43 protein-coding genes, 1 tRNA gene, 1 other RNA gene and 6 pseudogenes (2 of these 51 only partly in view) are annotated in these 57671 nt (G+C 53.7%); 35 read left to right on the top strand and 16 right to left on the bottom strand.

The features are described from left to right. Positions 1 to 748, bottom strand: the 5' portion of a protein-coding gene (xylR, locus tag AAYN39_RS15965; RefSeq protein WP_000459824.1) for a D-xylose utilization transcriptional activator XylR. 431 nt of this gene lie to the left of the window's left edge; only the first 748 of its 1179 coding nucleotides appear in the window; it begins with the start codon at positions 746 to 748; the stop codon falls past the left edge of the window. 362 nt (positions 749 to 1110) lie between these two features. Here xylR and xylA point away from each other — a divergent pair, with 362 nt between their 5' ends. The 3 genes from xylA (at position 1111) to AAYN39_RS15950 (ending at position 4515) form a co-directional block, all read left to right on the top strand. After that, complete coding sequence (gene xylA, locus AAYN39_RS15960) at positions 1111 to 2433, top strand: xylose isomerase (protein ID WP_001149568.1); 1323 nt, start codon at positions 1111 to 1113, stop codon at positions 2431 to 2433. Between the two features lie 99 nt (positions 2434 to 2532). Further along, positions 2533 to 3987 (top strand): xylulokinase, encoded by a 1455-nt coding sequence (gene xylB, locus AAYN39_RS15955; protein ID WP_000275326.1) that lies wholly within the window; start codon positions 2533 to 2535, stop codon positions 3985 to 3987. A gap of 174 nt (positions 3988 to 4161) precedes the next feature. Then, the gene (locus AAYN39_RS15950) at positions 4162 to 4515 is read left to right on the top strand and encodes a YiaA/YiaB family protein (RefSeq protein WP_000340932.1); all 354 of its coding nucleotides are present in this window, start codon (positions 4162 to 4164) and stop codon (positions 4513 to 4515) included. Positions 4516 to 4537: 22 nt separating this feature from the next. Here AAYN39_RS15950 and AAYN39_RS15945 read toward each other — a convergent pair. Next, a pseudogene (locus AAYN39_RS15945) lies at positions 4538 to 5472 on the bottom strand (acyltransferase). Positions 5473 to 5697: 225 nt separating this feature from the next. Here AAYN39_RS15945 and AAYN39_RS15940 point away from each other — a divergent pair. The 7 genes and pseudogenes from AAYN39_RS15940 (at position 5698) to AAYN39_RS15910 (ending at position 11494) form a co-directional block, all read left to right on the top strand. After that, the gene (locus tag AAYN39_RS15940) at positions 5698 to 6000 is read left to right on the top strand and encodes a YsaB family lipoprotein (protein WP_000605592.1); all 303 of its coding nucleotides are present in this window, start codon (positions 5698 to 5700) and stop codon (positions 5998 to 6000) included. A gap of 138 nt (positions 6001 to 6138) precedes the next feature. After that, positions 6139 to 7050, top strand: coding sequence for a glycine--tRNA ligase subunit alpha (gene glyQ / locus AAYN39_RS15935; protein ID WP_001168555.1), 912 nt, complete (start codon positions 6139 to 6141; stop codon positions 7048 to 7050). Between the two features lie 9 nt (positions 7051 to 7059). Beyond that, on the top strand, positions 7060 to 9129 hold the full coding sequence (gene glyS / locus AAYN39_RS15930; protein ID WP_001291805.1) for a glycine--tRNA ligase subunit beta: 2070 nt from the start codon (positions 7060 to 7062) through the stop codon (positions 9127 to 9129). A gap of 389 nt (positions 9130 to 9518) precedes the next feature. Then, a pseudogene (locus tag AAYN39_RS15925) lies at positions 9519 to 9947 on the top strand (IS3 family transposase); the annotation flags it as partial. Between the two features lie 141 nt (positions 9948 to 10088). Next, entirely contained in the window at positions 10089 to 10556 is a 468-nt protein-coding gene (locus tag AAYN39_RS15920; RefSeq protein WP_000702452.1) for a GNAT family N-acetyltransferase, read from the top strand. A 177-nt stretch (positions 10557 to 10733) separates the two neighbouring features. Next, entirely contained in the window at positions 10734 to 11021 is a 288-nt protein-coding gene (locus tag AAYN39_RS15915; RefSeq protein WP_000965889.1) for a DUF1778 domain-containing protein, read from the top strand. Beyond that, positions 11009 to 11494 (top strand): GNAT family N-acetyltransferase, encoded by a 486-nt coding sequence (locus AAYN39_RS15910; RefSeq protein WP_000533908.1) that lies wholly within the window; start codon positions 11009 to 11011, stop codon positions 11492 to 11494. Before AAYN39_RS15915 ends, AAYN39_RS15910 begins: the two co-directional genes overlap by 13 nt. 370 nt (positions 11495 to 11864) lie before the next feature. On the opposite strand, the gene cueP is transcribed toward AAYN39_RS15910, so the two are convergent. The 3 genes and pseudogenes from cueP to AAYN39_RS15895 form a co-directional block, all read right to left on the bottom strand. Next, positions 11865 to 12404 carry a copper-binding periplasmic metallochaperone CueP gene (gene cueP / locus AAYN39_RS15905; protein ID WP_000047148.1) on the bottom strand — a complete coding sequence of 180 codons (540 nt, stop codon included), beginning with the start codon at positions 12402 to 12404 and terminating at the stop codon, positions 11865 to 11867. Positions 12405 to 12579: 175 nt separating this feature from the next. Further along, positions 12580 to 12792 (bottom strand): RNA chaperone/antiterminator CspA, encoded by a 213-nt coding sequence (gene cspA / locus AAYN39_RS15900; protein ID WP_000014594.1) that lies wholly within the window; start codon positions 12790 to 12792, stop codon positions 12580 to 12582. 290 nt (positions 12793 to 13082) lie between these two features. After that, positions 13083 to 13370: pseudogene (locus tag AAYN39_RS15895) on the bottom strand (HTH-type transcriptional regulator); the annotation flags it as partial. Between the two features lie 438 nt (positions 13371 to 13808). Here AAYN39_RS15895 and AAYN39_RS15890 point away from each other — a divergent pair. Next, entirely contained in the window at positions 13809 to 14519 is a 711-nt protein-coding gene (locus tag AAYN39_RS15890) for a DUF3053 domain-containing protein (RefSeq protein WP_000190524.1), read from the top strand. 49 nt (positions 14520 to 14568) lie between these two features. Here AAYN39_RS15890 and ghrB read toward each other — a convergent pair whose 3' ends face one another. Next, on the bottom strand, positions 14569 to 15543 hold the full coding sequence (gene ghrB, locus AAYN39_RS15885; RefSeq protein WP_000804690.1) for a glyoxylate/hydroxypyruvate reductase GhrB: 975 nt from the start codon (positions 15541 to 15543) through the stop codon (positions 14569 to 14571). A gap of 218 nt (positions 15544 to 15761) precedes the next feature. Further along, positions 15762 to 16424, bottom strand: a complete 663-nt coding sequence (locus AAYN39_RS15880; RefSeq protein ID WP_000747548.1) for an OmpA family lipoprotein — start codon at positions 16422 to 16424, stop codon at positions 15762 to 15764. A gap of 152 nt (positions 16425 to 16576) precedes the next feature. Here AAYN39_RS15880 and AAYN39_RS15875 point away from each other — a divergent pair, with 152 nt between their 5' ends. Next, positions 16577 to 18910 (top strand): molybdopterin guanine dinucleotide-containing S/N-oxide reductase, encoded by a 2334-nt coding sequence (locus AAYN39_RS15875; RefSeq protein ID WP_000148449.1) that lies wholly within the window; start codon positions 16577 to 16579, stop codon positions 18908 to 18910. Here AAYN39_RS15875 and AAYN39_RS15870 read toward each other — a convergent pair. Together AAYN39_RS15870 and tag are read right to left on the bottom strand one after the other, a co-directional pair. Next, positions 18879 to 19319 (bottom strand): N-acetyltransferase, encoded by a 441-nt coding sequence (locus tag AAYN39_RS15870; RefSeq protein ID WP_000619903.1) that lies wholly within the window; start codon positions 19317 to 19319, stop codon positions 18879 to 18881. The genes AAYN39_RS15875 and AAYN39_RS15870 overlap by 32 nt on opposite strands. Beyond that, a complete protein-coding gene (gene tag / locus AAYN39_RS15865) occupies positions 19297 to 19878 on the bottom strand; it encodes a DNA-3-methyladenine glycosylase I (protein ID WP_001188408.1) in 582 nt (193 codons plus the stop codon). Before tag ends, AAYN39_RS15870 begins: the two co-directional genes overlap by 23 nt. A 156-nt stretch (positions 19879 to 20034) precedes the next feature. Here tag and AAYN39_RS15860 point away from each other — a divergent pair, with 156 nt between their 5' ends. From AAYN39_RS15860 to AAYN39_RS15845, 4 genes are all read left to right on the top strand, one after another. Further along, positions 20035 to 20739, top strand: coding sequence for an autotransporter outer membrane beta-barrel domain-containing protein (locus AAYN39_RS15860; protein ID WP_000637067.1), 705 nt, complete (start codon positions 20035 to 20037; stop codon positions 20737 to 20739). A gap of 230 nt (positions 20740 to 20969) precedes the next feature. Continuing rightward, positions 20970 to 22601, top strand: a complete 1632-nt coding sequence (gene eptB, locus AAYN39_RS15855) for a kdo(2)-lipid A phosphoethanolamine 7''-transferase (protein ID WP_001269253.1) — start codon at positions 20970 to 20972, stop codon at positions 22599 to 22601. 90 nt (positions 22602 to 22691) lie between these two features. Continuing rightward, positions 22692 to 22768, top strand: a tRNA-Pro gene (locus AAYN39_RS15850). A gap of 35 nt (positions 22769 to 22803) precedes the next feature. Next, positions 22804 to 22922, top strand: a non-coding RNA gene (locus AAYN39_RS15845) — RtT sRNA. Here the strand turns inward: AAYN39_RS15845 and AAYN39_RS15840 are convergent. Further along, positions 22913 to 23920, bottom strand: a complete 1008-nt coding sequence (locus AAYN39_RS15840; RefSeq protein ID WP_000290717.1) for a substrate-binding domain-containing protein — start codon at positions 23918 to 23920, stop codon at positions 22913 to 22915. The two genes, AAYN39_RS15845 and AAYN39_RS15840, sit on opposite strands and share 10 nt — an antisense overlap. Positions 23921 to 24069: 149 nt before the next feature. Between AAYN39_RS15840 and AAYN39_RS15835 the strand changes: the two genes are divergently transcribed. The 7 genes and pseudogenes from AAYN39_RS15835 to dppF all read left to right on the top strand — a co-directional run bounded on the left by AAYN39_RS15835 (position 24070) and on the right by dppF (position 32831). Further along, on the top strand, positions 24070 to 25194 hold the full coding sequence (locus AAYN39_RS15835) for an aryl-sulfate sulfotransferase (RefSeq protein ID WP_000940824.1): 1125 nt from the start codon (positions 24070 to 24072) through the stop codon (positions 25192 to 25194). Between the two features lie 57 nt (positions 25195 to 25251). Beyond that, positions 25252 to 26576: pseudogene (locus tag AAYN39_RS15830) on the top strand (uracil-xanthine permease family protein). 555 nt (positions 26577 to 27131) lie between these two features. Then, positions 27132 to 28739, top strand: a complete 1608-nt coding sequence (dppA, locus tag AAYN39_RS15825) for a dipeptide ABC transporter periplasmic-binding protein DppA (protein ID WP_000028045.1) — start codon at positions 27132 to 27134, stop codon at positions 28737 to 28739. Positions 28740 to 28895: 156 nt separating this feature from the next. Beyond that, positions 28896 to 29915: a dipeptide ABC transporter permease DppB gene (gene dppB, locus AAYN39_RS15820; RefSeq protein WP_000938843.1), complete on the top strand. Its 1020-nt coding sequence runs from the start codon at positions 28896 to 28898 to the stop codon at positions 29913 to 29915. A gap of 9 nt (positions 29916 to 29924) precedes the next feature. Continuing rightward, positions 29925 to 30827 (top strand): dipeptide ABC transporter permease DppC, encoded by a 903-nt coding sequence (gene dppC, locus AAYN39_RS15815; RefSeq protein ID WP_000084689.1) that lies wholly within the window; start codon positions 29925 to 29927, stop codon positions 30825 to 30827. A gap of 10 nt (positions 30828 to 30837) precedes the next feature. Continuing rightward, entirely contained in the window at positions 30838 to 31821 is a 984-nt protein-coding gene (gene dppD / locus AAYN39_RS15810) for a dipeptide ABC transporter ATP-binding protein (RefSeq protein ID WP_001196507.1), read from the top strand. Then, complete coding sequence (gene dppF, locus AAYN39_RS15805; protein ID WP_000103568.1) at positions 31818 to 32831, top strand: dipeptide ABC transporter ATP-binding subunit DppF; 1014 nt, start codon at positions 31818 to 31820, stop codon at positions 32829 to 32831. The genes dppD and dppF overlap by 4 nt, the downstream gene beginning before the upstream one ends. 309 nt (positions 32832 to 33140) lie before the next feature. Here the strand turns inward: dppF and AAYN39_RS15800 are convergent, their stop codons facing one another. Together AAYN39_RS15800 and AAYN39_RS15795 are read right to left on the bottom strand one after the other, a co-directional pair. After that, on the bottom strand, positions 33141 to 34439 hold the full coding sequence (locus AAYN39_RS15800) for an aromatic amino acid transport family protein (protein ID WP_001150177.1): 1299 nt from the start codon (positions 34437 to 34439) through the stop codon (positions 33141 to 33143). 117 nt (positions 34440 to 34556) lie between these two features. Further along, a pseudogene (locus AAYN39_RS15795) lies at positions 34557 to 34709 on the bottom strand (PLP-dependent transferase); the annotation flags it as partial. 372 nt (positions 34710 to 35081) lie between these two features. Between AAYN39_RS15795 and AAYN39_RS15790 the strand changes: the two are divergent. Continuing rightward, positions 35082 to 35189, top strand: coding sequence for a type I toxin-antitoxin system toxin Ldr family protein (locus AAYN39_RS15790; RefSeq protein ID WP_001537650.1), 108 nt, complete (start codon positions 35082 to 35084; stop codon positions 35187 to 35189). Positions 35190 to 35270: 81 nt separating this feature from the next. Here the strand turns inward: AAYN39_RS15790 and bcsG are convergent, their stop codons facing one another. Genes bcsG through bcsE form a run of 3 tightly spaced genes read right to left on the bottom strand, consistent with a single transcriptional unit; the run spans position 35271 to position 38706 of the window. Beyond that, positions 35271 to 36950: a cellulose biosynthesis protein BcsG gene (bcsG, locus tag AAYN39_RS15785; RefSeq protein ID WP_000192026.1), complete on the bottom strand. Its 1680-nt coding sequence runs from the start codon at positions 36948 to 36950 to the stop codon at positions 35271 to 35273. Then, entirely contained in the window at positions 36947 to 37138 is a 192-nt protein-coding gene (gene bcsF / locus AAYN39_RS15780; RefSeq protein ID WP_000988321.1) for a cellulose biosynthesis protein BcsF, read from the bottom strand. The genes bcsG and bcsF overlap by 4 nt, the downstream gene beginning before the upstream one ends. Then, complete coding sequence (gene bcsE / locus AAYN39_RS15775; RefSeq protein ID WP_001205773.1) at positions 37135 to 38706, bottom strand: cellulose biosynthesis c-di-GMP-binding protein BcsE; 1572 nt, start codon at positions 38704 to 38706, stop codon at positions 37135 to 37137. The genes bcsF and bcsE overlap by 4 nt, the downstream gene beginning before the upstream one ends. A gap of 244 nt (positions 38707 to 38950) precedes the next feature. On the opposite strand from bcsE, the gene bcsR reads away from it, so the two are divergent. The 9 genes and pseudogenes from bcsR to AAYN39_RS15730 all read left to right on the top strand — a co-directional run bounded on the left by bcsR (position 38951) and on the right by AAYN39_RS15730 (position 54808). Continuing rightward, positions 38951 to 39154: a cellulose biosynthesis protein BcsR gene (gene bcsR / locus AAYN39_RS15770; RefSeq protein ID WP_000282616.1), complete on the top strand. Its 204-nt coding sequence runs from the start codon at positions 38951 to 38953 to the stop codon at positions 39152 to 39154. After that, on the top strand, positions 39155 to 39907 hold the full coding sequence (bcsQ, locus tag AAYN39_RS15765; protein WP_000996130.1) for a cellulose biosynthesis protein BcsQ: 753 nt from the start codon (positions 39155 to 39157) through the stop codon (positions 39905 to 39907). It begins immediately after the preceding gene. Beyond that, complete coding sequence (bcsA, locus tag AAYN39_RS15760; RefSeq protein WP_001275344.1) at positions 39904 to 42528, top strand: UDP-forming cellulose synthase catalytic subunit; 2625 nt, start codon at positions 39904 to 39906, stop codon at positions 42526 to 42528. The genes bcsQ and bcsA overlap by 4 nt, the downstream gene beginning before the upstream one ends. A 10-nt stretch (positions 42529 to 42538) precedes the next feature. Then, the gene (bcsB, locus tag AAYN39_RS15755; protein ID WP_000823808.1) at positions 42539 to 44839 is read left to right on the top strand and encodes a cellulose biosynthesis cyclic di-GMP-binding regulatory protein BcsB; all 2301 of its coding nucleotides are present in this window, start codon (positions 42539 to 42541) and stop codon (positions 44837 to 44839) included. A gap of 3 nt (positions 44840 to 44842) precedes the next feature. Beyond that, the gene (bcsZ, locus tag AAYN39_RS15750; protein WP_000988805.1) at positions 44843 to 45952 is read left to right on the top strand and encodes a cellulose synthase complex periplasmic endoglucanase BcsZ; all 1110 of its coding nucleotides are present in this window, start codon (positions 44843 to 44845) and stop codon (positions 45950 to 45952) included. Beyond that, positions 45934 to 49477, top strand: a pseudogene (gene bcsC / locus AAYN39_RS15745) (cellulose synthase complex outer membrane protein BcsC). Before bcsZ ends, bcsC begins: the two are co-directional and overlap by 19 nt. 173 nt (positions 49478 to 49650) lie before the next feature. Continuing rightward, positions 49651 to 51657 (top strand): biofilm formation regulator HmsP, encoded by a 2007-nt coding sequence (hmsP, locus tag AAYN39_RS15740; protein WP_001266353.1) that lies wholly within the window; start codon positions 49651 to 49653, stop codon positions 51655 to 51657. 157 nt (positions 51658 to 51814) lie between these two features. Continuing rightward, on the top strand, positions 51815 to 53101 hold the full coding sequence (gene dctA, locus AAYN39_RS15735) for a C4-dicarboxylate transporter DctC (RefSeq protein ID WP_000858232.1): 1287 nt from the start codon (positions 51815 to 51817) through the stop codon (positions 53099 to 53101). Positions 53102 to 53320: 219 nt separating this feature from the next. After that, a complete protein-coding gene (locus AAYN39_RS15730) occupies positions 53321 to 54808 on the top strand; it encodes a pitrilysin family protein (protein WP_001163190.1) in 1488 nt (495 codons plus the stop codon). Between the two features lie 53 nt (positions 54809 to 54861). Here AAYN39_RS15730 and AAYN39_RS15725 read toward each other — a convergent pair whose 3' ends face one another. Further along, positions 54862 to 55791 carry a sugar kinase gene (locus AAYN39_RS15725; protein WP_000037582.1) on the bottom strand — a complete coding sequence of 310 codons (930 nt, stop codon included), beginning with the start codon at positions 55789 to 55791 and terminating at the stop codon, positions 54862 to 54864. Between the two features lie 228 nt (positions 55792 to 56019). Here AAYN39_RS15725 and pdeH point away from each other — a divergent pair, with 228 nt between their 5' ends. Together pdeH and AAYN39_RS15715 are read left to right on the top strand one after the other, a co-directional pair. Next, the gene (gene pdeH / locus AAYN39_RS15720) at positions 56020 to 56787 is read left to right on the top strand and encodes a cyclic-guanylate-specific phosphodiesterase (protein ID WP_000595629.1); all 768 of its coding nucleotides are present in this window, start codon (positions 56020 to 56022) and stop codon (positions 56785 to 56787) included. Between the two features lie 109 nt (positions 56788 to 56896). Next, positions 56897 to 57671 carry the 5' portion of an AsmA family protein gene (locus AAYN39_RS15715; protein ID WP_000158664.1) on the top strand. It continues 1286 nt past the right edge of the window, so the window shows 775 of its 2061 coding nt (coding positions 1–775); the start codon lies at positions 56897 to 56899; its stop codon lies beyond the right edge, outside the window.

The raw sequence follows: 57671 nt of genomic DNA, 5'->3' as shown, positions 1-57671 counted from the left end.
GCAGCTTCGCCGCCTGATAGCCCATTTGCCGCGCCCCCTGCGCGACGGAGGAAAGCGCGACGCGCGACAGATAACGGGTTAACTCTTCGTTATCAATACCGATAACGCAAAGTTTTTCCGGCACCGGAATATGCAGGTGTTCGCAGGCCTGCAATACGTGACGGGCGCGGGCATCCGTTACGGCAATGATGCCGGTTTGCGGCGGCAGCGTCTGAAGCCAGTCGGCGAGGCGATTTTGCGCGTGCTGCCAGTTTTCCGGCGCGGTTTCCAGCCCCTGATAGACTACGCCGCGGTATTTTTCCTCGGCGACCAGCTGGCGAAAGGCGTATTCCCGTTCCGCCGCCCAATGTTTGCGGCTGGAGTCGGGCAAACCGTAAAACGCGAAGCGGTTAACGCCTTTTTCTTTTAAATGCAGGAAAGCGCTTTCAACGAGCGCATGATTATCGGTGGCGATGTAATGAACGGCGGGATAATTTTCAGCAAGATGGTAAGAACCGCCGACCCCGACAATGGGTACGTCGACATCGGCCAATAATTGCGCGATATCGTCATCATCGTAATCGGCAATAACGCCGTCGCCTAACCACTCTTTAATGTTATCGATACGGGCACGGAAATCTTCCTCAATAAATATATCCCATTCGGATTGCGAGGCTTGTAAATATTCACCCACCCCCTCCACTACCTGACGGTCATAGGCTTTATTCGCGTTAAATAACAGAGTGATACGGTGACGTTTATCAAACATGAGGATATATCCTGCAAAAGTGAACCTGGACTCATGGATACTATCAAAACGGCTGACATAACGGTCTGGCGAATGATGACAAATTATTTTGCGCCTGAAACGTTATGCGAAATTCATCACAGCAAACGGCGGATGACAATTGTCATTTCTTATCTATATATTACGGTTTTTTGTTTATTTGCCAGGATTCGATCGCGATCGCTTTTTTCTTCTGTGGTTTTCAGCGTTTTTTTGAGAGCCAGAGCACATTTGGGGATTCTCTTAATAGCGGTGTGAAATAACGTAATTGAGCAATAAATCAGGAAATTCCAGTATGACGTTATGTCGTTTACTTGCCGTCTTATCTGATTATGGAGCTCACTATGCAGGCTTATTTTGACCAACTCGATCGTGTTCGCTATGAAGGCCCTCAATCGACTAACCCGCTGGCATTTCGTCATTACAATCCCGACGAGCTGGTTTTAGGTAAACGTATGGAAGATCACCTGCGTTTCGCGGCCTGTTACTGGCATACCTTCTGCTGGAACGGCGCGGATATGTTTGGCGTAGGCGCGTTTAATCGTCCGTGGCAGCAACCGGGCGAAGCGCTGGAGCTGGCGAAACGCAAAGCGGACGTGGCGTTTGAATTTTTCCACAAACTGAATGTGCCTTTTTACTGCTTCCATGACGTGGATGTGTCGCCGAAAGGCGCGTCGTTGAAAGAATATAAAAACAACTTCGCGCAGATGGTGGATGTGCTGGCGGCGAAACAGGAGCAGAGCGGCGTAAAACTGCTGTGGGGAACGGCGAACTGCTTTACCAACCCGCGCTATGGCGCAGGCGCCGCCACTAACCCGGACCCGGAAGTCTTTAGCTGTGCAGCGACGCAAGTGGTTACGGCAATGAACGCCACGCATAAACTGGGCGGCGAAAATTACGTACTGTGGGGCGGACGCGAAGGTTATGAAACGTTGCTGAATACCGATCTACGCCAGGAACGCGAACAGATTGGCCGCTTTATGCAAATGGTGGTTGAGCACAAACATAAAATGGGTTTCCAGGGCACGCTGCTGATTGAACCGAAACCGCAGGAACCGACAAAACATCAGTATGATTATGACGTTGCAACGGTCTATGGCTTCCTCAAACAGTTCGGCCTGGAAAAAGAGATCAAAGTGAACATTGAGGCGAACCACGCCACGCTGGCGGGCCATTCGTTCCACCATGAAATCGCAACCGCTATCGCGCTGGGTATTTTTGGCTCCGTTGATGCCAACCGCGGCGATGCGCAACTGGGCTGGGATACCGATCAGTTCCCGATTAGCGTTGAAGAGAACGCGCTGGTGATGTACGAAATCCTGAAAGCGGGCGGATTCACGACGGGCGGTCTCAACTTCGACGCCAAAGTTCGTCGCCAGAGCACCGATAAATACGATCTGTTCTACGGTCATATCGGCGCGATGGATACGATGGCGTTGTCACTGAAAATCGCCGCGCGTATGGTCGAAGACGGCGAGTTGGATAAACGCGTGGCGAAGCGCTATGCCGGCTGGAATGGCGAGCTGGGGCAGCAGATTCTGAAAGGACAACTCTCCTTAGGCGAACTGGCGCAGTATGCGGAGCAGCACCATCTGGCGCCGGTACATCAAAGCGGTCATCAGGAGCTGTTAGAAAATCTGGTTAACCGTTATCTGTTTGATAAATAACTCTATCTACCGGGCGACTCCGCGTTAGCCCGGCCTGTAGTCGTGATTAGCCCGGTAAGCGTAGCGCTGCCGGGCGCTTTCAGTAAAGGAACCCACACTATGTATATCGGGATCGATCTTGGTACATCGGGTGTAAAAGCTATCCTGTTGAATGAGCAGGGCGATGTGCTGGCTACGCATACTGAAAAACTGACCGTATCGCGTCCGCATCCCTTATGGTCGGAACAGGAACCAGAGCAGTGGTGGCAGGCGACGGATCGTGCGGTTAAAGGTTTAGGTCGGCAACAGTCGTTAAGTGGCGTCCGGGCGTTGGGCATCGCCGGACAAATGCATGGCGCGACATTACTTGATAGCCGTCAGCAGGTTCTGCGACCAGCGATTTTATGGAATGACGGACGCTGTAGCGAAGAGTGCGCCTGGCTGGAAAAACAGGTGCCGCAGTCGCGAGCGATAACCGGTAATCTGATGATGCCCGGTTTTACCGCGCCCAAATTAGTTTGGGTGCAGCGCCACGAACCGGATATTTTCTACCAGATAGACAAGGTTCTGCTGCCGAAAGATTTTCTGCGGCTGCGAATGACAGGCGTCTTTGCCAGCGATATGTCGGATGCGGCGGGAACGATGTGGCTGGACGTGAAAAAGCGCGACTGGAGCGACGTTATGCTCAACGCCTGTCATTTAACCCGACAGCAGATGCCAGCGTTATTTGAAGGTAGTGACATTACCGGAACGTTGCTGCCAGAGGTCGCCAGCGCATGGGGAATGCCAGCAGTACCTGTGGTGGCAGGCGGCGGCGACAATGCGGCTGGCGCGGTCGGCGTAGGAATGATCGATGCCGGACAGGCGATGCTCTCACTCGGAACATCGGGCGTCTATTTTGCCGTCAGCGACGGCTTTCTGAGTAAACCGGAGAGCGCAGTACACAGTTTTTGCCATGCGCTGCCGGAACGCTGGCATTTAATGTCTGTGATGTTGAGCGCCGCCTCTTGTCTGGACTGGGCGGCTAAACTCACCGGGCAGGAGAACGTCCCGGCGCTGATTGCCGCCGCACAGCAGGCGGATGAGCATGCCGATTCGATCTGGTTTTTGCCGTACCTGTCCGGCGAGCGCACGCCGCATAATAATCCGCAGGCAAAAGGCGTTTTCTTTGGTTTAACCCATCAGCATGGCCCGGCGGAACTGGCGCGGGCGGTACTGGAAGGCGTGGGATATGCTTTGGCGGACGGTATGGATGTGGTTCACGCCTGCGGCGTCAAACCCGCCAGCGTGACGCTTATCGGCGGCGGAGCGCGCAGCGAATACTGGCGTCAGATGCTATCTGATATTAGCGGGCTACAGCTTGATTATCGTACTGGCGGCGATGTAGGGCCAGCGCTGGGCGCGGCGCGTCTGGCGCAAATTGCGGTGAATAAACAGACTCCGCTCGCCGATGTATTGCCGCAGTTGCCGCTGGAGCAGGCGCATTATCCTGATGCGCAGCGTCATGCGGTTTATCAACAACGTCGTGAAACCTTCCGTCGACTCTATCAGCAGCTGTTGCCGTTGATGTCATAAGTCAGAATGCCTTTCAGTTTTGGCTGAAAGGCATTTCCCGTAAATATTGATTCTATTGAATTATATCGAAGTAAGTATGTGTGTTTTCTGATTTTTATATTATTGCTGAGCAGGCGCCTTTTTCATCGCTATTTCTTCGCTTAATGTGTCTCACTCAACCACAAGGAGAGTGAGATGGACGATCACGTTGCACGCAGGAAACGGATATTCGGCCTGGGAATGTTAGTTGTCGGTGCAGTGGTATACTTGGTGGGATTGTGGCCAGGCTGTCATACATTAAGCGAAAAGGGATATTTTTTTGCGGCAATCGTCATGTGCGGTTTTCCAGTCTTAATTCGCCAGGAACACACGGGGAATGACCGCTTGCTTTCTCGTTGTAAATCTTTGCTGTTGCTTGGCATCGGCATGGTCGCGGTCGGCGTATTTAACCTGGCGCTGGCGGGCGCGCTGAAAATACTGTGTCTGGTGGCGCTGGGGGTCAGTATATATGGAACCGATCTTTACGCTTCCTACAGTGATGATGAATGATGGCCGGAGCCATCATTGTCGTTTAGCTAACCCATTTCCGTTTATCAATACGCTGTAACAGCATGGAAAGTAGCAGGCTTCCTGTCACCGTCGCGGCAAAAACCCACACGATGTCTAACGGCGGCCAACGTTTTAATTCCAGACCATTAGTACGTAGCGCATGGATAATCAGCGCGTGGAAACCATAAATACCCAGCGAGTGGCGGGAGATAAGCCCCAGTCTAGGTAACGTCCGCGCATTCAGCTTATTTTTAACTACCGTGAACAGTGAGACGGCGCAAATAAACACCATGGGACCGCAATACAGATACCAGGTATCGGCAAAATTTCCGCGCCAGCGTAATTCATGCAATGTGCCGCGAGAAATAACAAATACCGCGATGATGAACAGGGCAGCGCAGATAAGCGTCAGCGATGGCTTTTGCGTCTCCATCATTCCAATGGCGCGGCCCAGGATACCGTAGAGAATGTAGTAGAACGTGTCGCCGCTGATATACAGATTGATGGGCAACCATTCAACGCCGCCGATTTTTTGCGGCACAGTATTTGGGTTAGCAATAATACCAATGATCACCATCAGCATCAGGAGCATTTTGCCGCTCACGTTTTTTACCTGGATTAATGGCGATACCAGGTAGATCACCGTAATCGCAAAGAAAAACCACAGGTGGTAAAACACGGGTTTTTGCAGCGCATTTTTTAGCGAAAGCTCGACGTTGATCGAAGTAAAAAGTGAAATGTAAGCCAGGGCGACAACGCTGTAAAAGATAAGGCACAGGGCAATACGTAAAAAATGCCGCGGTTGCGCGCAGCGCTCGCCAAAAAAAGATAGCCTGAAATCATAAAAAACAGGGGAACGCTAACGCGCGAAGCCGAATTCAGGACATTCGCAATATCCCAGTTTAGCGGGCTGACGCTGTGGGCGTTGGTGATGTACCACGTTGTAGTATGGATCATCACTACCATTAAACAGGCGATCCCTCGCAGGTTATCAATCCAGTTAATTTTAGGCTGCATCAGTTCCTCAGCTTCCGTTTCAATAGAGTTCCAGCGCGGTGGCTCACTGGAAAAATCCGACTTTCTACGCTACATCTTGTGATGGCGTAAGGAGATTCGCACAATGTTTCTGTTACCCACAAACCTTAATAATAAGACTGACCAGCAAACCAGACGGTAATAAAAATGATAATGAAGTATTTCTGTACTGTGATGATAGCCATCGCTCTGGTGGGATGCACAGCGACACCGCCACCGACGCAAAAAGCCCAGCAGAGTAAAGTGAGCCCAACACGCACGCTGGATATGGAAGCATTGTGTAAAGCTCAGGCGGCGCAGCGTTACAACACTGGCGCACAGAAAATTGCTGTTACCGGCTTCGAACAGTTTCAGGGGAGCTATGAGATGCGTGGTAATACCTTCCGTAAAGAGAGTTTTGTCTGCTCTTTTGATGCAGATGGGCAGTTTTTACATCTTTCTATGCGGTAAAAGCCGCGCCTGGTGAGGTGTGATGCCGCGAAATCCGGTAATTTTCGCTAAACAAACCGGTTTCATACTGTATATCTCGCATCCAGCGGGTATACTGGCTCCTTCCTTTAAATCCACACGTATCCAGCACGAAATAATATGCAAAAGTTTGATACCAGGACCTTCCAGGGCTTGATCCTGACCTTACAGGATTACTGGGCTCGCCAGGGCTGTACCATTGTTCAACCATTGGACATGGAAGTCGGCGCGGGAACTTCTCATCCAATGACCTGCCTGCGCGCGCTGGGGCCAGAGCCGATGGCGACTGCCTATGTGCAGCCTTCTCGTCGTCCGACCGATGGCCGCTACGGCGAAAACCCGAACCGCTTACAGCACTACTATCAGTTCCAGGTAGTGATTAAGCCGTCTCCGGAGAATATTCAGGAGCTGTACCTCGGTTCTCTGAAAGAGCTGGGTATGGACCCGACCATTCACGACATCCGTTTCGTGGAAGATAACTGGGAGAACCCGACGCTGGGTGCCTGGGGACTCGGCTGGGAAGTGTGGCTGAATGGCATGGAAGTGACGCAGTTCACCTACTTCCAGCAGGTCGGCGGCCTGGAGTGCAAGCTGGTGACCGGTGAAATCACCTACGGTCTGGAACGTCTGGCGATGTATATCCAGGGCGTGGACAGCGTTTACGACCTGGTCTGGAGCGATGGCCCGCTGGGTAAAACTACCTACGGCGACGTGTTCCATCAAAACGAAGTTGAGCAATCCACCTATAACTTTGAATACGCCGATGTGGATTTCTTATTCACCTGCTTCGAGCAGTATGAGAAAGAAGCCCAGCAGCTACTAGCACTGGAAAACCCGCTGCCGCTGCCGGCCTACGAGCGTATTCTGAAAGCCGCCCACAGCTTCAACCTGCTGGATGCGCGTAAAGCCATCTCCGTCACCGAGCGTCAGCGTTACATTTTGCGCATTCGCACCCTGACAAAAGCAGTGGCAGAAGCATACTACGCTTCCCGTGAAGCCCTCGGCTTCCCGATGTGCAACAAAGATAAGTAAGAGGCGGCTATGTCTGAGAAAACTTTTCTGGTGGAAATCGGCACTGAAGAGCTGCCACCAAAAGCACTGCGCAGCCTGGCTGAGTCCTTTGCTGCGAACTTTACTGCGGAGCTGGATAACGCTGGCCTCGCACACGGCACCGTTCAATGGTTTGCTGCTCCGCGTCGTCTGGCGCTGAAAGTAGCTAACCTGGCGGAAGCGCAACCGGATCGTGAAATCGAAAAACGCGGCCCGGCGATTGCCCAGGCGTTCGATGCTGAAGGCAAACCGAGCAAAGCAGCAGAAGGCTGGGCGCGTGGTTGCGGTATTACCGTTGACCAGGCTGAGCGTCTGACTACCGATAAAGGCGAATGGCTGCTGTATCGCGCCTACGTGAAGGGCGAAAGTACCGAAGCACTGCTGCCGAATATGGTCGCGACCTCTCTGGCGAAGCTACCGATCCCGAAACTGATGCGCTGGGGTGCAAGCGACGTACACTTCGTGCGTCCGGTTCACACCGTAACCCTGCTGCTGGGCGACAAAGTCATTCCGGCTACTATTCTGGGCATTCAGTCCGATCGCGTGATTCGCGGCCATCGTTTTATGGGCGAGCCGGAATTCACTATTGACAATGCCGATCAGTATCCGGAAATACTGCGCGAGCGCGGGAAAGTCATCGCCGATTACGAAGAACGTAAGGCGAAGATTAAAGCCGATGCCGAAGAAGCCGCGCGTAAGATCGGCGGTAACGCTGACTTAAGCGAAAGTTTGCTGGAAGAAGTGGCTTCGCTAGTGGAGTGGCCGGTCGTACTGACCGCGAAATTTGAAGAGAAATTCCTCGCTGTGCCGTCTGAAGCGCTGGTTTACACCATGAAAGGTGACCAGAAATACTTCCCGGTGTATGCGAACGACGGCAAACTGCTGCCGAACTTTATCTTCGTTGCCAACATTGAATCGAAAGATCCACAGCAAATTATCTCTGGTAACGAGAAAGTCGTTCGTCCACGTCTGGCAGATGCCGAGTTCTTCTTCAACACCGACCGTAAAAAACGTCTGGAAGATAACCTGCCGCGCCTGCAAACCGTGCTGTTCCAGCAACAGCTGGGTACGCTGCGCGACAAAACTGATCGCATCCAGGCTCTGGCTGGCTGGATTGCTGAACAGATTGGTGCTGACGTTAATCACGCTACCCGTGCGGGCCTGCTGTCTAAGTGTGACCTGATGACCAACATGGTCTTCGAGTTCACCGACACCCAGGGCGTTATGGGGATGCACTACGCGCGTCACGATGGCGAAGCGGAAGATGTCGCGGTGGCGTTGAACGAGCAGTATCAGCCGCGTTTTGCTGGTGATGACCTGCCGTCCAACCCAGTGGCTTGTGCGCTGGCGATTGCTGACAAGATGGATACCCTGGCGGGTATCTTCGGTATCGGTCAGCATCCGAAAGGTGACAAAGACCCATTTGCGCTGCGTCGTGCCGCACTTGGCGTGCTGCGTATTATCGTTGAGAAGAACCTCAACCTTGATCTGCAAACGCTGACCGAAGAAGCCGTGCGTCTGTATGGCGATAAGCTGACTAACGCCAGCGTGGTTGATGATGTCATCGACTTTATGCTGGGCCGTTTCCGCGCATGGTATCAGGACGAAGGTTACTCCGTCGACACCATCCAGGCTGTACTGGCGCGTCGTCCGACCCGTCCGGCAGATTTTGATGCCCGCATGAAGGCGGTGTCTCATTTCCGCACCCTGGAAGAAGCCTCTGCGCTGGCGGCGGCGAACAAGCGCGTCTCCAACATCCTGGCGAAAGCCACTGAGCCGCTGAACGATATCGTCCACGCCTCCGTACTGAAAGAAGCGGCGGAAATTGAGTTGGCCAGACATCTGGTTGTGCTGCGTGATAAGCTTCAGCCGTACTTTGCCGATGGTCGTTATCAGGAAGCGTTGATTGAGCTGGCGGCACTGCGCGCGCCGGTGGATGAATTCTTCGAAAATGTCATGGTGAACGCGGAAGAGAAAGATATCCGTATCAACCGCCTGACGCTGTTGTCGAAACTACGCGAACTGTTCCTGCAGGTTGCGGATATTTCGTTACTGCAATAAGCGTTCAGTTAAATAAACAAAAACCTGCTCTCGGGCAGGTTTTTTTATAACATAAATAGTATTAGTTGATTCGCTAATAATTCTGTAACTCATAGACGCGGTTATCTCTATTGATTGGCAAGAATTATTTCAGGAATACATTAACGCTGGCGGTACGGATATTGGCGTTAGAATAGCTGCGGGTGCTTGAGACTGTTTGTCTCAGGTATTCACCAAAAGGCAGACAGAGAAAATCCCCACCTGACTATACCCAAAATAATTCGAGTTGCTTAAAGGCGGCAAGGGAGTGAGTCCCCAGGAGCATAGATAACTATGTGACTGGGGTGAGCGAGCGTAGCCAACACATAAGCAACTTGAAGTATGAAGGGTATATAAATCAAAAGTGCACTGCGCCCATTATTGATCTCTTCAATAACGAAGCGATCTCCTGCAGTATTTCAGAACGTCCAACTATGCCGATGATCGATGACATGCTCATGAAGGCATTTGCCAGACTTGATGCGGGTACCAATCCGGTTCTTCATTCAGATCAGGGCTGGCAATACCGTCATTGATGGTACCAGTATCAGTTACGAGAGTTTGGCATCATCCAAAGTATGTCCCGCAAAGGCAACTGCCTTGATAATGCCTGTGCAGAATTTTTTTTCGGCACTTTAAAATCAGAAAGTTTTTACACCAGTAAATTTAAGGATATTGATGAACTTAAGATAGCTATTGAGGATTACATACGATACTACAATACCCGACGAATTAGCCTTAGATTTAACGGACTCAGCCCGGTTGAATACCGCCTAAAGAGCTATCCAGGCAGAAATTAACAAGGTCTGTACAGGGATGCTATCAGGAAACCTGAACGTTGGTGGATACGCTCACGTAAATGTCTGCTATGAGCGAGGAGCGGACGCCCTATTTCACAAAAATTAGTATTGTTCTACAAGTAACTCTCACAATGAGGTTTTATGAAAATCAGAAGGTTCAGTAATGGGGATGAAATATCGTTATTCAGAGTTTTTTTCTCATCTGTACATACGATCGCATCACACTACTACACACGTGAACAAATTGATGCTTGGGCCCCAGCAGATATCGACCTGGAGCGATGGGCCAATCACATTAAGGAATTACAACCTTTTGTTGTAGAGCTGGATGGTGAAATAGCTGGATATGCAGATGTTCAACCAAATGGATACATTGATCATTTCTTTGTATCAGGAACCTATTCAAGACAGGGGGTAGGGACACTACTGATGAATTGCATTCATGAGGAAGCCAGACAGCGTGGAATTAGTGAACTTACTTCAAATGTAAGTAAGGCTGCGGAAGTGTTCTTTCTACGACACGGCTTTCATATAGTGGAGCGAGGCTTTCCTATTTGCCGTGGAGTGACATTACAAAATGCTCTGATGAGAAAATGTTTGGCGAAATAATAGTCAGCCTGCAGAAAGGCAGCATTGTTCTTTTGCCTTGTTGAACTCAGTAAACCGCTACAATGAGCAACGTCCGCTGCTGGCGCAAAGCGGACATCAGTATTCAAAAAATGAAAAACGACGACTTGATGTATATCGTTTGCTATACATGGTGGTTGTGCTATTCTTGTAAAGCAAATGCTATACAAGGGGTGTCTCATGAAATCAGATGTTCAACTTAACCTTAGAGCTAAGGAGTCGCAGCGGGCGCTCATTGATGCAGCTGCGGAAATCCTTCACAAGTCACGTACAGATTTCATTCTGGAAACGGCCTGCCGGGCTGCCGAGAATGTGATCCTTGACCGCCGTGTATTTAACTTTAACGATGAGCAATATGAGGAGTTCATCAATCTGCTTGATGCACCGGTCGCAGATGATCCCGTTATCGAAAAACTGCTGGCAAGGAAACCTCAGTGGGACGTGTAACAGCACCAGAACCTTTGTCCGCTTTTCATCAGGTAGCTGAGTTCGTCAGCGGTGAAGCTGTGCTCGATGACTGGTTGAAGCAAAAGGGCCTCAAAAACCAGGCTCTCGGAGCGGCCAGAACATTTGTGGTGTGCAAGAAAGACACGAAGCAAGTAGCCGGTTTTTACTCTCTGGCCACCGGTAGCGTCAACCATACAGAAGCGACAGGCAACCTTCGGCGTAACATGCCAGATCCCATCCCTGTCATTATACTTGCCCGTCTTGCTGTCGATCTCTCATTCCATGGAAAAGGGCTTGGGGCTGATTTACTTCATGATGCAGTGCTTCGTTGCTATCGGGTTGCCGAGAATATTGGTGTACGTGCAATCATGGTTCATGCACTTACCGAAGACGCCAAAAATTTCTACATTCACCATGGTTTCAAATCATCACAAACTCAGCAGCGAACATTGTTCCTTAGGCTCCCTCAATAGAATGCAAAGACTGTTATGTTCAAATCGCTATAAGCGATAATTTGATAGAACGTCTAAGGTTAAATTCAGGAAGAATACGACGAACAAAATATTGATGAGACAGGAATCCGCGTGATGCAAGAAAGCAACGGAATGGATAATCCGATTGCGGACAATGTTATTTAGTTATAGCCAGAAACAAAAAAGAGCCCATGTATTAAATGGACTCTTTCGCTGATGCCTCGGTTAATCTGTCCAGGTTTTGGGGTCAGTACAAAGTGAGCCCACCTCTGCCATTCTTGTGGCGTTATGCATTCTCAAGGCACTCTGTTAATTTTATCTTGTTGGCGTTTTATAGGCCCGATAACCCATTATGTTATCGGGCATTTTTTTAACGTAATGGTAATTCCGTCAGACAGGTCTGGCTGTCATCTCTGGTGGCAATGGCATGTGACGCCGTTTTACCGTTGTAGCTTACTTCGAGCGTCCCTTCCATATTGCGCGGTAGCCAAACACCGATAAATCCGTTTCGATAGCTTTGCATCTCTTTTTGTACGATGACAGCGCCTTTACTGTCTGTCACTTTTACAGTGAACGGTTTATTCGGCATTTCTCCCTGACAGCCGGAAAGGCTGTGGTTAAAACAGGGGTGTGTCCGCCATTCATAGGGCGCAAAAGAGAGATAGAATTTGTCGCCTAACGGTAGCGTATAAATCTGCTCTCCGTCAGATAATTTGAGCTCGGTACTGGTAATCGACGCGGAGTAAGGCAAAGGACGGCTCTGCGGCGTCTGATCAATCGTATCCACGATCTGCTCAACCGTTTTTCCCGCCAGCCCATGTTGCGCCAGAAAAGCGGATTCTGAGGATGCCGCAAGCGCGGAGCCGCTGGCGCATAAACCCAAAAGTAATAACCATGATGATTTCGACATAACTTCAATTCCTTGTGAACAATCTCCTTGCCTACTATAGGGGTTCCCCTAAGGGAAAGGTCAAAGGGACGCAGGGTAAAGTAATGCAAAGTTATGCTGGGGGGGGAGATGGGGAATTGGAATAAAAAAAATCCCCGCCATCAGGCAGGGATTCAAAATTCTGAGCTTTTTAAGCTTACAGGCTGGTTACGTTGCCAGCTGCCGGGCCTTTAGCGCCGCTTTCGATGGTGAAGGAAACTTTCTGACCTTCGTCCAGAGATTTGTAACCATCGTTCTGAATAGCGGAGAAGTGTACGAACACGTCTTTAGAACCGTCATCAGGAGTAATAAAGCCGAAGCCTTTATCAGCGTTGAACCATTTTACGATACCAGTCATTTTACCGGACATAGTGTATTACCTTTTAAAAAATAAGTGTGCCTTTCGGCGTTATGGCGTGCTTTACAGATTTTTTAAGCGTTAAGGAAATGCGCACTACGAGGGGTATCTAATGGATAACTCTTGAAGGGACTTGCCTTACTAAACTGCTTTAATGGTCTGTACGTCAAACCGTTGAGCACATTAACTCATGTAATGCCGGGCGATGCAACTTTTATTTTACTTTATTTCTCCAGGCCAGTAATCGGGCGGGGGAAACGGCCCTTACGCAGGACCGTTAAAACAGAAAGGGGTAAAAATTGCTCCATCAATTGCTTACTTAAGCGTGGGTTCGCCTGTATCAGGCGCATCAATTTGAGCTCTGCTGGCGTGGGTTTTTCGCGTTTCGATTCCCATTCCTGAACCATGGCAACCGTTACGCCCAGCGCTCTGGCGAATTCATCTGTTTTTAGTCCCGTTCCTCTCCGTAACTGTTCAAATTCGGTAAAAGGATTGGGTTTTTGCGTCAGGGTGATCTTTCGTGTTTCATCTTTAAAAACAATTTGTTCCAGGCTGCTCAGCAGCTCAAACATCGGATCTTTATATTCCATTGAGAACTCCTGTAAATCACACAGCGGGATCGTGAAATGCATCGAAGCCTCTTAAGAATAGTCGGGAAACTTGCGGGTGGGGGGCGACGCGCCGCCAGGAAGCGCTATCGATTCGTTTCGATGCCTTACGCTACGCGACTTTTAGGACGCTAACAATTTGATCCAGGAAGATATATCCGTCTTTCAGAAAATAATTGTAAAGATTAAAAAAATATTACATCCCCCGCTGGAAAGCTTTCTTGCCGCGTTTTTTATCGCAGTGTCAGGTTAAAAATTAACAATAAAATAATAAATTAAGCATTGATGCAGATAAACATAATTTTCCGCTACAAGATCGCGTGGAAAGGGTATCCTGCAAGCCTGACCTGGACTATCCTTGTAAGCCGTCAGGCACGCAGGTGTCGTTGTGCGCATTTTTGGGTGAAAGGAGTATTAACAATGGCGACAGGTAAGTCCTGCTCTCGCTGGTTTGCGCCTGTTGTGGCGTTATTAATGGTGTTTAGCCTGAGCGGGTGTTTTGATAAAGAAGGCGATCAGCGCAAAGCGTTTGTCGATTTCCTGCAGAATACAGCAATGCGTAGCGGAGAGCGTTTACCAACGCTGACGGCCGATCAGAAAAAGCAGTTTGGTCCGTTCGTGTCTGATTACGCGATACTGTATGGCTACTCGCAGCAGGTAAACCAGGCGATGGATTCCGGTCTGCGCCCGGTGGTCGATAGCGTTAACGCCATCCGCGTTCCGCAGGATTATATGACGCAACGCGAGCCGCTGCGGCAGGCAAATGGTTCGTTAGGCGTGCTGGCGCAACAGTTGCAGAATGCAAAACTGCAGGCTGATGCCGCGCATGGCGCGTTAAAGCAGGCCGATGACCTGAAACCTGTGTTTGATCAGGTCTACAAAAAAGTGGTCACCGTGCCGGCAGATGCTTTGCAGCCGCTGATCCCGGCGGCGCAGATCTTTACGCAGCAGTTGGTACAAGTGGGCGATTATATTGCGCAACAGGGCGAGCAGGTGAGCTTTGTCGCGAACGGCATTCAGTTCCCGACCTCACAGCAGGCCAGCCAATATAATGCGCTGATTGGGCCGTTGGCCTCGCAGCATCAGGCGTTTAATCAGGCCTGGACGGCGGCGGTAAACGCGACCCAGTAATGACAGTCTGCCCGATAAGCGCAAGCCAGCGCTTATCGGGCCTGTAGCGTTATCCCGCCGCTTGCGGATTGACGCAGTTCTTCTCTATTTTTCCCTGCAGCGCATCAATCAAATTATCCACCGCACAGGCCATCATGTTGTAGCGCGTCTCATGCGTTGCCGAGCCAATATGCGGCACCGCGACGACATTAGACATGTTCAGCAGGGGCGAATCCACAGATAGCGGTTCCTGTTCAAAGACATCCAGACCTGCCGCATATATTTCACCGTTTTGCAGCGCGGCAATCAGCGCGTTTTCATCGACCACCGGGCCGCGTCCGGCATTAATAAAAATGGCGGACGATTTCATTCTGGCAAACTGTGTTGCGCCAAACAGATGTCGCGTTTCTGCCGTTAGTGGCAGGATCACGCAGACAAAATCGGCCTCCTGCAACAACGTATCCAGATCGCAGTAGCGGGCGTTAAACCGGTCTTCCGCCTCCTGATGCCGCCGACGGGCGTGATAGAGAACCGGCATGGTAAACCCAAAGTGCGCTCGCTGCGCCAGCGCCATCCCGATACGCCCCATCCCAACGATACCGAGTGTTTTGTGATGCACATCGACGCCAAACCATGCCGGGCCAATGCTTTCTGTCCATTCACCCGCCTTAACCCGTTCTGCGACGTCCACCACGCGGCGGGCAGTGGCCAGCATCAACGCCATCACCGTATCGGCAACGGTTTCCGTCAAAACGGCAGGCGTGTGCATCAGGACTATTTTGCGGGCAGTAAGGGCGTCCACCTCGACATTATCGTATCCCACCGAGATGGTCGACGCCGCGCGTAGCGCCGGCATTTTTTCCAGCAGCGCGCGGTTAACGGTTTCGCTGGTGCCCAGAAGGCCTTGCGCGCTGGCAAATGCCTGCGCGTGTCGCGCGACCGTTTCCGGATGCAGGTTCGGTACCTGGGTGACGGTAAAATGCGCCTCCAGGCGATGCAGCAAATCATCAGGCAGGGTTTTGTAGAGAATGATGGACGGCTTCATGCGACTCTCCGTAAATCAAAAGGTAAGCGCGGCATGCGCCAACCGGAACAGGCTTATTATTAACCCGTTTAGCCATCATCGACCAGCCGATTTCCCCGCTGTCGGCAGCCGTGTCGTGGTAAATAGTGAATGAATACTGAATAATGCGACGTGTATCCGGTCTGGCGAGGGAATAATGCAGGCCGGGTAAAGCATGCCGCCTTACCCGGTACGGTAGTTTACTGCAATGGACTCAAGGTAATTTCGACGCGGCGGTTTTGCGCCTTACCTTCTGCCGTACTGTTGCTGGCGATCGGGTTCGCCGGACCCATTCCGCTGGTACGGATACGGCTGGCGTCGACGCCCTGGGTGATCAGCGAACTGGCGACGGAGTCAGCACGCTGCTGCGACAGACGCATATTCAGATCGTGGCTACCGGTACTGTCGGTGTAGCCCACCACATTGACGGCGGTCTTGGGATACTCTTTCAGCACCATCGCCACGCCGGTCAGCGTGTTAGCGCCTGCCGGTTTCAGCGTCGCGCTGCTGCTGTCGAAGGTGACATTATTCGGCATATTCAGAATGATATTATCGCCGCTTCGCGTCACGCTAACGCCTGTGCCCCGCATTTTGTCACGCAGTTTCGCTTCCTGTACGTCCATGTAGTAACCCACGCCGCCGCCCAGCGCCGCGCCAGCCGCCGCGCCAATCAGCGCGCCTTTACCGCGATCTTTTTTGGAGGAGGAGAGCGCGCCGATGCCTGCGCCGACCAGCGATCCAATACCCGCGCCAATGCCGGATTTACCTGCTTCGCGTTCGCCGGTGTAAGGGTTTGTTGTGCAGCCAGATACTGCCAGGGCGCCGCTCACGATGGCAGCAATCACAAATACACGTTTTTTCATCTTAAATCCTTATCACTTTTTTATTTTTACCACAGCGACCGTGGCGGTTGATTATGACGTCTGCACATGAAGAAAATTCCAGGGAAAACTCTGAAATTTGTAAGTAACATTGATCGGCAAAATAAATAATCCCAATAATTCAGGAGCGAACCTTGACCCACGCACCATCGCGTCATTCGGTATTGACCGCCGCACACTGGGGGCCAGTCCGTGTTGAAACCGACGGAGAACGCATTTTTGCTTCATATGGCGAACTCCCGACGGCACACCAGAACTCCCTGCAAACCGTTGTGCATGACCAGGTACACAGCAAAACGCGGGTTCGCTTCCCGATGGTGCGTAAAGGGTTCCTGGCTTCTCCCGATAAGCCGCAAGGCATACGCGGGCAGGATGAGTTTGTTCGCGTAAGTTGGGATGACGCGCTGGATCTGATCCACGCTCAGCACAAACGTATTCGTGAAAGTTATGGACCATCGTCCATCTTCGCCGGCTCCTACGGTTGGCGTTCGAACGGCGTATTGCATAAAGCGGCTACGCTATTGCAGCGTTACATGGCGCTGGCGGGAGGGTATACCGGCCATCTTGGCGATTATTCCACCGGCGCGGCGCAGGCTATCATGCCTTATGTGGTGGGTGGTAACGAGGTTTACCAGCAGCAGACTAGCTGGCCGGTGGTGCTGGAACATAGCGAGGTGGTGGTGCTCTGGAGCGCGAACCCGCTGAATACTCTGAAAATTGCCTGGAACGCCTCGGATGAACAGGGGCTCGACTATTTTGCGGCGCTGCGACAAAGCGGCAAACGCCTGATCTGCATCGATCCGATGCGATCGGAAAGCGTCGACTTTTTTGGCGATAAGATGGAGTGGATCGCCCCACATATGGGCACCGATGTGGCGTTAATGCTGGGGATCGCTCATACGCTGGTGGAAAACGGTTGGCAGGATGAAGCGTTCCTTGCCCGCTGCACGACGGGCTATGACCGCTTCGCTGACTATCTTTTGGGCACGACCGACGGTACGGCCAAAACAGCGGAATGGGCGGCGGAAATTTGCGGCGTTTCTGCGGTGAAAATCCGCGAACTGGCGGAAATATTTCATCATAACACCACCATGTTGATGGCTGGTTGGGGAATGCAGCGTCAGCAGTTCGGCGAGCAAAAGCACTGGATGATCGTTACGCTGGCCGCAATGCTGGGGCAAATTGGTACGCCTGGCGGCGGGTTTGGTTTTTCTTATCATTTTGCTAACGGCGGAAACCCGACGCGCCGCGCCGCCGTGTTAGCGTCGATACAGGGGAGCATCCCTGGCGGGGTCGATGCGGTAGATAAAATACCGGTGGCGCGTATTGTCGAGGCGCTGGAAAACCCCGGTGGGTTTTACCAACACAATGGGATGGATCGCCGCTTCCCGGATATTCGTTTTATCTGGTGGGCGGGTGGCGCGAACTTTACCCATCATCAGGATACCAACCGTCTGATTCGTGCGTGGCAAAAACCGGAACTGGTCGTTATCTCGGAATGTTTCTGGACGGCCGCCGCGAAACACGCGGATATCGTTCTGCCCGCGACCACCAGCTATGAGCGTAACGATTTAACCATGACCGGCGACTATAGCAATCAGCATTTGGCGCCGATGAAGCAGGTCGTGTCGCCCCGGTGGGAGGCGCGGAATGATTTTGACGTTTTTGCTGAACTGAGCGAACGGTGGGAAGCCGGCGGTTATGCTCGGTTCACCGAAGGAAAAAGCGAGCTGGCGTGGCTGGAGACCTTCTACAATATTGCCGCCCAGCGTGGCGCCAGCCAGGGGGTGACGCTGCCGCCGTTTGCCGCATTCTGGCAGGCTAACCGTTTACTGGAGATGCCGGAAAATCCCGCCAACGCGCAGTTTGTGCGCTTCGCGGATTTTCGCCGCGATCCTGATAACCATCCGCTAAAAACGGCCAGCGGCAAAATCGAAATCTATTCTGCGCGCATTGCCAGCTATGGTTATGCGGATTGTCCCGGTCATCCGATGTGGCTGGCGCCGGATGAGTGGCACGGGAACGCCGATGCGGGGCAGGTTCAGCTACTTTCCGCGCATCCGGCGCACCGTCTGCATAGCCAGCTCAACTACAGTTCGTTACGGGAGCGGTATGCGGTAGCCGGACGCGAACCGGTAACGATTCATCCGCAGGATGCGACAACACGCGGAATCGTCGATGGCGATACGGTACGCGTCTGGAATCATCGCGGGCAGGTTCTGGCGGGCGCGGTCGTTACCGACGGAATTCGGCCTGGCGTTATCTGTATTCACGAAGGCGCATGGCCGGACCCTGAACCTACCGCAGGCGGCATATGCAAAAACGGCGCGGTAAACGTCCTGACAAAAGATCTTCCCAGTTCCCGGCTGGGGAACGGTTGTGCGGGCAACACCGCGCTGGTCTGGTTTGAGAAATATACCGGCCCGGCGCTACCGCTTACGGCGTTTGATCCGCCTGCCAACTCATAATCCAGGTGGGGTGGGAGGTATCCTCCTGCCAGGCGCTATCTTCAATACGAAAACCGAGCGCATGGTAGAAGTTTACGGCGGATTGATTTTTCTGGTAAACCTCAAGGCTCAGCAGAGGAAAACGTTGCTGGACATATTCCAGAAGCGCTTTGCCAATGCCGTGTCTTAACGCGTCGGGGGCGACAAACAGCGCCCCGACAAAACGGGCTTCCAGTACGCTGACGAAGCCTTTCAGTTGCCCATTTTCCTCCCATACCCAGGTTTGCGCGGCGGGTAAATAGACGTCGCGTACAATTGCTTCGCTCTCGTGCCAGTAACGTTCTTCGATAAAGGGATGGGCATAAATGGTACTTTTCATCCACAGCGCCAGAATAGACGCCATGTCTTCACTCTGGGATTTGCGAATCATGTTTTTCTCCCGGATGGCAAAAACAGCCGGTAATATGGTCGTTGACCAGTCCGCACGCCTGCATAAAGGAGTAACAGATAGTCGTACCGACAAACTTGAAACCGCGTTTTTTCAATGCCTTAGCAAGCGCATCGGACGCAGGTGTTGAGGTGGGGATCTTATCCAGGCTGGCCGCCTGGGTGATCTGCGGCTGACCATCAACGAATGACCAGACAAAATCGGCGAAAGACTCGCCGTTTTGCTCCATCGCAAGCCAGGCGCGGGCGTTACTGATAATGGCCTGAATTTTACCGCGATGTCGTATGATGCCCGTGTTCTGTAGCAGGCGTTCAACATCCTCCTCCTGCATAGCTGCGATGCGTATCGGGTCAAACTGATGAAAACAGGCGCGGTAGTTCTCCCTCTTTTTAAGCACGGTGATCCAGGATAAACCGGCCTGTTGACCTTCAAGACAGATCATTTCAAACAGCTTTCTGCTGTCAGTTTCCGGTACGCCCCACTCGTTATCATGATAGGCAATATAAAGGGGGTCCTGGCTGACCCAGTCGCAACGCTGCATAGACTTCCTCGTTATTGTGGTTACCGCGAAAATTTCCTTCAACCCGCCTTGACGGGTCCGCTAAAAGGACAATAGTTAATACAGGGCTGATGTCCGACATCCTTCATTCAATGACAATAATATCGCCGAATTCGGCTCTACTCTGGAGTCGCGTTGATGATTGTAAGAAAACGCCGTGGTCGCCGGACATTGCGTTGTCTGGCGGGCCTTATGGCCTGCTCGTTTTTTATCAATACCACGTATGCCTGGCAACAAGAATATATCGCTGAAGCGGCTCCGGGGCATATGACGGAACGCTATACCTGGGACAGCGATCACCAACCGAATTACAACGACATACTGGCCGAACGTATTCAGTCTACGCAAAATACGGTGGGTCCGGTGCTTAGCCTGGCGGATGAAACCCCGCTTGATGCGACCAGCGGTATCAGTATGGGCTGGAATTTTTCGCTTTCCCGACGCGTAACCACTGGGCCGGTCGCGGCGCTGCATTACGACGGTTCGACGTCATCAATGTATAACGAATATGGCGATAGCGCGACGACATTAGCGCTTACCGATCCGTTATGGCATGCCAGCGTCAGTACGTTAGGCTGGCGGGTAAACTCGCAGTTCGGCGATGTCCGTCCCTGGGCGCAGATCAGCTATAACCAACAGTTTGGGGAAAATATCTGGAAAGCGCAGTCCGGGTTGAGTCGTATGACCGCAGGAAATCAGGCGGGAAACTGGCTGGATGTCACCGTAGGCGCGGACGTGTTACTTAACCCGCACCTGGCGGCGTATGCGGCGTTTTCTCAGGCGGAAAACAGCGCTACGGATAGCGATTATTTGTATACCCTGGGGGTGAGCGCCAGGTTTTAACGGGATAAACCGTCGCCTGGACTTATTAGAAGTTCAGCTAATACCCTATCTATATATTTACAAAAATATATAGGTCAATCACATTCTCTATAGACACTTTTTGCGCTTCCTGTGGTCTACTTAGCCGCGCTGGTAGACTTTCTCACATCTGCGTTAGCCGCATATTTACCTGTTTGATTAAAGAATCGTTGTACAGGTCGTTTTTATCCCGATTCCCAGGGTTTGTTTGCATGAGATACATTAAATCGATGACGCAGCAGAAACTTAGTTTCTTGCTTGCGCTCTATATCGGTCTGTTTATGAATTGCGCCGTGTTTTACCGCCGTTTCGGCAGTTATGCGCAAGAATTTACCATTTGGAAAGGCCTTTCCGCAGTTGTCGAACTTGGCGCCACGGTGCTGGTCACTTTCTTCTTACTTCGTCTTCTTTCACTGTTTGGCCGACGCGTCTGGCGCGTGCTGGCCACGCTGGTGGTGCTGTTTTCCGCTGGCGCCAGTTATTACATGACCTTCCTGAACGTGGTGATTGGCTACGGCATTATTGCGTCTGTTATGACCACCGATATCGATCTCTCGAAAGAGGTGGTGGGGCTGCACTTTGTATTGTGGCTGATTGCCGTGAGCGTGCTTCCGCTCATCTTTATCTGGAGTAACCACTGTCGCTACACGTTGTTGCGCCAGCTACGTACGCCGGGGCAGCGTTTTCGCAGCGCCGCTGTAGTGATACTCGCAGGCGTAATGGTGTGGGCGCCTATCCGCCTGCTGGATGTACAGCAGAAAAAGTTTGAACGGGCGACAGGCATCGACTTACCCAGCTATGGCGGCGTGGTGGCGAACTCCTACCTGCCCTCAAACTGGTTATCTGCGTTAGGGCTGTATGCCTGGGCGCAGGTAGATGAGTCGTCGGACAATAATTCGTTAATAAACCCGGCCAGGAAATTTACCTATGTTGCGCCGAAAGATGGGGATGACACCTACGTCGTTTTCATTATCGGTGAGACGACCCGTTGGGATCACATGGGGATTTTCGGCTACGAGCGTAATACCACGCCGAAGCTTTCTTTACGCTGTATGTTTGTACGGGAAGGTGGGGCGGATAATAACCCGCAGCGTACGTTAAAAGAGCAGAATGTTTTTGCCGTACTCAAACAGCTCGGATTCAGTTCCGATCTGTACGCCATGCAGAGCGAGATGTGGTTCTATAGCAATACCATGGCGGATAATATCTCTTACCGCGAGCAGATTGGCGCCGAGCCGCGTAACCGCGGTAAAACGGTGGATGACATGCTGTTGATTGATGAGATGCAGAACTCGCTTGCCCAGAATCCGGAGGGTAAGCATCTGATTATCCTGCATACCAAGGGATCGCATTTTAACTATACGCAGCGTTATCCGCGCAGCTACGCTCAATGGAAGCCCGAATGTATTGGGGTCGATAGCGGCTGCACGAAAGCGCAGATGATCAACTCTTACGATAACTCCGTGACCTATGTTGATCACTTTATTACCAGTGTGTTCGATCAGCTACGTGATAAAAAAGCGATTGTGTTCTACGCGGCTGACCACGGCGAGTCGATTAACGAACGCGAACATTTGCACGGTACGCCGCGCAATATGGCGCCGCCGGAGCAATTCCGTGTTCCGATGCTGGTATGGATGTCGGATAAATATCTTGCCAGTCCGCAACATGCGCAGATGTCCGCTCACCTGAAACAGCAGGCGGAGATCAAAGTGCCGCGTCGTCATGTGGAACTGTACGATACGATAATGGGCTGCCTGGGGTATACATCGCCGAATGGCGGCATTAACCAGAACAACAACTGGTGCCATATTCCCGATGCGCAGAAAGTCGCCGCGAAGTAGGTTGTCTGCCGACTTTCTCGCCGATTGAATTGTATTTTGCGACTAAGGGATTGACGGGCGTGCGCCTGAGCAGTAAGATGCGCCCGCATTCGGTGATTGGCGCAGCCTGGTAGCGCACTTCGTTCGGGACGAAGGGGTCGGAGGTTCGAATCCTCTATCACCGACCAAATTCAGAAACCCTGCTCAGCGAGCAGGGTTTTTTGTATCTGAAGCCTGACGAGGATGAGAACCTCCGGGGGCAAGAGGTTCGACTCGAGCGAAGCGAGAGAACGTTGCGTCAGCAACGGCCCGCAGTGGCAAGTCATCCTCTGTCACCGGCAGGTTGACGCTCGCACCACCAGTTCAGGCATGATCCCGTCGCTGTAGCTGACCTTCTCACCCGACAGAACGGCAAACAGGAGTGTGATTGCCTGTCGCGCCACCTCATCAAGATGCATATTCACTGCCGTCAGCGGCGGCAGCGATTCGCGCGCGCGGATACCGTCATAGCGAGTAACCACCCGTATTTGTTCAGGTATGGCGATGTCTTGTTCCTGGAAAGCCCGTACCGCGCCGCTGGCAAAGGTATCTATCAGCACCAGCACGCCGTCAACGTCGGGATGCGCCTGTAATAGCTGCTGCGCGGCCTGGTAGCCGGCATTTTCACCCTCGCTTTCATTGAGAGAGTAGACGACGGGGTCCTGGCGCCCCGCGCACCAGCGCTGGTAAGCCGCTTCGCTCTCTAGAACTGATGTTCGCCGTGTGTTACCGACAAATAACGCACATTTGCTGGCACCGGAGGCCTCCAGATGCGTTAGCAGAAGCTGTGCTGTTGCCGCCGAGTGCAGCTCAACCCACGGCACAGGCGTGTCGGTCCCCGGCGTGCGGCCAATGGTGACGCAGGGAATGCCCGCTTGCGCCAGCGCCTGGAGCTGCGGGTCGTTCTCCGCCGGCTCAATCAGGATCGCCGCGTCAAAGCTGACGGCATCCAGTGGATTTACCCCTGGTGGCACCAGAATCAGCGCATGCTGTTTTTCCAGCGCCATCATCGCGGACGTTAACGCCACCTCCATCATAAATCCCAGTCGTGATGCGCCGGAGGCAATCGCCAGCGGCACCGAAGAGAGCAAAGCAATGGTATTGGTTTTGCCGGTTCGTAACTGGCGAGCGCGAATATTCGGCGTGTAGTTGAGCGCAACAATGGCCTCTTCAATACGCCGTCGCGTCTGCGGCTCGACAAAGCGGGTGTTGTGCAATGCATTGGATACCGTCCCTGGCGAGACGCCTGCATGGCGGGCAACATCAATCAACTTTGCGCGTTTTTTATTTTGAACAGCCATCTGCTTCCTGACCTGCGAAAATTTGCGCACAGGGTAGCATATTTACCAGACGGTAACGTTTGCTTTTTTTCGGTGGTGATCGTAAAAAACTCTTCATTAAAACGTTTTAATGGAGTATTTTGGCGCAAATCTATTCCTCAGGAGGCGATGTGGCACACTTAACTCAGGATTCGACTTTCACCCTTGGACGCCGTCCGGCGGGCCTTATCTACGCTGATAAGGCGAAGAGCTTTGGCGGCTATACGCTTTTTGCGCCGCAAACCGCCGAAGGGCGGGTTTACCTGGTGGACGAGCAGGGCGAAGTCGCGCATCAGTGGCAGCTTCCGGTTCGCGCCGGGCGTGATGCGGTGCTGCTGCCGAACGGTAATCTGGGTTATAACGGCAGCCACCGCACTTCAGCGAACCTCTATCCGGCGTGGGATCTCTGGCACGGCGGCGACTTCTACGAAGTGACGCCGGATAACGAAATCGTCTGGCATTACGAAGATATTTACCATCACCATGATGCGCAATGGTTGGCGAACGGTAATCTGCTGTATACCGCCGCGTCGCCGTTACCTGCCGATATCGCCGCCCGTGTTACCGGCGGCGACCCGCGCCGCGATGCGCCGGACGGCGTGATTCAGAGCGACGTCGTCAAAGAGGTCAATCGCGACGGTGAAGTGGTGTGGGAATGGCGTGCCTGGGAGCATTTGAATCCGGAAGATTTCCCGATTCATGATATTTTCGACCGCCGCCACTGGCCGATGATTAACGGCCTGTCCGTCACCCGTGATGGCCTGGTACTGATGAGCCTGCGTACCACTTCCGGCGTCATTGCCGTGGATAAAGAGAGCGGGAAGGTTATCTGGCATGCAGGGCCGGAAGTGGTAGCGCAGCAGCACACGCCGGTTGAGATGGAGAACGGGTCGATTCTGGTTTTCGATAACGGCAACCTGCGTCCCGGCGTCACCTCGCCGCATTCCACGGTGCTGGAGTTCGATCCGCAGATCAAAGCGATTACCTGGCAGTATCGCGATATCTTCCCGCCGGCGTTTTTCTCGCCGTATATGGGGAGCGCGCAGCGGCTGGCGAACGGCAACACCTTTATCTGTGAATCGGCGTTTGGCCGCCTGTTTGAAGTTACCCCGGAAGGCGAAACGGTATGGGAATATATCATTCCGTTCTTTAATGAATATCCGGAGCACCTCAGTAAAGGCATTATTCCTGGAAAACAGAACAGCGCCTTCCGTGCGCATCGCTATGCCGCTGATGCCATTAGTTGGTTGAAATAATGCAGACCGCCAGCCCGCGCTGGCGGTTATTTTTTTGATGTTTTATGGGAGTTAATCATGCCGCAGCCTGGCCTTACTACGCCGGATAACGATGCATTACCCTGGCAAACCACCTTACTTTTGGCGCTTCAGCATGTGCTGGTCGTTGCCGCCACCCCCATTACCTCCGTCTTTCTGATCGCCAAAGCGCTCCACTTTACCGATACGGTGACCGCCTCGGTACTTAGCGCGACCTTTCTGATGTGCGGTCTGGGCGCTATTCTGCAAAGCCTGGGTGTGAAAGGGGTGGGCGCGCGTTTGCCGTTTATTATGGTACCGGGGGGCGCGCCGATTGCGATTTTCGTTGCGATCGCTTTACAGACCAATATCCAGACCGCGATTGGCGCCGTAATTCTGACCTCGCTGTTCTACTTTATCGCGTTGCTGATTTTCCGCCGCTGCCTGCACCATTTTCCCCCCTTTATCATTGGCATCATGCTGCTAATGGTGTCGATTAACCTTATTCGCCTGTACGGCGGGTTGATCATTGGCCAGCCAGGGAGCGCCGACTTCGCTCATCCAACCAGTATCATTTTATCGCTGGGGACTATCCTGATAACGCTGATTTTCGCGCTGGCGTTTAGCGGTATTTTGCGCCAGCTGGCGGTGATGTTCGGCCTTTTAGCGGGGACGCTGCTGGGAATGGCGCTGGGCAGCACCGATTTTAGCGGTGTTAGTCACGGGCCGCTGTTTAGTTTCCCACAGCTTTTGCCGTTCGGCTGGCCGATTTTTGATCTCTCCGCCTCGCTGCCTTTACTGATTTACGCGGTCATCTCTATGGCTGAAGCAACTGGGCAAACGATTGCGACCGCGGAAATAGTCAATTCCACGCAAAATGTGCAACAGGCGATTCCACGTACCATTCGTGGTGATGCGGTAATGTCGCTGCTGGGGGGATTTTTGGCACCTCCTTAATTATCACCTCCGGCGAAAATATTGGGGTGATACGCACCACTAACGTGAAATCGCGTTTCGTGACTGCGGCTGCCGGAGGATTGTTAATCCTGATTGCCATATTCGCGCCGCTGGTACGTCTGGCGACCTGTCTGCCAGGTTCGGTGGTGTGCGGTACGGCGGTGATTGTCTTCAGCATTATCGGGGTTATCGGCATTGATATGATTGCGCGTGAGCCACTGCATACGCCGGGTAAAACCTACGCGCTGGCGATGGGGCTGGCCATGGGAATGCTACCTATACTGGTACCCGGCCTGTATCAGAATTTCCCGGCGGGCGTACAGATGGTCTTTGGCAACGGCATGGCAGCGGGGACGTTGACGGCGATTCTGGTGAACTCGTTGTTTAACTGGAGCGAAAAGCGCACGCAGGCCAGGGCCAAAAGTTAGTTTTTGTGATCGCGGTAGGCCGCACGACGGCCTACTTATTTACAATTTTGTAACATATTCGATGGTGTTTTTCAATGTCCGGATCACTCTTCTTTGCACACGGCTTATGGATAACCTCAGCATTTTCGCCTGTGCGTTTTAGCGTTAGTGGTATTAATCGCTCAGATAATCAACATATCGAAAGAAATTTTTCAATTAATGGCTAATTGTTAATCACTAACTGTTGCAAAATATTAAGTGAATAACTCTGCCTTTCTGCCTGTAGCACAAATTTCCCTGCTGAAAATACCCTTCTGAACTTTTTTTAATCTTTGTTTGTTAATTCTCACCGTTGTTGTAAAAGCTGGTTACCTGTATTGACGTTTTGACATTCTATTGACAGATTGTAGGGAATGAGGGGCATTTTATGGAGAATCCGCACTGCAACTCAGTCGATTATGCGAACGGAATCCCCACCTCTCACTACTGACCTGACCAGGTAAAAAACAAAAAAGGCCGAGCGGTAAAAGTCTTTGCAAAGGGCAAAACAACATACATCACAATTGGAGCAGAAGAATGAGTATTTCCTTGAAGAAGTCAGGGATGCTGAAGCTTGGTTTGAGCCTGGTGGCCATGACCGTTGCAGCAAGCGTGCAGGCCAAAACCCTGGTTTATTGTTCAGAAGGCTCGCCGGAAGGCTTTAACCCACAGCTCTTTACGTCTGGCACCACCTATGATGCCAGCTCCGTACCTATCTATAACCGTCTGGTTGAATTCAAAACCGGCACCACGGAAGTGATCCCGGGTCTTGCTGAGAAGTGGGATATCAGCGAAGACGGTAAAACCTATACGTTCCACCTACGTAAAGGGGTGAAATGGCAATCCAGCAAGGATTTCAAACCCACGCGCGAGCTGAACGCCGATGATGTCGTGTTCTCTTTTGACCGGCAGAAAAACGAGCAGAACCCGTACCATAAAGTGTCTGGCGGCAGCTATGAATACTTTGAAGGCATGGGGCTGCCGGATCTGATTAGCGAAGTGAAGAAGGTAGACGATCACACGGTGCAGTTTGTGCTGACGCGTCCGGAAGCGCCGTTCCTTGCCGATTTAGCCATGGACTTCGCCTCTATTCTTTCCAAAGAATATGCTGACAACATGCTGAAAGCCGGTACGCCGGAAAAAGTGGATCTGAATCCGGTCGGCACTGGCCCATTCCAACTGGTGCAATATCAGAAAGATTCCCGCATTCTCTACAAAGCCTTTGACGGCTACTGGGGCACGAAGCCGAAAATTGACCGCCTGGTTTTCTCCATTACGCCTGACGCCTCTGTGCGTTACGCCAAACTGCAGAAGAACGAATGTCAGGTGATGCCGTATCCGAACCCGGCGGATATTGCGCGCATGAAAGAAGATAAAAACATCAACCTGATGGAGCAGGCCGGTCTGAACGTGGGTTATCTCTCCTATAACGTGCAGAAAAAACCGCTGGATGACGTCAAAGTTCGCCAGGCGTTGACCTATGCCGTGAATAAAGAGGCCATCATCAAAGCCGTTTATCAGGGCGCAGGCGTTGCGGCGAAAAACCTGATCCCGCCGACGATGTGGGGCTACAACGACGATATTAAAGACTACGGCTACGATCCGGAAAAAGCGAAGGCGCTGCTGAAAGAAGCCGGTCTGGAAAAAGGCTTCACCATCGATCTATGGGCGATGCCGGTACAGCGTCCCTATAACCCGAATGCGCGTCGTATGGCGGAAATGATCCAGGCGGACTGGGCGAAGATTGGCGTTCAGGCCAAAATTGTCACCTATGAATGGGGCGAATACCTCAAGCGCGCTAAAGATGGCGAGCACCAGACGGTGATGATGGGCTGGACCGGCGATAATGGCGATCCGGATAACTTCTTCGCCACGCTGTTCAGCTGCGATGCCGCCCAGCAAGGCTCCAACTATTCAAAATGGTGCTACAAGCCGTTTGAAGACCTGATTCAGCCTGCGCGTGCGACCGATGACCACAACAAGCGTATTGAACTCTATAAACAGGCCCAGGTTGTGATGCATGACCAGGCGCCAGCGCTGATCATCGCTCACTCCACGGTTTATGAGCCAGTACGTAAAGAAGTTAAAGGCTATGTGGTTGACCCATTAGGCAAACATCACTTCGAAAACGTCTCTGTCGAATAATTAAAAGAGCGCTGCGCCCCGGTGTTGTGTAGGCCGGATAAGCGCAGCGCCATCCGGCGTAATGCTTTATCCGCGATGCAGTTTGCGTGGGATAAGATTTGTGAGCAATACAGACTCACGGTTCCAGGCCGTGCGTCATGAGAGAGAATTCGGGTTATGTTGCAGTTCATTCTCCGACGTTTGGGACTCGTTATCCCGACGTTTATCGGTATTACCCTTCTCACCTTTGCCTTTGTCCACATGATCCCCGGCGATCCGGTGATGATCATGGCGGGTGAGCGAGGTATTTCCCCTGAGCGTCATGCTCAACTGCTGGCTGAACTCGGTCTTGATAAACCGATGTGGCAGCAGTACCTCCATTATATCTGGGGGGTGATGCATGGCGATTTAGGCATCTCGCTGAAAAGCCGAATCCCCGTGTGGGACGAGTTCGTACCTCGCTTTAAAGCGACGCTGGAACTTGGCGTCTGCGCCATGATTTTTGCCGTCGCCGTGGGGATTCCGGTGGGCGTGCTGGCCGCAGTGAAGCGCGGTTCTATCTTCGATCACACTGCCGTTGGCCTGGCGCTGACCGGTTACTCTATGCCTATCTTCTGGTGGGGCATGATGCTGATCATGCTGGTCTCCGTCCACTGGAACCTGACGCCGGTTTCCGGGCGCGTGAGCGATATGGTGTTCCTTGATGATACCAATCCGTTGACGGGCTTTATGCTGATCGACACCGCTATCTGGGGCGAAGAGGGTAACTTTATTGATGCGCTGGCGCATATGATCCTGCCTGCGATGGTGCTCGGCACAATCCCGCTGGCCGTCATTGTGCGTATGACCCGTTCGTCGATGCTGGAAGTGCTGGGGGAGGATTACATCCGTACCGCACGCGCCAAAGGGTTGACCAGGATGCGCGTCATTATCGTCCATGCTCTGCGTAACGCCATGCTGCCAGTCGTCACCGTGATCGGCCTGCAGGTCGGGACGCTGTTGGCTGGCGCGATTCTGACAGAAACTATCTTCTCGTGGCCCGGTCTGGGGCGCTGGCTGATCGATGCGCTGCAACGCCGCGATTATCCGGTAGTGCAGGGCGGCGTGTTACTGGTAGCGACGATGATTATTCTCGTCAACCTGCTGGTAGACCTGCTGTACGGCGTGGTGAACCCGCGTATTCGGCATAAGAAGTAAGGGGCCATCATGTCACAGGTTACTGAAAATAATGTTAATGCCGCACCGGCGCCCATGACGCCATTGCGGGAGTTCTGGCACTATTTCAAACGCAATAAAGGCGCGGTCGTCGGGCTGGCGTATGTTCTCATCGTGATCCTGATTGCGGTGTTTGCCAACTTTATTGCGCCGTACAACCCGGCAGAGCAGTTCCGCGATGCGCTGCTGGCGCCGCCGGTCTGGCAGGAAGGCGGCAGTTGGGCGCATATTCTGGGAACGGATGATGTTGGTCGCGATGCCCTCTCGCGCCTGATGTATGGCGCGCGTTTGTCGCTGCTGGTCGGCTGTCTGGTGGTCGTCCTGTCGCTGGTCATGGGGATTATTCTCGGCCTAGTCGCGGGCTACTTCGGCGGTCTGGTCGATAACATCATCATGCGCGTGGTCGATATTATGCTGGCCCTGCCGAGCCTGCTGCTGGCGCTGGTGCTGGTGGCGATCTTCGGCCCCTCCATCGGCAACGCTGCGCTGGCGTTGACGTTTGTGGCGCTGCCGCACTATGTCCGCTTAACCCGCGCGGCGGTTCTGGTAGAGGTGAACCGCGATTATGTGACTGCCTCCCGCGTGGCGGGCGCAGGCGCGATGCGTCAGATGTTCGTCAATATTTTCCCGAACTGCCTTGCGCCGCTGATCGTTCAGGCATCGCTCGGTTTCTCTAACGCCATTCTCGATATGGCCGCCCTCGGCTTTCTTGGCATGGGCGCGCAGCCGCCTACGCCGGAATGGGGCACCATGCTCTCTGATGTATTGCAGTTCGCGCAAAGCGCCTGGTGGGTCGTGACCTTCCCGGGGCTGGCGATTCTGCTGACGGTACTGGCATTTAACCTGATGGGTGACGGTCTGCGTGACGCGCTCGATCCCAAACTGAAGCAGTAAGAGGTTCGAGATGGCGTTATTAAATGTAGATCAATTATCGGTGCACTTCGGCGACGAAGGGACACCGTTCAAAGCCGTCGACCGCATTAGCTACAGCGTGAAGCAGGGTGAGGTGGTCGGTATTGTCGGCGAGTCTGGTTCCGGCAAATCCGTCAGCTCGCTGGCGATTATGGGGCTTATCGATTACCCAGGCCGCGTGATGGCGGAAAACCTGCTCTTTAACGGACAGGATCTGAAGCGCATTTCCGAGAAGGAACGTCGCAACCTGGTGGGCGCTGAAGTGGCGATGATTTTCCAGGACCCGATGACCAGCCTCAATCCTTGCTATACCGTTGGCTTTCAGATTATGGAAGCCATCAAGGTACATCAGGGCGGGAACAAGAAAACCCGTCGTCAGCGAGCGATTGACCTGTTGAACCAGGTGGGTATTCCCGATCCGGCTTCTCGTCTGGATGTCTATCCGCACCAGCTTTCTGGCGGCATGAGTCAGCGCGTGATGATTGCGATGGCCATAGCCTGTCGACCAAAGCTGTTAATTGCTGATGAACCGACCACGGCGCTGGATGTGACCATTCAGGCGCAAATCATTGAGCTGCTGCTGGAGTTGCAGCAAAAAGAGAACATGGCGCTGGTGCTGATTACCCATGACTTGGCGCTGGTGGCGGAAGCGGCGCACAAAATTATCGTCATGTACGCCGGGCAGGTCGTCGAAACCGGCGCTGCGCAGGATATTTTCCGCGCGCCGCGTCATCCGTATACCCAGGCATTGCTACGTGCGTTACCAGAGTTTGCGCAAGATAAAGCGCGTCTGGCGTCGCTGCCGGGCGTGGTGCCGGGGAAATATGACCGACCGACGGGTTGTCTGCTTAACCCTCGCTGCCCCCACGCCACGGACAGATGTCGTGCGGAAGAACCTGCTCTCAACCAACTGGACGATGGACGTCAGTCAAAATGTCATTACCCACTCGATGATGCCGGGAGGCCCACACTATGAGTACGCATGAGGCCACCTTGCAACAGCCGCTGTTGCGGGCTATCGACCTGAAAAAACACTATCCGGTGAAGAAGGGGATCTTTTCTCCGGAACGGCTGGTAAAAGCGCTGGACGGCGTGTCGTTTAATCTCGAACGCGGTAAAACGCTGGCGGTAGTGGGGGAGTCCGGTTGTGGAAAATCCACACTGGGTCGCCTGCTGACGATGGTTGAAACGCCAACCGGCGGCGAGCTTTATTACCAGGGGCAGGATCTGCTCAAACACGATCCGCACGCGCAGAAACTGCGGCGGCAGAAAATTCAGATTGTGTTTCAGAACCCCTACGGTTCCCTGAACCCACGCAAGAAAGTGGGGCAAATTCTGGAAGAACCGTTGCTGATTAACACCTCGCTCAGCAAAGAGCAGCGCCGTGAAAAAGCGCTGGCGATGATGGCGAAGGTGGGGCTGAAAACCGAGCACTACGACCGCTATCCGCATATGTTCTCCGGCGGCCAGCGTCAGCGTATCGCTATCGCCCGCGGTCTGATGCTTGATCCGGACGTAGTGATTGCCGACGAACCGGTCTCCGCGCTCGACGTGTCGGTGCGCGCTCAGGTGCTGAACCTGATGATGGATTTGCAACAGGATATGGGGCTGTCTTATGTCTTTATCTCGCACGACCTGTCGGTGGTGGAGCACATTGCCGATGAAGTAATGGTCATGTACTTAGGCCGCTGCGTGGAGAAAGGGACCAAAGAGCAGATTTTTAACAATCCACGTCATCCCTATACCCAAGCGTTGCTCTCCGCCACGCCGCGGCTGAATCCGGACGATCGCCGTGAGCGGATTAAGCTGACCGGCGAGTTGCCGAGTCCGCTGAACCCGCCGCCGGGCTGCGCCTTCAACGCCCGCTGCCGCCGTCGCTTCGGACCCTGTACGCAGTTACAGCCGCAGCTTAAAGAGTACGACGGCCAGTTGGTGGCCTGCTTTGCCGTCGATCAGGATGAAAACCCGCAGAAGCCGCTGAGTTAATTGCGTTTTATGCCGGATGGCGGCTGCGCCTTATCAAGCCTACACCTTACTTGTAGGCCTGGTAAGCGTAGCGCCACCGGGCATGGCTCTCCGGTACGACTTAGAGCCTATCCCATTAGGGCTATTTTACTTGCCATTTTGGACTTGGGCAGTGCTCGCCAAAACGCGTTAGCGTTTTGAACGCCGCTAGCGGCGGCCCGAAGGGCGAGCGTAGCGAGTCAAACCTCACGTACTACGTGTACGCTCCGGTTTTTGCGCGCTGTCCGTGTCCAAACTGGCTGTGCCAATAACGCCTGGTGGGATAGGCTCTTATTCAATCAATTTTAATAACGGCGACAGGCACAACAATATTCCATATAACAGAATAAGCCAGGTTTTCAGGCCGCGTAATTTTTCCAGTTGCGCTACTTTATAAATCAGGAAAAAGGGAATAATACACGCGACAATGCCATAAAGCGGACTGCCTAACTGGAAAAAGACCAATACTGAGACGCGAAACGAAACCCAAATAACCAGAGTAACCACGATAAAGACACAGATTCCAGATGTCAGTAACAGTGGGTTGATGTTTTTGACATCCATAATGCGACTCAACACATTCAGTACAATACCTTTAAGCGCTTCGTGAAAACCTAAATAAATACCAAAGAACGCGGTAAGTACGGCAAAAATATTGAGGATGGTAGAGGTAATGTGGATGATCTGGCCAGGGATTACCTGAGCTGCCAGCGCAAGAGCGGAAATATTCTGCTCGAACGCTGATACCGCCTCTTCATGACTAATCGAAAAGGTAAACGAAAACGAGAAAAAGAGAATAATGGCAATCAGCGTAATATAGCTAATGCGATGCGTGCGAATCGCCATCCGGGTGGCCAGCACACGGTCAGGTTCGCGCTTACGATAGGCGATGTTCATTGGGTTTAGCACCTGAATGAAGACCGCAGAAAAGAAGCAAAATGGGATAGTGAGCAGTACGTCGCGAAAGAAAACCGATGCGGCGGGAAAGGCGGAAATATTATCAAGATTCCAGTGTGGGATCATCGCCAAACCGAATATCAGAATGATCCCGACTTTTACCACTACCATCGGGCCGGAAATTTTAAATAATAGCTTTTCCCCGCCGGAGGCAATCGCCACCAGCACGGCGAAAATCGCGACTTTATAGATAATAGACTGCGAAAGATCGGCCTCAGTAAGGCCGAAGGTTTTGATATAGGAGGCGCTATCAAACACCACCGACAGGGAGTAAATAAACACCCCGTGGATAATCATAAGAAAATAGATTACACCGAGAAAAACGCCCCAGTTTTTGCCAAGATAGTGACTGATAATATCCGTATAATCGTCACAGGTTTCGCTTTCAGATAACGTTTTTAGATAAATATCCTGCACAATATAGGTAGCGGGATAGGCGATGATAAAAGCGGTAATAAATACCCAGATCCCCTTGAGACCGATTTGCACTGGCATTAAGACGGTACCGGCGCCGATTGCCATACCGATACACAAGAGCACCCAGCCAAAATCATATTTTGTAAACGGTAATCTCGTTGAAAGCGGTGTGGTCGTAGCGTTACTGTTATTTAATGGTAATGTGTCGTCCTGCATAGAGCCCCCTGCCCAAAATATACGCAGCTCTCTCATAAAGAATGCTGCCTATAACCAGGCTATAGTGCCTTGATACCCGATGCGGCAAACCGGTGACAGCGGTTCGCCGAGCAATCGTCAGAATGCTGCTTTTCTGCTGGCGCGTTCAAGGTCATGAATAATATCGTCGGGATCTTCAGGTCCCGCTGAAAGACGGATAAGTTCGTCGGTAATACCTGCTTTTAGCCATTCCTCTGGCGCAACAGGCGAATATGTCATAGACGCAGGATGCTGAACGAGGGTTTCGGTATCACCGGGACTGGCCGCGAGGAGGCATAATTTACAGAATTGAGCGGCTGACTGCCAGCCTCAGAAATGCTGAATGTATTCTGGCAAATAAAAGTAGTCGTCTGCGAAGCGTCACGCAGATTGCACGTTAGCGCCGTGCCGGGACGGGGATTTTGCCGTAATATCAGCAGCAAGCCGGGTTTACCCGGTGAGGCGCAATGTTGCGGGGGCTTGAGCCCCGGCGGCATAGGTTGCTGGATAGAGAAAACCCCCGCACGTTGACTGGTATAAACCTGGCAACCTGACGGGGGCTAACTTGAACCCAAACACTTTAAAGATAGCCGCGAACGGTTGCCATTGCAACAAGGCGGCTATATGACGCTTACGCAGTTGGGCGTGGCCTTCTGGCACGATCTGGCGGCGCCGATCATTGCTGGCATTATCGCCAGTGTGATCGTCAACTGGCTACGTGACAGGAAGTAACGCGTTTTGAGCGTCTGTCCGCCGTAATGGCAACATGCGCCCGAGCCAGGCCGCAGGGGAAACCTTGCGGCCTTTTTCGGTTTACTGCGGGTAAGGCACCCAGTCGCCGCCATTCAGACGAACGTAGGGCTTACCCTGGTACTGAATCACCACCGCATTAGCGTTTTCTGAAACCGGCGCGGTTTGCGGCAGATTGCTGGTCAGCTTGTTCCAGTTCACACTGTCTTCGGTAAAGAGCTTACCGTCCACGGCGCGTACGACCAGTTCGGAAATCGCCAGGTAGCTGCTCGGCTGATTAATATCAATCGGCGCGCCCTCATGCGGGGCTTTCATGCCAAAAAATTTCACGCCCGCCGGGACGTTGGTGATGGAGGGGCTGGGAATATCGCGCAGGCCTGAGATCTGCATTCTGTCGCCCTTCAGCGCGCCGCCGTGCTCCGGTACGACGACTACCATCACCTTACGCCCGGATTTCTCCAGTTCGGTAAAGAAGGCGTCCAGTTCATCGAACAGTTTCTGCGCGCGGATTTTATAATCCGCCGTTTTGCTGACGCCAGGGAAGTGGTTGCCATCGTGCAGCGGCAGCAGGTTAAAGAAAGTCGCGGAGCGGGAATTGGCTTCACGTTCTTCCCCTGTTAACCAGCGGTTCAGGACCGCCAGATCGTCATATACCGGCGAGCCGTCGAATGACAGCAGGGCGGTTGGCAGGCCGGACTGGTTCATCAGTTCGCTCTGCATACCGCCGTTTTCGCGAACTTCTTTCAGGAAGCCGCCAAATTCACCGTTATGATCCATCATCAGATGCTGAGTAAAGCCCAGTTTCGCCAGATTATCAAACAGATAACATTCGTTATTGGCTGGTTGATAAAGTCGGGTATGCGAAGGTTGACCACAGCTGGCGCGCAGCAGACGAATGGCCGCCGGGCCGCTGTAAGACGTACCGGAATTAAAGTGTTTAAACAAAATGTCAAAGTGCGACCATAGCGGATGTGACATCAGGCCTGCCGCTTCGACATCCGACCAGGAGAGCGAACAAATATTGATGACCAATAGGTCGAACGGCTGCGCATCAGGCGGAAGCTGCGCCGGGAACGTCGTTTTCCGCTTTTCTTCCGCGGCATAGAAGGTGTTCAACCAGGCGTTCAGATTCGCGGTCGTTGGCGGCGCGGTTTGCGCAGGCATATCGCCGATGACCGGCTTATCGCCCGCTGTCGCGACGGTAGCGGCCGCGTTACCGCCAGTCGTCGTCACCGTATCGGTTGGCTGGCCTGCCGGCCACAGCGTAAAAACCGGGCCGGTTAATGTCAGGACATTCAGCCATACCATGATGGCGACCACAAACACCGTAACCCGAATCCACTGTGATAAAAATAGCCAGGCAACCAGCAGTACGAAGATGGCGCCGATCATTTGCCAGTTAATAAAACGGGCGATCAGATCGAGCAGATAACCGGAGCTGAATTCCGCCACCTGCGTCCCCTGGCTCATAATGCTTTGCGGGCCGGGCAGCCAGGTATCATGCCAGAACAGCGCGAAGCCGACGGGAATGGCAATCCAGTGGCGCAACCGGTGAAGGCGATATTTTGGTATTGGCATGAGCAGAAACGCCATGAATACCAGATTCAGTAAAGGATGAAAATTCAGATAGCCTGCCCACAGCAGGCCAAACTTGACCAGAAAATAGAAGTTCCAGCCGGAAAGACCGCGCCAGTATTGCCAGAGCGGAGAAGGCATTGAAGGAGTTTGAGTATGCTGAGTCATTTTTTGTCTGCCTTGACTTTCGTAGCGCGGCGCAGAGTTCCGGCTGGTTTTACATAACGAGGTTTGGCAAATAGCAGCCGGGTCGTATCACTGATACGGCGTAGCGAATGACGCGCCAGATACCCCAGCGGAAAGAAAATCAGCGCGCAAAAAAGAATAATTTGCACGATATCGCTGATGGTCATCATGATGCACGCTCCGCGGTGTCGTCGAGCAATCGCAGGGGTTCAGGAATACGACGCCAGATGCGGCCATCGTGTTCGGCATTTATTACCGGGTCGGCGCGTTTTGCCAGCGGTAGCGGCGTTCCCCACAGTTCCGGCGACAATAAGCGCATCTGCACCAGCTCGGCGCTGATTTGTTTATCTTCGAACCAGACCATACGATTAGAGAAAATATCGCCTGTCGGCAAAGGGAAAATATGGTTTAACGCGGTATCCAGATCGTTGACCCGGCAGAATGATAAAAACAGCACCAGACGGTTGCCGCCGATGGTCATAATATCGCCGGTTCGGCTTGGTCGACATAATGTTAACGCCTGCTCAACCCGAATGCCCGGCACCGGGCGCAGCGCGACCAGAACGCCTTTCCCGTCGGCGGGGAGCAGGGTGTTGCTCATCATCGTATGGATGGCATCGCAAAAGGTATCCCACGGCTGAAAACCGCGCAGTTTCAACGGTTGCGTCATCGACAGTAGCGTGGTGATGTCTTCCGGTACGTAACGGCTGAACTGCTGCCCCTGCACGCTTTCAATAAGCGTCAGACAGCGTGAAAGCGGGGCGTTCCAGGGAATGATCATATTCGCGCCGCAGCCCAGCAGCAGGCGCTCATCGGTGGCGCGCAAACTGGCGATATTTTCGCGCACGACAATTTTCAGCGCGCTTCCCCGCTGGCGTCGCAAAGTATGAATGCGACGAGCAAGCGGTTCGATTTGGTTGTTCTGTGTAAGCGAAAAAATAATTGTCGCGGCCTGCGCCGTGCGCGCGTCGTTGAATAGCGCTTCGTTATTGTCGAAAAGCGTCCAGTGTTCCGAGAGCGGCGGCGCGCCTTCAAGGACGGCGACGTGGCTAAGAATGCGTTTTTCGTCGCTACGCGGCTGAATTGCCGTCTCCTCCTGATGGGATAGCGTCCAGCGTTCGTCCTGCTGACATAGCAATAACTGCTGTCGGGCGCTGACGCCTTTTTCGTTACACCAGAAGGCAATATCGAACAAATGTTGGTCGCCCTGAAAACGTAAACTGGCGAGGCCGAAAAGTGAGCGATACTCGCCCATCAACAACGAGGACTGTTTATCACTATTATTACAAGGGGTAATAACCAACAATGAACAGTGATGAAAACGAGTCCATTTATTCATTTTTTCCAGCCATTTATGCAGGCTTTCTGACGTTATATTCCGCCACGTGTTATTTGCACAAATAAGAATGAAAAAGTAATGCGTCGGGTTAACAGAACAAAGCAAATCGTGGGGCAAAGAGTATAGCCCTTTTTCTGAATCCGGCATGGTAAATAAGCGGATTTTCTCCGGACCGTGAGATTCATCTAATTTGATTACTTTGCCAGGATCGCCTTCCATGCCGATGACGGCGACATTTGCATTCTCCGTTTGTGACGCAATCGTTTGATTCACCAGGCTGATGGCATCTTGCTGGCGATCGGCGTTAACCCACCAGACGCCGCCGGTTGGCATATGGCGCAGTTCATCCCATAATGATGAGATGCCGAGAGAAAATACGGGGTCCACAGTGTCCCTCATGTCACTATTTTAACTGTTTATCAGTTTACTAGCGAAAGCACAGAAATAAACCTAACATTGAAATTAAAACGCATCAGATTTAGCATGTGAATCAATTTGTCCGGCAGGATGCCCTGTAACTCTGCGCTTTGCATTTTTACACATTATAAATGATGTCACGGAAAGATGAAAAATGCGCGTTCTCCCGTATTGACGACGGGGCGTAATGCTGCCAGTGAGAAATATTTAAAAAGGAGCAACCAGAATGTATAACAATGAACCTGGCGCTCAGTCCGATCCAACGTTGGGCTACACTTTTCAAAATGATTTTCTGGCATTAAGCCAGGCGTTTTCACTACCCGAAATAGATTATACCGATATTTCCCAACGCGAACAGTTGGCGGCGGCGATTAAAAGATGGCCGCTCCTGGCTGAATTTGCGCAACCACATTCATTAAGGAAGCCATGAATGGCGATTCTGGGACTGCAGGGCGTGCGCGGCGGGGTGGGAACCACATCTCTCACCGCAGCACTCGCCTGGGCGTTACAAATCTTAGGGGAAAATGTCCTGGTGATTGACGCCAGCCCCGATAACCTGCTGCGCATGTCGTTTAACGTCGACTTCGTCCATCAGGGCGGTTGGGCGCGATCGTTGCTGGACGGCCAGGACTGGCGCGATGCCGGGTTACGTTATACCTCGCAGCTTGATCTACTGCCGTTTGGACAGCTCACCTCGCAAGAATGGGAAAATCCGCAGGCCTGGCAGGAGACGCTGGGAGAGATCGGATCGGCTATCCAGGCGCTGAAAGCGAGCGGGCGTTATAGCTGGATTTTACTGGACTTGCCCTACGGCGAGTCACCGCTGACACGACAGCTGGTGAGCCTCTGCGACCATACGCTGGCGATAGCCCAGGTTGACGCTAACTGCCATATTCGCCTTCATCAGCAGGCGTTGCCTGCCGGAGCGCATATTCTGATCAATGACTTACGCATTGGCAGTCAGTTACAGGACGATCTGTACCAGGTCTGGCTGCAAAGCCAGCGCCGGTTGCTGCCTATTGTGATCCATCGCGATGAAGCGATGGCGGAGTGCATGGCGTCGAAACAGCCGTTAGGCGAGTATCGCAGCGATTCGTTAGCCGCCGAAGAGGTGTTAACGCTGGCGAACTGGTGCCTGCTGCACGATGCGGGCGACAAAACGTCTGCCGGGAGCCTGCGATGAGCGCCCTTTCCCGGTGGCTGCTTATCCCGCCGGTTAGCGCGCGCTTGAGCGAGCGCTATCAGGGTTACCGCCGCCACGGCGCGTCGCCGTTTAGCGCAGCGCTCGGCTGCCTGTGGACGATTCTGGCGTGGATAGTGTTTCCGCTTGAGCATCCGCGCTGGCAGCGTATTCGCGACGGGCATAAAGCGCTTTATCCGCATATTAACGCCGCCCGCCCGCGCCCGCTGGACCCGGCCCGTTACCTCATTCAGACCCTCTGGCTGGTGATGATCTCGTCGACTAAAGAACGTCATGAACCGCGCTGGCGGTCATTTGCGCGCCTGAAGGACGTTCGTGGACGTTACCATCAATGGATGGATACCTTACCGGAACGGGTGCGCCAAAAGACAACGCACCTGGAAAAGGAAAAAGAGCTGGGACATCTTAGCAACGGCGCCCGGCGTTTTATTCTGGGCGTTATCGTGACCTTTTCACTGATACTGGCGCTGATCTGTATTACGCAGCCATTTAACCCGCTATCGCAATTTATCTTTCTGCTGTTGCTGTGGGGCGTTGCGCTGTTGGTACGACGTATGCCGGGACGCTTTTCCGCGCTGATGCTCATCGTGCTGTCGCTAACGGTCTCCTGTCGTTATATCTGGTGGCGCTATACCTCGACGCTAAATTGGGACGACCCGGTCAGTCTGGTGTGCGGACTGATTCTGCTGTTTGCGGAAACCTACGCCTGGATTGTGCTGGTGCTGGGGTACTTCCAGGTGGTGTGGCCGTTAAATCGTCAACCGGTGCCGTTGCCGAAAGAGATGTCGCAGTGGCCGACGGTGGATATTTTTGTACCGACCTATAACGAAGACCTTAATGTGGTCAAAAATACCATTTACGCTTCGCTTGGCATTGACTGGCCGAAGGACAAGCTGAATATCTGGATCCTTGATGACGGCGGGCGCGAATCATTTCGTCAGTTTGCCCGGCATGTTGGCGTGCATTACATTGCCCGCGCTACGCATGAACACGCCAAAGCCGGCAACATCAACAATGCGTTAAAACACGCGAAAGGCGAGTTTGTGGCGATCTTCGATTGCGACCATGTACCGACGCGCTCGTTTCTGCAAATGACAATGGGCTGGTTCCTGAAAGAGAAACAGCTGGCGATGATGCAGACGCCGCATCATTTCTTCTCCCCGGACCCGTTTGAGCGCAACCTGGGACGTTTTCGTAAAACGCCTAACGAAGGCACGCTGTTTTACGGACTGGTGCAGGACGGTAACGATATGTGGGATGCCACTTTCTTTTGCGGATCGTGCGCGGTGATTCGCCGTAAGCCGCTGGATGAGATTGGCGGTATCGCCGTTGAGACGGTGACGGAAGATGCGCATACTTCGCTCCGGCTGCACCGGCGAGGTTATACCTCAGCGTATATGCGCATTCCGCAGTCGGCGGGGCTGGCGACGGAAAGCCTGTCGGCGCATATCGGGCAGCGTATTCGTTGGGCGCGGGGCATGGTGCAAATTTTCCGCCTCGATAACCCTCTGTTTGGTAAAGGCTTAAAACTGGCGCAGCGGCTGTGCTACCTCAACGCGATGTTCCATTTCTTGTCCGGCATTCCGCGCCTGATCTTTCTGACCGCGCCGCTGGCTTTTCTGCTGCTGCACGCCTATATCATTTATGCGCCTGCGTTGATGATTGCGCTATTTGTGATACCGCACATGGTCCACGCCAGCCTGACTAACTCGAAGATTCAGGGCAAGTATCGTCACTCTTTCTGGAGTGAAATCTATGAAACGGTACTGGCATGGTATATCGCACCACCGACTCTGGTCGCGTTGATCAATCCGCACAAAGGGAAATTTAACGTCACGGCGAAAGGCGGACTGGTGGAAGAGAAGTACGTCGACTGGGTAATCTCGCGTCCGTATATCTTCCTTGTCTTGCTTAACCTGCTCGGCGTGGCGGCGGGCGTATGGCGATACTATTATGGGCCGGAAAATGAAACGCTGACCGTCATCGTTAGCCTGGTGTGGGTCTTCTATAACCTGGTCATTCTCGGCGGCGCGGTTGCGGTTTCGGTAGAGAGTAAACAGGTCAGGCGCGCGCATCGGGTCGAGATTGCCATGCCGGGGGCCATCGCCCGCGAAGATGGACATTTGTTCTCCTGTACCGTACATGACTTCTCCGACGGCGGGTTAGGCATCAAGATCAACGGTCAGGCGCAGGTGCTGGAAGGGCAGAAAGTGAATCTGTTGCTTAAACGCGGGCAGCAGGAATATGTCTTTCCAACGCAGGTAGTGCGCGTAACGGGCAATGAGGTCGGGCTGCAACTGATGCCGCTCACCACCAAACAACATATTGATTTTGTGCAGTGTACCTTCGCTCGCGCCGATACGTGGGCGCTTTGGCAAGATAGCTTCCCGGAAGATAAACCGCTGGAAAGCTTGCTGGATATTCTGAAGCTGGGCTTCCGCGGATATCGCCACCTCGCGGAGTTCGCGCCGCCTTCAGTAAAAGTAATTTTCCGATCGTTGACGGCGTTAATTGCCTGGATTGTATCGTTTATTCCGCGTCGCCCGGAGCGGCAAGCGGCGATACAGCCGTCGGATCGGGTTATGGCTCAGGCTCAACAATGATGATAATGCGATGAAAAGAAAATTGTCCTGGATGTGTGCGGCGGTAATAGGATTAAGCGCGTTTCCTGCTTTCATGACGGCGGCGGCGCCTGCGATGCCGCCATTGATCAATGCTGAACCCACCGAGCCTGCGCAGTCGCCCGTAACTGAGGCGCCCGTCGTGGCGCAGACCGCGCCTTCGCGCGAGGTCAAGCTGACCTTTGCGCAAATCGCGCCGCCGCCGGGCAGTATGGCGCTGCGTGGCGTTAACCCTAACGGCGGCATTGAATTTGGTATGCGCAGCGATGAAGTGGCGTCGAAAGCGGTGTTGAATCTGGAATATACGCCCTCGCCGTCGCTCCTGCCGGTTCAGTCGCAGCTCAAGGTTTATCTCAATGATGAACTGATGGGCGTACTGCCGGTGACAAAAGAGCAGTTGGGGAAAAAGACGCTGGCGCAGGTACCTATCAATCCGCTATTTATCACCGACTTTAACCGGGTGCGGCTGGAGTTTGTCGGCCACTATCGCGACGTGTGTGAAAACCCGGCCAGCAGTACTCTGTGGTTAGACATCGGGCGAAATAGCGCCCTGGATCTGACCTATAACATGCTGGCGGTGAATAACGATCTGTCCCACTTCCCGGTGCCGTTTTTCGATCCGCGGGATAACCGTCCGGTGACGTTGCCGATAGTGTTTGCTGACATGCCGGATCTGGCGCAGCAGCAGGCGGCTTCTATTGTCGCGTCCTGGTTTGGCTCGCGGGCGGGCTGGCGCGGTCAGCGCTTCCCGGTGTTGTATAATCACCTGCCGGATCGCAATGCGATCGTGTTCGCCACCAACGATCGACGCCCCGATTTCCTGCGCGATCATCCTGCGGTTAACGCGCCGGTTATCGAGATGATGAACCATCCGGATAATCCGTATGTGAAGTTGCTGGTCGTGTTTGGTCGAGATGATAAAGACCTGTTGCAGGCGGCAAAAGGTATCGCGCAAGGGAATATTCTCTTCCGTGGTTCCAGCGTGGTGGTCAACGATGTAAAACCGCTGCTGGCGCGCAAACCGTATGATGCGCCGAACTGGGTGCGTACCGATCGCCCGGTCACTTTTGGCGAGCTGAAAACCTATGAAGAGCAGCTCCAGTCGAGTGGGCTGGAGCCGGCGCCCATCAACGTTTCTTTGAATCTGCCGCCGGACCTCTATTTGCTGCGTAGCAACGGTATTGATATGGATCTCAACTATCGTTATACCTCGCCGCCGACCAAAGACAGTTCGCGGCTGGATATCAGTCTGAATAACCAGTTCTTGCAAGCCTTTAGCCTTAACAGCACGCAGGAAACTAATCGACTCCTGTTGCGCCTGCCGGTACTTCAGGGACTGCTGGATGGTAAAACGGATGTGTCTATTCCGGCGCTCAAACTGGGGGCGATGAACCAACTACGTTTTGATTTCCGCTACATGAATCCGATGCCGGGCGGGTCGGTGGACAACTGTATTACTTTCCAGCCAGTACCGAATCATGTGGTGATAGGGGATGACTCCACTATCGATTTTTCGAAATATTACCACTTTATCGCGATGCCGGATTTACGCGCGTTCGCCAATGCGGGTTTCCCGTTCAGCCGGATGGCCGACCTGTCTGACACGCTGGCGGTGATGCCGAAGACCCCAACCGAAGCGCAAATGGAAACGCTGCTGAATACGGTCGGCGCCATTGGCGGGCAGACCGGTTTCCCGGCAATTAATCTGACAATCACCGATGATAGCGCTCAGATAGCCGACAAAGACGCCGATCTGCTGATTATTGGCGCTATTCCGGGCAAGCTAAAAGACGATAAGCGTATCGATCTGTTGGTGCAGGCGACACAAAGCTGGGTAAAAACCCCGATGCGGCAGACCGCTTTCCCGTCGATTATGCCGGATGAGGCCGATCGCGCGGCGGATGCGCAGTCCACCGTCACCGCCAGCGGCCCGATGGCGGCGGTGGTGGGCTTCCAGTCGCCGTTTAATGATCAGCGCAGCGTGATTGCTCTGCTGGCTGACAGCCCGCGCGGTTACCAGCTACTGAACGACGCCGTGAACGACAGCGGTAAACGCGCCGCGATGTTTGGTTCCGTGGCGGTGATCCGCGAGTCCGGCGTTCACAGTCTGCGCGTTGGCGATATCTATTACGTCGGACATCTGCCGTGGTTTGAGCGGCTGTGGTATGCGCTGGCGAATCACCCGGTGCTGCTGGCGGTACTGGCGGCCCTCAGTGTGGTATTACTGGCGTGGGTATTGTGGCGTCTGCTACGTATTCTCAGTCGCCGTCGTCTCGACCCTGACCATGAGTAACGCATGATGACTATGCTGCGCGGATGGATAACGATGATCGTCATGCTGACGGCAATAAATGCGCAGGCAGCGTGTAGCTGGCCTGCGTGGGAACAGTTCAAGAAAGATTACATTAGCCAGCAGGGACGCGTTATCGATCCGGGCGATGCGCGAAAAATTACCACCTCCGAAGGGCAGAGCTACGCCATGTTCTTTGCCCTGGCGGCGAACGATCGACCGGCGTTCGCGCAACTGTTTAACTGGACGCAAAACAATCTGGCGCAGGGATCGCTGCGTGAACATCTGCCCGCCTGGCTGTGGGGACAAAAAGATCCCGACACCTGGTCGGTGCTGGACAGCAACTCCGCGTCCGACGGCGATATCTGGATGGCATGGTCGCTGCTGGAGGCCGGTCGCCTGTGGAAAGAGACGCGTTATACCGAGGTGGGCACGGCGTTGCTAAAACGCATCGCCCGCGAAGAGGTCGTGAATGTGCCGGGGCTGGGCTCAATGCTGCTACCTGGCAAAATCGGCTTTGCCGAGGCGAATAGCTGGCGTTTTAACCCAAGCTATCTGCCGCCGCAGTTGGCGCAATACTTTAGCCGTTTTGGCGCGCCGTGGTCGACGCTACGGGAAACCAATTTGCGGCTTTTGTTGGAAACCTCGCCGAAAGGTTTCTCGCCGGACTGGGTGCGTTATGAAAGCAAGCAAGGCTGGCAGTTGAAAGCGGAAAAGACGCTGATCAGTAGCTACGATGCGATTCGCGTCTATTTATGGACGGGAATGATGCATGATGGCGATCCGCAAAAAGCGCGTTTACTGGCGCGATTTAAACCGATGGCGACGTTAACGATGAAAAACGGCGTTCCACCGGAGAAAGTGGATGTCGTCAGCGGGAATGCGCAAGGGACGGGGCCGGTCGGGTTTTCCGCCGCTTTACTGCCTTTCCTGCAAAATCGCGGCGCCCAGGCCGTGCAGCGACAGCGGGTCGCAGACCATTTTCCTGGCAGCGATGCCTATTACAACTATGTGCTGACTCTCTTTGGACAAGGCTGGGATCAGCACCGTTTTCGCTTCACCGTCAAAGGTGAATTATTACCTGACTGGGGCCAGGAATGCGTAAGTTCACGTTAAGTCTCATGCACGCTTTTTTGCTGGCTGGCGGTCGAAATGCCTTACCTGGCAAAAGGGGCGTTTCTCGGGCATTGTTGGGGTTATCGCTTGGTATGGCGCTAACACCGCTTGCCGGCGCAGCGACCTCCGCGCAGCAACAGTTGCTGGAGCAGGTGCGGCTGGGCGAGGCCACGCACCGTGAGGACTTAGTCCGTCAGTCGCTCTATCGCCTGGAGCTGATCGACCCCAATGATCCACAGGTTATCGCCGCCCGTTTCCGCTATCTGTTGCGCCAGGGGGATAGCGACGGGGCGCAGAAGCTACTTGATCGGCTGGCGCAACTGGCGCCGGAGTCGACGGCGTATCAATCTTCCCGCACCGCGATGCTGCTCTCCACGCCGCAAGGACGCCAGTCTTTGCAGGAGGCGCGTTTACTGGCGACGACCGGTCATACTGAACAAGCGATCGCCAGCTACGACAAGCTGTTTAAAGGTTATCCGCCGGAGGGCGAACTGGCGGTCGAATACTGGACGACCGTGGCGAAATTGCCCGCCCGCCGTCACGAAGCGATTAACCAGCTACAGAAAATCAATGCCGTCAGTCCGGGTAATAACGCTCTGCAAAATGCGCTGGCGCAACTGTTGTTCGCCAGCGGGCGGCGCGATGAGGGATTCGCGGTGCTAAAACAGATGGCGAAATCCAGTACGGGACGCAGCGCGGCCTCCGCCATCTGGTACCAGCAGATAAAAGATCTCCCGGTTAGCGACGCCAGCGTAAAAGCGTTGCAAGACTATCTGACGCAGTTTAGCGAAGGCGATAGCGTGTCTGCCGCCCGCGCCCAGCTTAGCGAGCAGCAAAAACAGTTAGCCGATCCGGCGTTTCGCGCGCGCTCGCAGGGCATCGCGGCGGTTAATGCCGGAGAAGGCGGCAACGCTATTGCGCAATCGCAGCAGGCGGTGAGCGCCCGGCAGGACGACAGCGAGGCGGTCGGCGCGCTGGGGCAGGCATACTCACAGCGTGGCGATCGCGCCCGCGCCGTCGCGCAGTTTGAAAAGGCGCTGGCGATGGCGCCGCACAGCAGCAGCCGCGATAAGTGGGAGAGCCTGCTGAAGGTCAATCGCTACTGGCTGTTAATTCAGCAGGGCGACGCGGCCTTAAAAGCGAATAATCTGGCTCAGGCGGAGCGTTTCTATCAGCAGGCGCGAGCAGTGGATAACACCGACAGCTACGCGGTGCTGGGGCTGGGGGATGTGGCGATGGCGCGCAAAGATAATGCCGCCGCCGAACGTTATTATCAGCAGACGCTGCGTATGGACAGCGGTAATACCAATGCTGTACGCGGGCTGGCGAATCTTTATCGTTAGCAGTCGCCGCAAAAAGCCGCCGCGTTTATCGCTTCTCTTTCCGCCAGCCAGCGGCGCAGTATCGACGATATCGAACGCAGTCTGGAAAATGACCGTCTGGCGCAGCAGGCGGAAACGCTGGAAAGCGAGGGCAAATGGGCGCAGGCCGCAGAACTGCACCGCCGCCGGCTGGCATTAGATCCGGGGAGCGTGTGGGTAACGTATCGACTGTCACGCGATCTGTGGCAGGCCGGACAGCACGCCCAGGCCGATGCGCAAATGCGCTCTCTGGCGCAGCAGAAGCCAAACGATCCGGAACAGGTCTATGCTTATGGGCTTTATCTTTCCGGCAGCGATCGGGGCCGGGCGGCGCTGGCGCATCTCAATACCCTGCCGACCAGCCAGTGGAACAGCAATATTCAGGAACTGGCGGGCCGATTGTAAAGTAACCAGGTGCTGGAAAGCGCTAACCGCTTGCGCGATAGCGGCAAAGAACGCGAAGCGGAAGCGTTGTTACGTCAGCAGCCGCCCTCTACGCGCATTGCGTTAACGTTGGCGGACTGGGCGCAGCAGCGTGGCGATAATGCGGCGGCCCGCGCCGCTTATGACGCCGTTCTGGCGCGGGAACCGGGTAATGTCGATGCCATGCTGGGGCGGGTGGAAATCGACATCGCACAGGGCGATAACGCTGCGGCGCGCGCTCAACTGGCGGCGCTGCCTGCGTCGCAAATCACCTCTATTAACATGCAGCGCCGCGTCGCGCTGGCGCAGCTCCAGCTTGGCGATATCACGGCGGCGGCGCGGATCTTTAACCGCATTACGCCGCAGGCAAAAGCACAGCCGCCATCAATGGAAAGCGCGATGGTATTGCGTGACGCCGCCGCTTTTCAGGCGCAAACGGGCGAGCCGCAGCGGGCGCTGGAGACCTACAAAGAGGCAATGGTCGCCGCGGCGATTACGCCGGTTCGCCCCCAGGATAACGATACCTTTACCCGCCTGACGCGCAATGATGAAAAAGATGACTGGCTAAAACGCGGCGTGCGTAGCGATGCGGCGGAGTTGTACCGTCAGCAGGATCTCAATGTCACGTTGGCGCACGATTATTGGGGGTCGAGCGGGACTGGCGGCTACTCCGATCTGAAGGCGCATACCACGATGCTTCAGGTGGATGCGCCCTGGTCGGACGGACGGGCGTTCTTTCGTACTGATATGGTGAATATGGATGTTGGTCGCTTCTCTACGGATGCAGATGGGAAATACGATAATAACTGGGGTACCTGTACGCTGGAGAAATGCAGCGGACATCGTAGCCAGGCCGATACGGGCGCGAGCGTGGCGGTCGGCTGGCAGAATGAGACCTGGCGCTGGGATATCGGCACGACGCCGATGGGCTTTAATGTCGTTGATGTGGTCGGCGGCGTCAGCTATAGCGACGATATCGGGCCGTTGGGTTATACCCTGAACGCGCATCGTCGCCCGATCTCCAGCTCGCTGCTGGCGTTTGGCGGGCAAAAGGACGCCAGCAGCAATACCGGCACCAAATGGGGCGGCGTGCGGGCCAACGGCGGCGGCGTCAGTCTCAGCTATGATAAAGGCGAAGCAAACGGTGTCTGGGCGTCGCTCAGCGGCGACCAGTTGAGCGGTAAAAATGTGGAAGATAACTGGCGCGTGCGCTGGATGACCGGTTATTACTATAAGGTGATTAACGAGAATAACCGCCGCGTTACCGTCGGGCTGAATAACATGATCTGGCATTACGACAAAGATCTGAGCGGTTATTCACTGGGTCAGGGCGGTTATTATAGCCCGCAGGAATACCTGTCGTTTGCGGTGCCGGTGATGTGGCGGCAGCGTACGGAAAACTGGTCGTGGGAGTTAGGCGGCTCGGTATCCTGGTCGCACTCCCGGCAACCGTACCATGCCGCGTTATCCGCTGATGAATTTGATTCCGGCGGATTATCAGGAGGATGCGCGTGACCAGACCAACGGCGGCGGCAGCAGTCAGGGATTTGGCTATACCGCGCGGGCGCTCATTGAACGCCGGGTCACTGCCAACTGGTTTGTGGGTACGGCTGTCGATATTTAGCAGGCGAAAGATTATACCCCCAGTCATCTGCTGCTGTATGTCCGTTATTCCGCGGCAGGCTGGCAGGGGGATATGGATTTACCGCCGCAGCCTCTGGTGCCTTACGCTGACTGGTAATCATTGCGTCAGGCCTACGTATTGACAGGCGTCGTAGGCCTGAGAAGCGCAGCGCCATCAGACGCTATCATTAACCGTTATTCAGAAAAGTCCTTTTCAGATACAGCCTCTCTTAATGCCGCTGCAATCGGGTATACTCAGGCGGCAGTCCGGGATATCCAGGGAGAGTCAATTTGCGCGTCAGCCGCTCGTTAACAATTAAACAGATGGCAATGGTTGCGGCCGTTGTCATGGTGTTTGTTTTTGTCTTTTGCACCGTTTTGTTGTTCCATCTGGTACAGCAGAACCGCTACAACACGGCTACGCAACTGGAAAGCATCGCGCGCTCTGTTCGGGAACCTCTTTCTTCCGCGATTTTAAAAGCGGATCTCCCCGGCGCGGAAACCATTCTGGAAAGTATTAAACCTGCGGGCGTGGTGAGTCGCGCCGATGTGGTATTGCCGAATCAGTTCCAGGCGTTGCGTAAGCGCTTCATTCCTGAACGCCCCGTCCCGGTTATGGTGACGCGTCTCTTCGAACTGCCGGTACAAATTTCTTTGCCGGTTTATTCGCTGGAGCGTCCCGCCAATCCGCAACCGCTGGCCTACCTTGTATTGCAGGCGGATTCGTACCGTATGTACAAGTTCGTCATGAGCGCGCTCTCTACGTTAGTGACCATTTACTTACTTTTATCGCTGATCCTGACGGTGGCCATCGCCTGGTGCGTAAACCGCCTGATTGTGCATCCGCTGCGCAAAATCGCCCGCGAGCTGAACGACATTCCGCAGCAGGAGCTGATCGGACATCAGCTGGCGTTGCCGCGTCTGCATCAGGATGATGAAATTGGGATGCTGGTGCGCAGCTATAACCTCAACCAGCAGCTTATGCAGCGTCAACGCGAGGAGCAAACGGACAACGCGATGCGTTTTCCGGTTTCCGAGTTGCCCAATAAAGCCTTTTTAATGGCGCTGCTGGAACAGGTTATCACCCGCCAACAGACCACCGCGCTTATCATCGTGACGTGCGAAACGTTGCGTGACACGGCAGGCGTGCTGCAAGAAACGCAGCGGGAGATTCTATTACTGACGCTGGTTGAGAAGCTGAAGTCGGTGCTGGCGCCGCGCATGGTGCTTACGCAGGTCAGCGGGTATGACTTTGCCATTATCGCCCACGGCGTCAAAGAGCCGTGGCACGCCATCACATTAGGTCAGCAAATACTCACTATCATTAATGAACGACTGCCCATCCAGGGTATTCAACTGCGCCCAAGCTGCAGTATTGGCATTGCGATGTATTATGGCGATCTGACCGCCGAAGCGCTCTATGGTCGCGCCGTCTCCGCCGCGTTTACCGCGCGCCGAAAAGGTAAAAATCAGATCCAGTTCTTTGACCCGGCGCAGATGGAGGCCGCTCAACAGCGCCTTACCGAAGAGAGCGATATCCTTACCGCGCTGGATAACCATCAGTTTGCCATTTGGCTGCAGCCGCAGGTCGAGATGCGCAGCGGCAACGTATTAAGCGCCGAAGCCTTGTTACGTATGCAGCAGCCGGACGGTAGCTGGGAATTGCCGGAGGGGCTGATTGAGCGCATTGAATCCTGCGGCCTGATGGTCACGGTGGGCCATTGGGTGCTGGAAGAGTCCTGCCGCCAGCTTGCCGCCTGGCAGGAGCGCGGCGTGACATTGCCGCTCTCCGTCAATCTTTCCGCGTTACAGCTCATGCACCCTGGCATGGTGTCGGATCTGCTGGAATTGTTAAACCGCTATCGTATTCAACCGGGTACGCTGATTCTTGAGGTCACTGAAAGCCGCCGTATCGACGATCCGCACGCTGCCGTCGCTATCTTACGTCCGTTACGTAATGCTGGCGTGCGTATCGCACTGGATGATTTTGGCATGGGTTACGCGGGGCTGCGCCAGTTACAGCATATGAAGTCGCTACCGGTCGATATCCTTAAAATTGATAAAATGTTTGTCGATGGGTTACCGGATGATCACAGTATGGTGACGGCGATTATCCTGATGGCCCGCAGTCTTAATTTACAATTGATTGCCGAGGGCGTGGAGGACGAGGCGCAACGCGCGTGGCTGGAACAGGCGGGAGTCAACGTCGCGCAAGGCTTCCTGTTTGCTCGGCCCGTTCCCGCGGATATCTTTGAAGAACGGTATCTGTCGCACGAAAATCCTGATTACAAAAGTTAAAAAAGGTCGCGCTTGTGCGAGTCAGCTCAAACTTTTTAACATTTTTGTTTCAATTATGATCCTGGCGCATTTCTGTCATGTTGTGTGGGTGTTATTTTAAGGCCGCAGGTTACTCATAACCTTACAAGACCTGTGGTTTTTACTTCAAGGACACCCTATGAAAACCTCTCTGTTCAAAAGTCTTTATTTTCAGGTCCTGACAGCAATCGCCATTGGTATTCTCCTTGGCCATTACTATCCTGAACTGGGCGCACAAATGAAACCGCTTGGCGACGCGTTCGTTAAGCTCATTAAGATGATCATCGCTCCTGTCATTTTCTGTACTGTCGTGACGGGCATCGCAGGCATGGAAAGCATGAAAGCGGTGGGGCGTACCGGCGCGGTCGCGCTGCTTTACTTTGAAATTGTCAGTACGATTGCGCTGATTAACGGTCTTATCATCGTCAACGTTGTGCAACCTGGCGCCGGGATGAACGTCGATCCGGCAACGCTGGATGCGCAGGCGGTGGCCGTTTATGCCGCACAAGCCAAGGAGCAGGGCATTATTGCCTTCCTGATGGATGTCATACCGGGCAGCGTGATCGGCGCGTTTGCCAGCGGCAACATTCTGCAGGTCTTACTGTTTGCGGTGTTGTTTGGTTTTGCGCTGCACCGTTTGGGCAGCAAAGGCCAGCTCATTTTCAATGTGATTGAGAGTTTTTCGCAGGTCATTTTCGGCATCATCAATATGATCATGCGCCTGGCGCCGATTGGCGCATTCGGCGCGATGGCCTTCACCATCGGTAAATACGGCGTCGGTTCTCTGGTGCAACTGGGGCAGCTCATTATCTGCTTCTATATCACCTGTATTCTCTTCGTGGTGGTGGTGCTGGGGACGATTGCACGGGTAACGGGCTTTAGCATTTTTAAATTTATTCGCTATATCCGGGAAGAATTACTCATTGTGCTCGGCACCTCCTCTTCCGAGTCAGCGTTGCCGCGTATGCTCGATAAGATGGAAAAACTGGGGTGCCGTAAATCGGTGGTGGGGCTGGTGATCCCGACGGGGTATTCGTTCAACCTTGATGGCACCTCTATCTACCTGACGATGGCGGCGGTGTTTATCGCCCAGGCGACCAACAGCCATATGGATATCTTCCACCAGATCACGTTGCTGGTCGTGCTGCTGCTATCGTCAAAAGGCGCCGCGGGCGTGACCGGAAGCGGCTTTATCGTGCTGGCGGCCACTATCTCCGCCGTAGGTCATTTGCCGGTGGCGGGACTGGCGTTAATCCTCGGTATCGACCGCTTTATGTCCGAAGCGCGCGCGCTGACTAACCTGGTGGGTAACGGCGTGGCGACGGTGGTGGTTGCCAAATGGGTGAAAGAGTTAGATCACCAAAAGCTGGACGATGTGCTTAATAATCGTGCGCCGGATGGCAAAACGCACGAAATTTCCTCCTAATCTCGCCACTTATGCCCGTAGTCCCTTCCAGGACTGCGGGTGTTTGCGCATAATTGACCCCTGCGCCCAAAGCATACAGCATGATGCTTAGGGATTATTTCACTTCTTCCGTGACATTTTTAGGTTCTCGCGGTCTAACACGAAGTGTTTTTACGTCATATTCAGGCATCCCTGCCGGGGCTGTCTTTTTATTACCAGGATTGTTGATCAGGGGTTCACATGCAGGGCACAAAAATTCGACTCTTAGCGGGCAGTCTGTTGATGTTGGCCTCTGCCGGCTATGTGCAGGCAGATGCGCTCCAGCCCGATCCGGCATGGCAACAGGGGACGCTGGCTAATGGGTTACAGTGGCAAGTGTTGGCTACGCCTCAGCGCCCCAGCGATCGTATTGAAGTTCGTCTACAGGTTAATACCGGTTCGCTCACCGAAAGTACGCAACAGAGCGGGTTTAGCCATGCGATTCCCCGTATCGCGCTGACGCAAAGCGGTGGTCTGGATGCCGCACAGGCACGTTCTTTATGGCAGCAAGGATTTGATCCGAAACGTCCCATGCCGCCCGTTATTGTTTCTTATGATTCCACGCTCTATAGCCTCAGTTTACCCAATAACCGTAACGATCTGCTGAAAGAAGCGCTGACCTATCTGGCTAACGTCTCCGGTAAATTAACCATTACGCCAGAGACGGTGAATCATGCGTTAAGCAGCGAAGATATGGTTGCGACGTGGCCAGCAGATACTAAAGAGGGCTGGTGGCGTTATCGGCTGAAAGGATCGGCGTTATTGGGGCACGATCCCGCGGAACCGTTAAAGCAGCCGGTAGACGCAGCCAAAATTCAGGCTTTCTATGAAAAATGGTACACCCCGGATGCCATGACGCTGATTGTTGTCGGCAACATTGATGCGCGCTCCGTCGCCGAGCAGATCAATAAAACGTTCGGTACGCTGAAAGGTAAACGCGAAACGCCCGCCCCGGTGCCGACGCTTTCGCCGCTGCGGGCGGAATCAGTGAGCATTATGACCGATGCGGTGCGCCAGGATCGTCTCTCCATTATGTGGGATACGCCGTGGCAACCGATTCGCGAGTCGGCGGCGCTGTTGCGCTACTGGCAGGCGGATCTGGCGCGCGAAGCGCTGTTCTGGCATATCCAGCAAGAGCTTACTAAAAATAACGCGAAAGATATTGGTCTGGGGTTTGACTGCCGGGTTCTGTTCCTGCGCGCGCAGTGCGCCATCAACATTGAATCACCTAATGATAAGCTCAATACCAATTTGAGCCTGGTGGCGAATGAACTGGCGAAAGTACGCGATAAAGGTTTGTCGGAAGAGGAGTTTACTGCGCTGGTGGCGCAGAAAAATCTCGAATTGCAAAAGCTATTCGCGACCTACGCGCGTACCGATACTGACATTTTGACTGGACAGCGTATGCGCTCGCTGCAGAATCAGGTGGTGGATATCGCGCCGGAGCAGTATCAGAAGCTGCGTCAGAATTTCCTCAACAGCCTGACCGTCGATATGCTCAATCAGAATCTACGTCAGCAGCTATCGCAGGAGATGGCATTAATTTTGCTGCAACCGCAAGGCGAGCCGGAATTTAATATGAAGGCGTTAAAGGCGACGTGGGATGAAATCATGGTTCCGGCAACTGCCGCCGCTGTTGAAGCAGATGAGGCGCATCCGGAAGTGACGGAAACACCGGCGGCACAGTAAGCGGCCGCCTGTCGGCCCGGTAAGCGCAGCGCCACCGGGCAAGAACGAATGACTTACTGCGGCATCGCGTCGTGCGGAATAATGGCCCCACGGTACTGAATCACCGTGCTGGCCGTCAGGTGTCCGCGCTTCGCGGCATCCGTCGCGCTGCCGCCCGTCAAACGAACGGCCAGATAACCGGCGCTGAAGGAGTCGCCTGCGGCAGTGGTGTCTATCACTTTCTCTTTCGGCAGTTTTACTGCCGGAACGTCAATGAGCGCCTCGCCCTGAATCGAGACCAGGCAAGAGTCCGCCCCGCGTTTTACCACCACTTCCTGTACGCCTGCCGCATGGGTGCGAGCAATGACCTCTTCCACCGGTTGCTTACCCCATAGCGCGTCTTCATCGTCCAGTGTCAGGAAGGCGATATCAGTACATTCCAGCATCTTTTGATAGACCTGCTGCGTTTCTTCGCGACTTGTCCATAAACGCGGGCGATAGTTATTATCAAAAATGACTTTCCCGCCGTTGGCCCGGCATTCACGCAATAAAGACAGCAGCTTATCACGGCTGGTCGGGCTTAAAATCGCGAGGCTAATGCCGCTCAGGTAGAGATAATCGAAGGTCGCCAGCGTCTCGCAGATAGCCGCTGACTGCTCGCTCTCCAGCCAGAATTTCGCTGCCGCTTCGTTACGCCAGTAGTAGAAGGTACGCTCGCCAGTGTCATCGGTTTCGATGTAATAGAGGCCTGGCAGGCGATTTTCCATCCGCTGCGTTAGCGAGGTATCCACATTTTCATGCTGCCACGCCTCCAGCATCTGTTGGCTGAAACTGTCGGTACCCAGCGCCGTTACATAGTGAACGGCCAGAGCGGCAGAATCGACCTGACGGGCAATATAAACGGAGGTATTCAGCGTGTCGCCGCCGAAGCCGCGCTGAACATCAGCGCCTTTCTGCGACAGCTCAATCATGCATTCGCCAATCACGGCAATCTTTTTAGACATAGTCGTGAACCTGATCTGTAAAAATTAGCGTTAGTGTGCGCTGTGGATGTTTAGCGGTCAATAATATTAAAACATCGGTCCATTATTTTTTTGAGCAAGTGCGTATTTTTGACAAGTTTCGTGGTCTGTTTTTATTTTGCCAGGGACCGAGGGTAAAGTTCTCTGCCTGAACGCCGATAACCTTTGACGAGTCCGGACTGTCACACTCCCATTAACAGGACAACTGAGATGATAAAGCAGGTTATCCAGCAGCTACGCGTTCCTGATGCAGGTATAGAGAATTTGCAGGAACGGCGCTATTGGCTGCAATGCGAGCGTGCCTATACTTACCAGCCGATATACCAGACGGATGGCCGTCTGATGACGGTTGAACTTCTCACTGCCGTCACCCATCCTGATAACCCTTCCAGACGTATTGCCCCGGATCGTTATTTCGCGGAATTAGCGGTTCGACACCGCATTGACGTAGTAAAAGAACAACTTCATCAGCTTGAACAAAAAGCGGATTTTTTCACTCGCCATCGCTTATTGGCATCAGTCAATGTCGACGGCCCTACGCTGATTGCCATGCGACAACAGCCGGACATTCTGGCAGCGATGGAGCGCTTACCCTGGCTGCGTTTTGAACTGGTGGAACATATTCGTTTGCCGAAAGACTCCTCTTTCGCCTCGATGTGTGAGTTCGTCCCGCTGTGGCTGGATGATTTTGGTACTGGTATGGCCAATTTTTCAGCGCTGAGCGAAGTGCGTTATGACTACATTAAAGTGGCGCGCGAGCTGTTCGTCATGCTGCGCCAGTCCCCGGAGGGGCGCAACCTGTTCATTCTGCTGCTGCAACTGATGAACCGCTACTGCCGCGGCGTTATTGTCGAAGGCGTGGAGACTCTGGAAGAGTGGCGTGATGTGCAGCGTTCGCCCGCCTTTGCCGCCCAGGGCTATTTTCTTTCTCGACCCGTGCCGCTGATATCGCTCGAAGAGGTGATTCTGACCCTGTAACGCCAGACTGTTCCCGTAATACGTGGTATTACGAGGTGCGGTCATCCTCCTTTTTCGTCTGGCTGAACTATCTTTAGGACAGGCAAGGGAAGAAGTGAGGAAATAACACATGACTAAAGCAGGCAAAATAACCGCCGCCATCACAGGGACTTTCTTGTTGTTGATCGCCATAGTGATTTTGTTGATCGCAACATTTGACTGGAACCGCCTCAAACCGACCATCAACCAGAAAGTCTCTACCGAATTGAACCGGCCTTTCGCTATTCGCGGCGATTTAGGCGTGGTGTGGGAACGCCAAAAACAGGAGTCCGGCTGGCGAAGCTGGGTACCGTGGCCGCATGTTCACGCGGAAGACGTCATTCTCGGCAATCCGCCGGATATTCCGGAAGTCACGATGGTGCATCTGCCACGCGTTGAGGCGACGCTTGCCCCGCTGGCGCTCCTGACCAAAACCGTCTGGCTGCCGTGGATCAAACTGGTGAAACCCGACGCGCGTCTTATTCGTCTGTCCGAGAAAACCAATAACTGGACCTTTAACCTCGCGCAAGACAAGAATACGGACCCCAATGCTAAACCTTCCGCCTGGTCCTTCCGGCTGGATAATATTCTCTTCGACCAGGGGCGAATCGCGATCGATGATAAGGTCAGTAAAGCGGATATCACTATTCTGGTCGATCCGTTAGGCAAACCGTTGCCGTTCAGCGAAGTGACGGGAACGAAAGGCAAAGCAGACAAATCCACCGTGGGCGACTATGTCTTCGGCCTGAAGGCGCAGGGGCGTTATAACGGGGAACCGTTGACCGGTACGGGCAAAATAGGCGGTATGCTGGCGCTACGTAGCGAAAGTACGCCTTTTCCTGTGCAGGCCGATTTCCGCTCTGGCA

Origin of the sequence: Salmonella sp. K21076 (assembly GCF_039650795.1) — a bacterium.
Taxonomy (GTDB): domain Bacteria; phylum Pseudomonadota; class Gammaproteobacteria; order Enterobacterales; family Enterobacteriaceae; genus Salmonella; species Salmonella enterica.
The sequence above is the reverse complement of the archived record's forward strand: the minus strand, read 5'-3'. Positions and strand labels throughout refer to the sequence as shown.

Excerpts from the sequence above, each read along its gene's own strand:
- AAYN39_RS15800 (WP_001150177.1), bottom strand. The coding sequence starts at position 34,439 with ATGCAGGACGACACATTACCATTAAATAACAGTAACGCTACGACCACA.
- AAYN39_RS15840 (WP_000290717.1), bottom strand. The coding sequence starts at position 23,920 with ATGGCTGTTCAAAATAAAAAACGCGCAAAGTTGATTGATGTTGCCCGC.
- AAYN39_RS15790 (WP_001537650.1), top strand. The coding sequence starts at position 35,082 with ATGACGCTTACGCAGTTGGGCGTGGCCTTCTGGCACGATCTGGCGGCG.
- xylA (WP_001149568.1), top strand. The coding sequence starts at position 1,111 with ATGCAGGCTTATTTTGACCAACTCGATCGTGTTCGCTATGAAGGCCCT.
- AAYN39_RS15915 (WP_000965889.1), top strand. The coding sequence starts at position 10,734 with ATGCTATACAAGGGGTGTCTCATGAAATCAGATGTTCAACTTAACCTT.
- ghrB (WP_000804690.1), bottom strand. The coding sequence starts at position 15,543 with ATGAAGCCGTCCATCATTCTCTACAAAACCCTGCCTGATGATTTGCTG.
- AAYN39_RS15870 (WP_000619903.1), bottom strand. The coding sequence starts at position 19,319 with ATGATTCGCAAATCCCAGAGTGAAGACATGGCGTCTATTCTGGCGCTG.
- AAYN39_RS15950 (WP_000340932.1), top strand. The coding sequence starts at position 4,162 with ATGGACGATCACGTTGCACGCAGGAAACGGATATTCGGCCTGGGAATG.
- AAYN39_RS15725 (WP_000037582.1), bottom strand. The coding sequence starts at position 55,791 with ATGTCTAAAAAGATTGCCGTGATTGGCGAATGCATGATTGAGCTGTCG.
- glyQ (WP_001168555.1), top strand. The coding sequence starts at position 6,139 with ATGCAAAAGTTTGATACCAGGACCTTCCAGGGCTTGATCCTGACCTTA.
- glyS (WP_001291805.1), top strand. The coding sequence starts at position 7,060 with ATGTCTGAGAAAACTTTTCTGGTGGAAATCGGCACTGAAGAGCTGCCA.
- dppC (WP_000084689.1), top strand. The coding sequence starts at position 29,925 with ATGTCACAGGTTACTGAAAATAATGTTAATGCCGCACCGGCGCCCATG.
- cspA (WP_000014594.1), bottom strand. The coding sequence starts at position 12,792 with ATGTCCGGTAAAATGACTGGTATCGTAAAATGGTTCAACGCTGATAAA.
- bcsQ (WP_000996130.1), top strand. The coding sequence starts at position 39,155 with ATGGCGATTCTGGGACTGCAGGGCGTGCGCGGCGGGGTGGGAACCACA.
- dppF (WP_000103568.1), top strand. The coding sequence starts at position 31,818 with ATGAGTACGCATGAGGCCACCTTGCAACAGCCGCTGTTGCGGGCTATC.
- AAYN39_RS15880 (WP_000747548.1), bottom strand. The coding sequence starts at position 16,424 with ATGAAAAAACGTGTATTTGTGATTGCTGCCATCGTGAGCGGCGCCCTG.
- eptB (WP_001269253.1), top strand. The coding sequence starts at position 20,970 with ATGAGATACATTAAATCGATGACGCAGCAGAAACTTAGTTTCTTGCTT.
- AAYN39_RS15730 (WP_001163190.1), top strand. The coding sequence starts at position 53,321 with ATGCAGGGCACAAAAATTCGACTCTTAGCGGGCAGTCTGTTGATGTTG.
- cueP (WP_000047148.1), bottom strand. The coding sequence starts at position 12,404 with ATGTCGAAATCATCATGGTTATTACTTTTGGGTTTATGCGCCAGCGGC.
- bcsG (WP_000192026.1), bottom strand. The coding sequence starts at position 36,950 with ATGACTCAGCATACTCAAACTCCTTCAATGCCTTCTCCGCTCTGGCAA.
- dppB (WP_000938843.1), top strand. The coding sequence starts at position 28,896 with ATGTTGCAGTTCATTCTCCGACGTTTGGGACTCGTTATCCCGACGTTT.
- AAYN39_RS15920 (WP_000702452.1), top strand. The coding sequence starts at position 10,089 with ATGAAAATCAGAAGGTTCAGTAATGGGGATGAAATATCGTTATTCAGA.
- xylB (WP_000275326.1), top strand. The coding sequence starts at position 2,533 with ATGTATATCGGGATCGATCTTGGTACATCGGGTGTAAAAGCTATCCTG.
- AAYN39_RS15940 (WP_000605592.1), top strand. The coding sequence starts at position 5,698 with ATGATAATGAAGTATTTCTGTACTGTGATGATAGCCATCGCTCTGGTG.
- bcsF (WP_000988321.1), bottom strand. The coding sequence starts at position 37,138 with ATGATGACCATCAGCGATATCGTGCAAATTATTCTTTTTTGCGCGCTG.
- tag (WP_001188408.1), bottom strand. The coding sequence starts at position 19,878 with ATGCAGCGTTGCGACTGGGTCAGCCAGGACCCCCTTTATATTGCCTAT.
- bcsR (WP_000282616.1), top strand. The coding sequence starts at position 38,951 with ATGTATAACAATGAACCTGGCGCTCAGTCCGATCCAACGTTGGGCTAC.
- bcsZ (WP_000988805.1), top strand. The coding sequence starts at position 44,843 with ATGATGACTATGCTGCGCGGATGGATAACGATGATCGTCATGCTGACG.
- bcsA (WP_001275344.1), top strand. The coding sequence starts at position 39,904 with ATGAGCGCCCTTTCCCGGTGGCTGCTTATCCCGCCGGTTAGCGCGCGC.
- bcsE (WP_001205773.1), bottom strand. The coding sequence starts at position 38,706 with ATGAGGGACACTGTGGACCCCGTATTTTCTCTCGGCATCTCATCATTA.
- pdeH (WP_000595629.1), top strand. The coding sequence starts at position 56,020 with ATGATAAAGCAGGTTATCCAGCAGCTACGCGTTCCTGATGCAGGTATA.
- dctA (WP_000858232.1), top strand. The coding sequence starts at position 51,815 with ATGAAAACCTCTCTGTTCAAAAGTCTTTATTTTCAGGTCCTGACAGCA.
- dppA (WP_000028045.1), top strand. The coding sequence starts at position 27,132 with ATGAGTATTTCCTTGAAGAAGTCAGGGATGCTGAAGCTTGGTTTGAGC.
- AAYN39_RS15890 (WP_000190524.1), top strand. The coding sequence starts at position 13,809 with ATGGCGACAGGTAAGTCCTGCTCTCGCTGGTTTGCGCCTGTTGTGGCG.
- bcsB (WP_000823808.1), top strand. The coding sequence starts at position 42,539 with ATGAAAAGAAAATTGTCCTGGATGTGTGCGGCGGTAATAGGATTAAGC.
- AAYN39_RS15860 (WP_000637067.1), top strand. The coding sequence starts at position 20,035 with ATGATTGTAAGAAAACGCCGTGGTCGCCGGACATTGCGTTGTCTGGCG.
- dppD (WP_001196507.1), top strand. The coding sequence starts at position 30,838 with ATGGCGTTATTAAATGTAGATCAATTATCGGTGCACTTCGGCGACGAA.